We start from the raw sequence: 57,671 nt of genomic DNA, 5'->3' as shown, positions 1-57,671 counted from the left end.
TAGCATCGTCTGCGATGGCGACGACAATGCTGGGGGCGGGTATGCTGATCGCCGCGCCTGCCGCCGCGCAGGCAAGCCAAAGCTACGACATCCCCGCCGGCGCCCTGTCCTCGGTTCTCGACCAGTATATCCAGACGAGCGGCATCACCGTCGTCTATGACACAGCCTTGATGACGGGCGTGTCCAGCCCCGGATTGAAGGGCAGCTACGGCCCGGGCGAGGCGCTGTCGCGCATCCTGGCCGGCAGCGGTCTCACCTATCGCCAGACCGCTTCGGGTGGGTTCGCGATCGAAGCGGCACCGCAGACGACGAGCGGCGAAGTCCGCTTGGACGCGGTACGCGTCGGAGCCGCCGGCGACGTTGACCTGATGACGAGTGCGTCGTCCGATCGCGGCCAGACGGAAGACACGGGTTCCTATTCCACCAACGCGGTGACGATCGGCAAAGGTGCCCGCTCGATCCGTGAAACGCCGCAATCCGTGAGCGTGATCACCCGCGCACGGCTCGACGATCAGAACCTGCGGACGGTGGACGATGCGTTGCTGAACGCTCCTGGCATCGTGGCCGAGCAGCAGAGCAGTCTCGAACGCGGCTTCTTCTCTCGCGGCTTCGCGATCACGACGATCCAGTACGACGGCGTTCCGACCGAGCGGAACAGCGGCTTTCTGACCAGTCCCGATCTGGCCGGCTACGATCGGGTGGAGGTCCTGCGCGGCCCGGCGGGGCTGTTCAACGGTGCCGGCCAGCCTGGGGCGACGATCAACCTCGTCCGCAAGCGGCCGACGAAGGAGCGGCAGCTGCATCTTCAAGCACGCGCCGGAAGCTGGGATTACAAGCGGGTAGATGCCGACACCAGCGTGCCGCTCAACGACAGCGGCTCGCTTCGCACCCGGCTCGTAGCCTCCTACGAGGATCGCGACTTCTTCTACGATTATGCGGATTCGAAGAAAGCGGTGCTGTACGGCATCGTCGAAGCCGATCTGGGCGCGAACACCATCCTGGGCTTCGGCGTCAATCACGAGGATCTGGACTCCATCCCGTTCTACACCGGGGTCCTGCGATATGCGGACGGCACGGACCTGGGACTGCCGCGATCGACCTATACCAACGGCAACTGGTCGACCCTGAACGTCGCGACCACCACGCTGTTCGCCGATCTGACCCATCAATTCGGCGCCAACTGGAAGCTGAAGCTGGGTGCGACGAAGATGCGGGAGAAGAACACCGGCTTCAGCGGTGCGGCCTGCTGCTCGATCGCGCTTGGGACTACGTCGGAGTCGACCACGACGGGCGCCACCTTCTCCGCCTTCGATCAGGGACTGATCGGCGATCAATGGGCGGTCGACGGCAATCTGACCGGCAGCTTCGAAGCGTTCGGCCAGAGCCACGACGTCTTGCTGGGCGCCAATTACGTACATCGCGACTATGACAACAACGGGCAGTCCTACCGGGGGCCTGCGTACAACCCGTTCACCTACGATCCCTACAGCTTCAACTACACGCCGTCGGAGTTCGCGCGACCGTTTTCCAGCACGACGAACCGGCTTGAGCAATGGGGCGTGTACGGATCGCTGCGACTGGCGCTCACCGAGCGGGCCAAGCTGCTGTTCGGCGGCCGCTTCAGCGCGTGGAAGACGCGAACGCGAAACCGCGTCACCGATGTGGTGACGACGCAATATAAGGAGAGCGGTCGCTTCACCCCCTATGTCGCGGCGACTTATGACGTGCTGTCGAACTGGACCGCCTATGCCAGCTATGCCCAGATCTTCCGGGCACAGTCCAACCAGTTCACTGCATCCGGCGATCCGCTCGATCCTGCGACCGGCGGCAATGCCGAAGCAGGGCTGAAGGGCGAACTGTTCGACAAGCGGGTGAACGCCACGATCGCGCTCTTCCGCACGATCGAGAAGGGGCGTTCTCAGCTGGATCCGGAGAACCCGGAACCGTGCGCCGGATCGCCGACCCTTGGCGCCTGCTACATTCAGGACGGCAAGGTGCGCAGCCAGGGTGTCGATTTGGAATTGACCGGCATGCTGACGCCGTCGTGGCAGATCGCCGCCGGCTACACGTTCAACGCGACCAAGTATCTGCGCGATCGCACGGGCAACGGCACGCCGACGTTGAACGAGCGGCAACCGCTTTCCACGTTCACGCCGAAGCACTTGCTGCGGCTGTGGACGTCGTATCAATTGCCGGGTGCAGCATCCGACTTCACCGTGGCGGGCGGCGTCAACTTCCAGACCAAGACGTACAAGCGCTCCTCGACGATCTACGTCGAACAGCCGTCCTATTCGGTCTGGTCCGGCCGCGTGAGCTATCAGGTCACCCCCGAACTGCGGGCGGCGCTCAACGTCAACAACATCTTCGACAAGAACTACTATCGGACGATCGGCACGACGTCGGGCAACTGGTACGGCGAGCCGCGCAACGCGATGCTCTCGCTCGAGGCGAAGTTCTGACGTGCGCGTCCCGCATAGCCCTGCCGGCGCTGGCGGCGGAGCGCCGACCCGCGCGACGACGCGCCGCGACACGGATCGCCGACGGCAGATTGCCGACATCGGTGCGCGGACCGTCGCGGCCAGCGTCGGCGGCTATGCGGTGACCGCTCTTACGACGGCGCTTCTTGCGCGTCTTCTGCCCTGGTCGAAGATCGAGGCGGCCATCGCGACGGGGACGTTTTCCTTCGTGCTCTACGTGACGATCGCCTGCTGGGCGTTCGCTGCGCGCAGTGCGTGGCGTTTCGGCGCCGTTCTGACGGGGATCTGCGCCGTTTTTGCTGCCATCTTCTGGTGGCCGTTCGATGGGGCGCTTCGGCCGTGAAGGAGACGCTGCGGCAGTCGATGGCGTGGCTTCACACCTGGTCGGGCCTGCTGCTCGGCTGGCTGATCTTCGCCATGTTCCTGACCGGAACGGCCAGCTACTTCCGCCCGGAGATCACCCGCTGGATGCAGCCGGAGACAGGGCAACCAGCAGCGTTGGCGGTGGCGGCGGCAACCGCGCAGGCGCACCTGACGAGGGTCGCGCCGGATGCGCGCAGCTGGCACATCGGCCTGCCCGACGAGCGCCAGTCGGTCATGCGTGTGTCCTGGCAGCCGCAGCCGAAGCCTGGCGAAAAGGAGGTCCGCGGACGCCGGGGGAGGGGTGGCGGCCGCGGCATGAGCGCCGATCTCGATCCCGGCACGGGCGCCGTCGTCGCGCCGCGCGACACCCGTGGCGGGGACTTTTTCTTCCGCGTCCATTACCAGATGCACTATATTCCGGTTCAGTACGGCGAATGGCTCGCCGGCGCGGCGGCGATGCTCATGCTGGCGGCGATCGTGTCGGGCGTGATCACGCACAAGCGCATCTTCGCCGACTTCTTCACCTTCCGGCCCAAGAAGGCGGCGCAGCGCGCCTGGCTGGATGCGCACAATCTGACCGCGGTGCTGGCGCTGCCCTTCCATCTCATGATCACCTACACGGGCCTGGTCTGCCTGATGCCCGCCCTGATGCCGTGGGGGATCAAGACGAACTTCCCGAGCGAGCGGGCCTATTATGCGGCGATGTTCCCGCGGTACGAAATGCCGGCGCGTACGGGGCAGGCTGCGCCTTTGATGCCCATTCCGCAGGTGATTGCGAAGGCGCAGGCGGTGTGGGGTGGCGGACGTCCCAAGATGATCATGGTCGAAAACCCGGGCGACAGCGCCGCGCGTGTCTCGGTCGTCCGCCACTCCGGGGACCAGTTGGCGCACGACGGCGGTCTGCTGCTGTTCGACGGCGTGAGCGGCGCGTTGCTCGCCGAGCCGCCGCGTCACGGCCCGGCCGTGGTGACCAACCACGTCCTGTTCGGGCTGCACATGGGACGGTTTTCCGCGCCGGTGCTGCGCTGGCTCTACTTCCTGTCCAGTCTTGCGGGCTGCGCGATGGTGGCGACCGGGCTGGTGCTGTGGACCGTCAAGCGGCGCAAGAACCTGCCCGATCCCGCGTGTCCGCACTTCGGTTTTCGTCTGGTGGAGCGGCTGAATATCGGTACGATCGCCGGCGTCCCGGCTGGCATGGCTGCCGTGCTGTGGGCCAACCGCCTGCTCCCGGTGGGGATGGAGGGCCGGGCCGCCTGGGAGGTCCACAGCTTCTTCATTACCTGGCCATTCATGATCCTCTATGCGTGCTTGCGCCCGGCGCGGCGCGCGTGGGTGGAGGGGCTTGCGCTTGCCGCAACGATGATCGCCGCCCTGCCGATCGTCAGTGCCATCACGGCGCCCAACCGCAGCCTCGTACGCAGCCTGATCAACGGCGACGCCGCGATGGTGGCGTTCGACCTGACCCTGCTGGCGCTCGGCGCGGGTCTGGCGTTCTGTGCGTACAAGGCCGGCGCGTATCAGCCGGCCGCGCGGCCGGTGCGGCGCCGTGCCGTTCACGCCGCGGCGGGTGTCTGATGCACCTCGCGACGCTGCTTTTCGCCTTTGCCGGCTTTACCGCCCTCTGTCTGGCGATGGACAAGCATCAACTCGAACTGCTTGGGGCTCGCCTGGGCCGTAGCGACACGCGGCTGTTGAGAAGCGCGGCCGTCGTCGCACTGACGGCCGCCTATGCATGTTCCGTGGCCGTCGCAGGATGGCGGTTCGGGTCGGTGGAGTGGGTCGGTGCGATCATGATCGCGGCCTTGGCGATGACCTTGATCCTTCCATATCGCCCGCGATGGATCGTTCGTCTCGCCGTGGGCGGCTGTGTCGTAGGAGTGCTGATCTGTGCCACCGCAGCTTTCGTTGAATGACCGATACGATGCGGATGAGGCTCGCTTCATGACGGCGGGTGCTTCGTTGCGCCGCGCGCTGCCGCCGGAGGGCGAGCCTGCACCCGGCGCTCGGACGGTTTCCGCCCCGGCGGCATGGGAGCGATCGTGCTATGCGGATCAGCCGGTAAGCCTTTCCACGCGCCTCCTCGGCGCGGGCGGGGTGGCCGGCGTGGCGGCCCTTCTCGCCGGTGCAGCCTTGCTCTCCTGGACGGCCCTGCAGACCCACGCAGTGCCATCGGCGCCGGCCCTCGCCATGTTCGATGTGGCGCCGCCCGCGCCGCCCCCCGCGCCGGCACGTGCGGTGCAGCCGGATCCTGAACCGGTCGAAAAGGTGCTGAAGCCGCTGCGATCCGAGCAGACCTTCGTCGAGCCCCCCGCCGTTCGGATTCCCACCGCCCATCCTATCGCCCCCGCGGCGGCGCCGTCCACGCCTGTGTCGATCCCGCTCGCCGCTCCACCGGTGACGGAAACGACCGCGCCGGAGGCTGCGCCGCTGCCGCCGGCCGCGACGCCGTCCAACGCGGCGCCAAACTGGCGGGGGCATGTTCTGGCCGCGCTCAACAAAGTCCGGCGCTACCCGCGCGACGCGAGCTTCCGTCGCCAGCAGGGCGTGCCATATATTCGCTTCACCATGAGCCGTAGTGGCAAGGTGCTGTCGGTTCAGCTGGAGCGCTCGTCAGGAGTTCGGTCGCTCGATCGGGAGGCGATGAGCCTCCCCAAGCGGGCGCAGCCGCTGCCGAAGCCACCGGAAGCGGTTCAGGGTGAGACAATCGAACTCGTCGTTCCGGTGGAGTTTTATATCACTTAGGACTGACGCAGAGTGCCTGTCCTTTTGGCGGCAATCGAGCGGATTGTCGCGGCCAGCGAGTAGTCCCGCGGAATGATAGGGGGAGTATTTTGGCGGCGTTATCTTCTGCTCCGGTTGGTCTTCCTCGAACCACAGAATGCTACGCGCCGCCGATCGTGAGTGCTGGCCTCGCGTCGAGGCGCGTTACGTCAGCTGGCGGGCATGCAGGCTGCTCATATCCTCATAATCCTGGTTCTCGCCTGCCATCACCCAGATGAAGCTATAGGCGCTTGTGCCCACCCCCATGTGGATCGACCAGGGCGGAGAGATGACGGCTTCGCCGTCCGCCACGACAAGATGCCGCGTGGCATCGTTCCGTCCCATGAAGTGCATCACCCGGCCACGTTCGGCATCATCGAGATCGAAGTAGAAATAGATTTCGCTGCGCCGCTCGTGCACGTGCGGCGGCATCGTGTTCCACACACTGCCCGGCTTGAGAACGGTCAAGCCCATCGCCAGCTGCGCGCTTTCGCATATGCCCGGGATGACGAGTTGGTGGATGGTGCGCTCGTTGGCTTCCTCCCGGCGGCCGCGAGCGATGGTTCGGGCGTTCGCGAGTGACAGCTTGCGCGTCCGAAACGCGCGGTGTGCGGGAGCCGAGGCGAGATAGAAGCGGGCACCGTCGCCGCGGAAGCGCACCTCGCGAGCCCCCATGGTCACGTACAGGCTGTCTCGCGCGGCGAGCGTGAACACTTCGCCGTCGACGACCACGCTCCCGTCGACGCGACCGACGTTGACGACCGCCAATTCGCGGCGTTCGAGAAACGGATGTCCGGCAGCGGACGGCGGCTCCGTCTGGTCGGGTAGCCCGACGCTGCCTCGTGCGACCAGCACGCCGCCGATCACCAGCCGATCCGCGTGCGTATAGTTGAGGACGCATTCGTTGGGGCGGAACAGGTTCGCGATAAGGTACCGATCGCGCAAATCGTCGTTGGACGCGCACGCCATCATGTCGGGATGCGTGCCGTGATAGATACGGTCGAACATGGCTGCTCCCGCGATTACTTCCCTGCGGAGAATACCGGCGGGGTGTAGGCGCCGTTGGTCGCGACGTCCCAGATCTCCATGCGCGCCCATGTGCGTCCGCGCAGGTCGACACGTTTTTCGAGGGTGCGGCGTCCGAACGGCGCGGTGTCGGTCAGCTCGATGCGCTCGCGATAGACTTGCTTGCCGTCGCCGCTGACGATCTCGGCAAAGCGGAGCGGAAAGGTCCATTCGACCTCTGCCCGCACGATCGCGTTGCGGCCGAAATCGACCTCCTCGCCGCTCTTGGCACCGTCGATGGTGAACTTGGGGATGAGCACCTCACCCGTGGTCGTGAAGAACTTGCCGCCGCGAAGCGCGTCCAGCACCGACGCCCAGCCCCCTGCATAACTCGGCAACGGCCCATCCAGACGCAGATAGTTGATGTTCATGTGCGCGTAGAGCTCGCTCTCTCGCGTGATCTGGAACACGTCGACTTCCCCTGGTGCGAACTTGCGCTCCGAAGGTTTCGCGGCCCAGTTGTTCATGTCGTCCAGCGTGTCGAGCACCCGCCAGCCGAGGCGAGGCCGGGAATAGTCGGCCGGCATGTTCTTCCACGCGCCGCCGAGGAAACGGTCGCTCTTGAAAAACGGCGTATCCTTGTGCTTGTCGGGGAAGCCAAGCGAACCCTTGATCCGCGGATGCGCGGTCCACATCAGCCCGTGCTCGGCTTCCATCAGCCGCAGCACATCGTCCTGCGAGCCGACGTGATAGACGTTGCCCAACGTTGGATCTTCCTCGACGAAGGGCTGCCCCTCCTTGCGATCCAGCGTCCAATAGACGGGCTTGGGGAAGAAGCTGAGCCAGTGGCCGCCCAGATAGACATTGGGCTCTTCCCCCGGCAGCAGCAGCAGCCTGTCGTCGGACAAGCGCTCCGTCTCGGCATGCATGGTCTTGAGGAGGGTGAGTCGATCGCCGGCACGATCGAGCGCCTCGCGCGGCAGGTGCAGTTCGGCGAGATGCACGATCTCGACGTTCATGTCCTTGAACCGCTTGACGAAGTCCGGCGTCTCCAGCCCTTCGGGCACTTGTGTCGATTGCTGGAACCGTGCCGTGTTGAGATAGGCCTCGGTGTGCTCGACATGATAATGGCTGGTGAAGGTCCGATGCCCCGCGATCGCCTTGAAGCGATCGTTGCGCGTGTAGCCTAGCGCCGCTTGCGTCACGCTTGCGGCATCTCCGCCGTCGGGAAGGAGGAATACGCCCATGTCCTGCATCGATCCGGGCGGCGCGTTGACCCAGGGCACCCAGCGCCGATCGCCCTCGAGCGTCTGACGCACGCCGAAGCCGGTGCGGCCGGCAAGGGCACGGTAATCGCTGCCGAACCATGCCGAATTGTCGTTGTTGGCGTAATCGAGCGGGTAATAATATTGGTGCGGGGGCGGCAGGATGCCCAGCGCACCGCCGGACGGTCCTTCCGCCACGATCATCCGCGCACGCACCTTCGGCGAGATCGCCGGCTTGCGCGATGCGTCCCCCTCCTTGCGGACGATCTGGTCCGTCATGTCGGTGAAGGCGATCGATCGCCAAGGCAGCGTGCCGGATGACGCGGTGCTGAGACCAGCATCGAACGTATAGGCGGTTGCCGGACGCTGGGTGGACAGGACCATCGCTGCGCGGATGAGCCGCGAGCCGGGATAGATGGTGAACTGATAGGTGCCGGAGAACGGCCCGGCGGCGGCACCGCCGACGATCACCTTGGTATAGCCGCCGTCTGCAACCACGCGGATGTCGCTGCGCGTGAGGGTCAGCGGAAAACTCTCGAACGGTCGCTGGCGCGGATTGTCGAAGAAGATCGTCCAGCCCTGCTTGAGGTCGCGGGTGCCGACCGTCACGACTCCTGCAGGGTCGACGCCGCCGAGCACGGTCTTGCCCGCGACCGACACCGCGCGGATGAGCGGCGTGCTCGGATCCAGCGAGAGTACGAGTTGCGCACGCTCTCCGTCGGCCGCGGGCCAGTCGATCGTCACGGAGCCCTGCGCGCGCGCGACCTGGACGCCGCCCGCAAGCGCGCGGCCGGGCCTGTGAAAGACGGTCGCCGGCGCCTGGGCCTGAGCCGCGTCGGGTCCGGCGACGCCGATCGCGGTCAGCGCCGTCGCCAGCGCTAGTCGGGCAAACATCCGCTTTGTATCCAAGCCATCCTCCTGTTTTCCGCTCTTTGTCGGAGCGTGTGCGGGTTGCGCCCGTCCCCGAGGCAGACCCTAGAGTGCGCCGCTTCGCTCAGAAGTTGAAGCGGACGCCGAGCGAGTAGGTAGTGTCGTCGTTCCGCACCTCGCGCACGAAGTCCGCACGCGATTCGAAGTTGCGCGTCCGCTGCCCGGTGATGTTCGTACCCGCCAAGCTCACGCTGATGTTCGGCGTGACGTCGTAGTTCAGGCCGAAATCCAGCCGACCGGCGGCGCGGATACCGTTCAGGCCGACGGGGATGGAGACCGGGCGTAGCGAGAGGCCGTTGGTGATGTCGCCATCGAAATATTGCGAGCGGTAGGTATAGATCGCGCGAGCCGAGATGCCGTATTTTTCGTAGATCAGCCCGGCGTTGAAGTTGTATTTGGACACGCCGAGCAGCGGCAGCCCCTCGAGCCGGTCGCCGGACGTCGTGACCTCGCTGTCGATGATCGTGAAGTTGCCGATCACGCCTGCGCCGTCGAGGCCTTCGGGCAGGAAATCGAGGAACAGCTGCCCGCCCACCTCGATGCCCTTGATCGTGGCGGAGCCCAGATTGCGCGGCGTCGAGATGACATATTGCAGACCGTCGATGGTACGCACCTCGGTACCGGAGATGATCCGGTCCTTGATGTCGCGATAGAAGCCGACCACCGAGAAGTAGTTGCTGCGGCCGAAGTAATATTCGAGCGAGGCGTCGAAGCTGTCCGCCATTTGCGGTTTGAGGTCCGGGTTGCCGCCCGATCCGGAGTTCTGGATCGTGTTCACATAGGACACGACGTAGCTCAGGCCCGGGTTCAACTGGCCGAAGCTGGGTCGCGACAGGGTCTTGGAATAGTTGAAGCGCGACTGAAGGCCGCCGCCGAACCGGATGCGCGCGCTCGCGTTCGGCAGCAGGTTGGTGTCGCTGGTCGACCGCTCGACCAGCACGACCCGCGACGTGCTCGTCGCCGGGTCCGTGACGCGACCCGATCCGGCGATGGTGCGATCGGTGCGGGTCAGGCGCGCGCCCACCATGCCGTCGATCGTGATCGTGTCGGTCAACGGTAGGGCGTAGCCCGCCTGCAGGAAGCCGGCATAGCTCTTCTCCTGCGCATCATAGTCGCGCGTCGGGTCGAAGGCCGGGGTGTCGGGCGAGATGCGGTAGAGGGTGCGTAGCTGCCGCTTGATCGAGTCCTGCACCAGATAGTTGGGGTCGATCTGCAGGAACGAGGCGCCGTCGTTCATCTGCGGCACCCCCGGTGCCTGCGACAGGATGTCGCTGGGCAGGCCGGCGGCGGACAGCGGGGTCGCGAACGAGCCGCCGGGTGCGGGCGGGCCGCCCAGATACTGCTCGAAGTTCGCCTTGCGCCGGGCGACGCGTACGCCCGCCTGGACGTAATCGAGGACGCCGTCGAAGTCGTATTTCACGTCGCTCATCACCGCCAGCAGCGTGCCGCGACTGCGGTTGATGTCCTCGGTCATGCCGTTGGCGAATGCCAGCCCCGCCGGGTCGTTCATCGGGTTGCCCGGCATCGTTGCCTGTACTTCGTGATCGACATCGCGGACCTGGATCAGTTCGGCAATGCGCTTGCCGATGTCGACGCGGAAGCTGTTGTTCCGATTGGTCGAGGTTTCGTACGACAGGTCGGTGTTCCAGGTGAGCGCGCCCATCTCCTTGTTGAAGCCGGTAGCGAACACATAGATGTCGGTGCGCGCCTTGTTGGCGACCGTTGCGGTGTAATATTCCAGGTTCCGCGCGGTGTAGCCGGTGGCGTTGCACAGTTCGCGGACGGTGCCGGTGCCGGTCGGATTGGTCGGGCTGCGGACGTTCCCCGAATAATAGCCGTCGGGACCCACCGCGAAATCCTCGCAGGTGTCGCCGGTGGTTGCTTCGAACGAGGTGCCGGTGAACGCGCGGAACGTCGGCCGCGCCTGGAAGACATTGCCGCGGTAGCCGGCGAACAGCCCCTCGGCATAAATCTTGGTGGTCGCGTCCGGCGCCCATTCGAACGACCAGTTTACCTGGGGGCGCTCATAGTGTCCGAATTCGATGGCGGCGGCGAAGCCGGTGGGGGCGTGCAGGTTCGGCGGCGATCCGGGAGGGCCGGCGCTGGTAGCGCGCGTCCAGTCGTTCCAGGCGATCGGACGGGCATATTCGTTCCGCTGATACGAAATGCCGACCATCGCGGCCACGTCGCCAATTCCCGTCGACCAGCGGTTCGCGACCAGCAGGCTGGCTGCCGGATTGAGCGTGTCGTCGGACCCGGCCTCCTGCAAATAGGTTGCCCGCGCGCTTCCAGCGATCGTCAGCTCCTTGAAATCCAGCGCCCGGCGTAGCCGCATGTCGACGCCGCCAGCGACGCCCCCCTCGATCCGCTCGGCCGAGTTGGACTTGTAGACGTCGACGCCCGCAAGCGCCTCTGCCGGCAGGTCCTGGAACGAGAAGCCGCGGCCGACGCCGGTGAAGATCTCGCGTCCGTTGAGCGTGGTGATGATGTCGTCGAGCCCGCGAATGCGCGCGCCCACGATCTCGTTGTTGCCGCCGACCACGACCTGGACGCCGGGAACCCGTTGCAGCGCGGAGGCGGTGGTCAGGTCGGGGAGCTTGCCGATGTCCTCGGCGACGATCGAGTCGACCACCGCAGCCGATTGGCGCTTGATCTCGGCGGCGCGCGCAAGGCTCTGGCGGATGCCGGTGACGACGATGTCGTTGGCTGCGTCGGGCGAGGTGCCCACCGCTGGTTCGGCGCCAATGTCCTGTCCGGATGCGGGGTCCTCCGCAGGGGCGGTCTGCGCGGCAGCGGCCGGCGCACACCCAATTAACGTGATCAGCGCCACCGAAGCGCGCAGGTTCGCCTTCATTGGACCTCTCCCTATAAGACATCATACAACTTAAGGCAAATTGTTGTTCTCTGCCGCGTAACTGTCGTTCGTGTATGTCGTTCGGTATCGAGTAAGCGGGTGCCTCAGCGCGCGGCGCTGTCGGCCGAAATCAGATCATGCAGTTCGCGGTGGCGCTTCAGGCTCTCGCTCATGTGGGCACGCGCGGCCGTGCGGGCGCCGTCGGCGTCGCCGCGGATGATCGCGTCGAGGATCGCTTCATGCTCCTCGCTGATCACCGCCTTGTAGGTCGCACCGGCGTAGGTCTGTCCTTGCCGCAGATAGAGCGAGCGTGGCGGAACCAGCCGTACGCCCAGAAAGTCGATCAGTTTGGCGTAATAGGTGTTCTTGCTCGCAAGGGCGATCGCGCCGTGGAAATCGACATCGGCCCTGACGGACTCCTCGACGCCGACGGCTGCTGCGGCCAGGATCTTGAGCTGGTGGCGCATGCTCATCAGGTCTACCTCGGTACGCCGTTCGGCCGCCAGCGCCGCCATCTCGGTTTCCACGCAGAGCCGCAGTTCCAGAAGCTGGATGACATCCTCCAGGCTCGCAACCTCGTCGCGGGTGATCTGGAATGCCTGGTAGCGTGCGGTCTCGCTGACGAAGAGGCCCTTGCCCTGGCGCGCCTCGACAAGACCTTCCGCGGCGAGCCGGGCGGTCGCTTCGCGGATCACCGTGCGGCTGACACCCAGCGTCTCGGCGAACTCGGCCGCTGTCGGCAACTGGGCGCCGGGCCATTGTGCGCCGGAAAGAATACTGCCGCGGATATGCTCGCATGCGGAATCGACCAGCGAGGGCCGTCGCTTGCGGGACAACGGCAACGTTTCCTGCACTGCGTCCGCACCCCCGAACTCCATTGCCAGCCTTTCTCGTCTCCCGTCTGTCCCCTCAAGATACATGTCGTCAGTCATATGACAACTGACTTTTTTGAGTTGCCATGGTAGGACGTGGCAAAACCTGGCGAGGCAGGGACGAGGGAGAGGAAGGATGGGAGCATGGACCGTTCGACAGCGGATGAAGGGATCGGTGGCGCTCGCCTTGCTCCTGGCCTTACCGTCCGTAGCCCAGGAGGTGGAGCCTGCTGGACTGCCGGCTGCAGCGGGAAGCCTTCCGGCACCCGACAGCCATGAAGCGCAGGCTGCCGTGGTGCAGGCCGGCTACCGCTTCGACGACCTGCTCTGGGAGAACGACCGCACCGCACACAGGATCTACGCCCGGGCGCTCGAAGCGGCGGAGCCTCCCTCTGGCTCGGGCGTGGATTCATGGGGCAAGAACGTCCGCTGGCCCTTCGCCGATCGGCAGCTGCGCAGCGGCGACCAGCACAGCTACCGGGGGGAGGGGCTCGACTTCTACAATGTCGGCACGACGCGCGGCGCGGGCGGCCTCGGCATCTGGCAGGACAACAAGCTGTGGACGTCGCGCAACTATGTTCGAAGCCGTATCCTGTCCGCGGGCGGCAAGGTCGCCGATTTCGAGGTCGACTATGCGCCCTGGCCGGTCAATGTGGGTCGCACGGTCTGGGAAACGCGGCGCTTCACGCTCCCGCTCGGCACCCATTTCACGCGCATGGTGTCGACGATCGCGTCGAACAGCCCCGCCCCGTTGCTGGTCGGGATCGGCATCGGCAAGCGGACCACCGGCCAGGGCGCCGGCGAGTTGACCGTCGATCGCTCCAAGGGCCTGCTCTCCTGGTGGGGACCGGAGGATGGCGATCACGGCCGCATGGCGATCGCGATCCGGGTGGATCCTGCCGCCATCGCCGAGGTGCGGGACGACGCGGACAACCATCTGGTGCTGCTGCGCGTCACCCCCGGCACGCCATTCGTCTACTATTCGGGTTCGGCCTGGACCAAGGGGCAGGGAGGGTTTCGCACGCGCGCTGCCTGGGACGCCTATGCTGCCCGGGAGACGCTGGACTTCCGACCTCCGAAAGCCTGACCCATCAGCCAAGGCAATGCATCGGGAGCGATGCGCCGCGGAGCGGATTCCGGTTTGGGGATCACGGCGATAGCGGCTAGACTTCACGCCATGCCTGAAACTCGAATGAACCCGCGCGTCTTCTGGGGCGCGTCCGCCGTGATCGCGGCATTGCTGGGCGGGACGCTGCTGATGCCGGGAACGGCGGACAGCGCGTTCAAGGCGGCGCAGAGCTGGGCGATCGACACGTTCGGCTGGTTCTACATCGCCGCGGTGGCGGTGTTCCTGGTCGTCGTGCTGGCGCTGGGGTTCGGTCCGGCGGGCAAGCTGAAGCTGGGGCCGGACGATTCCGAGCCCGACTTCCCCTATGTCTCGTGGCTGGCGATGCTGTTCGCCGCCGGCATGGGCATCGGGCTGATGTATTTCGCGGTGGCCGAGCCGATCCAGCACTATATCTCGCCGCCGGAGGCCGAGAGCGGCACGATCCTTGCCGCGCGCGAGGCGATGGCGATCACCTTCCACCACTATGGCGTGCACGCCTGGGCGATCTATGCGCTGGTGGGGATCAGTCTCGCCTACTTCACCTATCGCAAGGGCATGCCGCTGACGCTGCGGTCCGGGTTGTCGCCGATCCTGGGCAAGCGGATCAACGGTCCGCTGGGCGACGCGATCGACGTGTTCGCGGTGTGCGGCACCGTGTTCGGCGTGGCGACCTCGTTGGGCTTCGGCGTGTCGCAGATGACGGCGGGGCTCGCCTACAACTACGGCCTGCCCGACACGACGACGGCCAAGATCCTGGTGATCGCGTTCGTGATGGGCGCCGCCACGCTCTCGGTGCTGAGCGGCGCGGACCGCGGCATTCGCCGGCTGTCGGAGCTGAACCTGACGGTCGCGGTGCTGCTGATGCTGTTCGTGCTGGCGGTCGGCCCGACGCTGTTCCTCTTGCGCGCGCTGGTGCAGAATTTCGGCCTCTACCTCGACCATTTCGTCATGCGCACCTTCACGCTCTACGCCTATGAGCCGCGGGCGTGGATGGCGGATTGGACGCTGTTCTACTGGGCGTGGTGGATCGCCTGGTCGCCGTTCGTCGGCATGTTCATCGCGCGCATCTCGCGCGGGCGGACCATCCGCGAGTTCGTGACGGGCGTGCTGTTCGTGCCCACCGCCTTCACCTTCCTGTGGATGACGGTGTTCGGCAACACGGCGATTTCGCTCGACCTGGGGCTGGCGGGGGGCGGCATCGCCGACGCGGTCCAGGCGAACCTGTCGACGGCCTTGTTCAAGTTCCTGGAATATCTCCCCGCCGCCGGGGTCACCTCGGCGCTGGCGATCCTGCTGGTGGCGGTGTTCTTCGTCACCTCAGCCGATTCCGGCGCGCTGGTGATCGACACGCTGGCGTCGGGCGGCGCGGAGGAGACGCCGCGCTGGCAGCGGATGTACTGGTGCATCCTGCTGGGTACGACCGCGGCGCTGCTGCTGGTCGCGGGCGGGCTGGGCGCACTGCAGGCGGCGACGCTGCTCGCCGCGCTGCCGTTCTGCTTCATCATGCTGCTGCTCGCGGTGGGACTGGTCCGCCAGACCAACGCCGACCTGGCCGGCGTGACCCTGGAAGACGAGGCGCCGACCGTCGGCGAGCGGCTCAAGCGGCTGTTCGTGCCGGCCAGCAAGGCCGACATCGTCCGCCAGATCGACCGCAACGCCGTGCCCGCGCTGCAATCGGTGTGCGCCAGCATGGTGGAGCAGGGGTGGGCGAACAGCCATGTCGACCGTGACGACGACGGCGCGTCGCTGACGATCGCGCTGGGGGGCGAGCGGACGATGGTCTATCGCGTGATGCCGCGGTCGCGTCCGCTGGCCGCCTATACCGCGCTGGAGGCGCCGGAGACTCGCCGCAGCATGACGTGGATTCTGGGCGCGCAGACCAACGGCGCCGGCCGCTTCCACGACCTGACCGGCTTTTCCCTCGATCAGATCGCCGGCGACGTGCTGACCCAGCTGGAACGCTGGCGCGGGGCGTGAGGCAGCAGCGCCGGAGTCCGGCTCAGGTCGTCCCGCCGAGCCAGGCGGTGCCGTTGCGCAGCTGCCGGCGGTAATCCGGCTCGGCGAGCGCGCGGCGGAGTTCTTCCGCGCGCGTGCGCACCCGCTCCAGATCGAAGCCGTTGAGCGTCTCTTCCGCACCCTGCTGCAGCCGCTCGGCATAGTCGGCGAGGGCGGCGATCCGGCCCGGATGATCGCAATCCACCGCGATTTCGCCCAGCGTGGCGAGGAAATGCAGCGACGCCACCACGTCGGCCGACGCATAGCGCAGCAGCGCGCCGAACGACCGGTCCAGGAACGTCTCGAAGGTGACCGGGTGCGCGATCACGCGGACCTGTCCGTCCTCGTCCTCCCGAAGATGCGACGGCAGCCGGCGTCCGCACAGTTCGGAGAGCGCGGCTCCCAGCCAGTCGAGGCAGGTCACCGCCGTGAACGGATCGTTGACGCCGGGGGACAGCGCGCGGGCGGCGATCTCGACCAGTTCGTCGACTAGGAAGCGCAGGTCCTGAAGCGCGGTGCGCTGCGCGCCGATCGCATAGGTATCGCGCAGGCTGTCGGCCAGATCATCGTCGCACCGCTCGGGCGGCCACAGCTCCAGCAGCGCGCGCCCGGCATGGACGAAATCGCCCGGCTGGTACTGGATGCGGCACACCAGATCGTGCTCGCGCGCAAGACGGAGCAGCGTCTCGTCCTCGATCACCTGGACATAGCCGGTGCCGGTCGCGCGAACCGCCGCGCGTGCGCCGTCGCCGTTGCGGCGGAACGCCTCCGGCAGCGCGGGATCGTTCGGATCGGGCTTCTCCTCGGGTTCCTCGCCGAGCGGTTCGGGGAAGCGCTGCCCGACTTCGCGCAGCAGCCGGTGGCCGATGTCCTGGATGACGCTGTTGATGTGGATCCGGCTGGGGACGTGGTGGATGAAGAAGATCAGCACCGCGATCGAGCAGACCGCCAGCAGCAGCGCCACCAGCACGGCGAGGTTGGGGACGAAGCCGCTCCCACCGGTCTCCTCCGGCGTCCGGATCGTGCGCAGCACGATGAGGCAGTAGAGGAAGGTCGCGATGAAGGTGCCCAGCGTCACCTGGTTGCCGCGGTCGCGCATGAAATTGCTGAGCAGCCGCGGGCCGTACTGGCCGGAGGCGTAGACGACCGCGGCGATGGTGACCGAGAACACGGTACCGGCGACGGTGACCATCGATCCGCCGATCGCCGAGAGCAGCTGGCGCGCGCCGCTGGGCCGCGACGCATAGAGCCAGGGCAGCCGGTCCATCCAGCCCGACCCCTCGTAGCTGTCGAGCCAGACCATGCCGCCGGCGAGCAGCACCGCCGCCAGCGCCATTAGCGACGGCAGGAACCAGTAGCTCTGGCGGAGCTGGTCGGCGAGGCGGAGCAGCCCGGCCCTCATGCGCCGTCCACCGTCAGGGCCGAGCGGTCGCCCGCGTCCGCAGCGGCGACCACGCTCAAGCTGCCGTCGGTCTCCAGCACCACCGCCGCCACGCGGGAGAGGTCGCCGAGCCCGGCCCGGCGCACCGCCGCCCGGACCTCGTCACGCGTCACCCGCTCTGCGTCCAGCGCGTCGTCGCAGTAGCGTCCGTCGGCGAACAGCACGCGAGGCTCGGACTTGGCGAGCGACTCCACCCATCGCGAGCGACGCGAGGTCCAGGCGACGACGAACTGCATCACCGCGAGCAGGGCGAAGGCGAGCACGCCCTCGGCCAGCGCCACGTCCTTCGACAACAGCACGGTCGCCAGCGTGGAGCCGAGCGCCACGGTCACGACCAGATCGAAGGCGTTCATCTTCGCCAGCGTCCGCTTGCCGCCGATCCTCAGGATCGCGACGAGCGCGACATAGGCCAGCGATCCCACCACGATGACGCGCAGCAGGCCAAATCCCGTGTCGAAGAACATGATCGTCGCCTCCTCGCCGATGAACGTCCGCGCCCGGTTCTCCGACCGGCGTCAGCGCCCAACGCCCGACAGGGGCCGGAGGATCAACGCCGCGCCGCCGCCGGAGGCAAGCGGGACCAACAGGTTGCCGCGTCCGTCCACCCGGCCGCTTCGCCGCTCGACGCGATCCGGGGCGCTGCCGTCGGTCCAGCTTGCCACCTGCCACGCATTCCCGTCGAGGGCGCCGAGCGGGATGGCGACCGTGCGTGCCTGCTCGTCGTTGAGGATGCCGACGTACCAGCGGTCGCTGTGGCGCCGCGCCACCGCGATCCAGCGGCCGAAGTCGCCGGCGAGGCCGCGGGTCTCGTCCCAGACGGTCGGCACGTCGCGTGCGAAGTCCGCGCCGGGCGCCAGCGTGCCGTCCTTCTGCACATAGGCGGACGGCGCATCGGCGAGCGCGGTGAGCGGGCTGGGATAGGCGACGAACATCGCCAGCTGCTGCGCGCGCGTGGTCATCACCTGGGGGGCGGTGTTTCGCGCCTCGAAGGCGGCCGGGGCGACGTTGCGGAAGGCGCCCGGCGCATAGTCCATCGATCCCAGGATCGCGCGGGTATAGGCGAGGCGGACGTTGTGCGCGGCGGTCACCTTGCGGCTCCAGCGGTTGTATTCCGCGCCTTGCACGCCTTCCTGCGTGACGAAGTTCGGCCAGGTGCGATCGAGCCCGCGGGGCACGAACGCGGCATGGACGTTGACCATCAGCCGGTGTCGAGCCGCACTCGCCAGCAGCCGGTGGTAGAAGGCGACCGCCTGCTGGTCTTGACGATAGACATAGTCGACCTTGATCCCTGCGATGCCGACGCGCTGGTACAGCGCCAACACCTCGTCGAGCTGCGGGTCGAGCCGCTTCCAGTTGACCCACAGCCACAGGCGCACGCCCCGCGCGCGGGCATAGGCGACCAGCGCCGGGATGTTCACGCCGTCGGCGGAGCGCGTGATGTCCGCCTCCGGGTCCGCGGAGCCGGTGCCTTGGTTGCGCCACGCCCATCCCCGGTCGATCAGCACGTACGGCAGGCGGAAGCGCGCGGCGAAGTCGATGTAGGCACGGTAGGTCGCGTCGTTGTGGCCCGGCTCGGCCACGCCGGGGGCGAGCAGGCCGGACCACCAGCCCCATGCCGCCTTGCCTGGGCGGATCCAGCCCGGATCGGCGATGCGCGACGGCGCGGCCACATCGGCGATCAGCGTCGATTCGAGCAGCTGCTCGGGCCGGTCGGCGAGCAGCACCACGCGCCACGGCGTGGGGAGGCCGCCCGCGGGCATCGGCGCCGACACCGCCACGTCCGATTCGTCGGGCCGCGGCGTCAGCTTGATCGCCACGCCCGCCCGATCGTCCGTCCCGGTCAGATACGCGGCGGCGTAGGTCTCGATCCCGCTTTCGCTCACCGCCAGCGTGCCCGCGCTGTTGCCGGTGCGGCACACCAGCGGCAGGTCGTAGAGCATGCCGGGCCGGATCGCCGATGCGCGGACCGGCGCATACTCCCCCTCATGGTTGTTCGAGAACGCGTCCTGCTGCACGCCCAGGCAGCGGTAGTCGGCAGGAAAGGCGAAGCCGGTCGTCTCCGCCGCGATCCGCACCCGTTCCAGGCCAGGCTGCGGCGGCAGGATCAGGCGAAAGGCGATGCCGCCGTCATAGGCGCGGACTTCCCAGTCGATGCGGCGGGAGTTCGCGCGCGCCTTCAGGAGCAGCGATGCGTAGCGTCGGGGGCCGCGCGTGGCGGCGGTATAGGTCGGTTGGGCGCTGGTGCCGCTGCCGCGTGTCACCGACAGTATCTCCGCCGGCCCAGCCTCGCCGCCGTCGCCGGCCAGTCTCAGCCCTACCGGAGACCAGTCGATCACGTCCTTGCCGTCGCGCCGGATGCGATAGGCGAGCGCAGCCGCGCGGTCGGTCCGGGTCTCCACCACCGTCCGCCCGTCCGGCGAGGCCAGCGTCTCCCGGCCCGGCGGGGATGGCGCGCAGCCGGTCACCGCGAGCAGCAACAAGGCGCAGGGCGCGCCGAAGACCCCGAGCCGACATCGCGAGCCCGCCAAGCTTACAGCGATTTCATGTTGGTCACAGGATGACGTCACTCGGGCGGCCTATCTCAAGCATCGATCCTCTCCCTTAGATCAGGCGCGACCCACGATGAAATTCCCCAGCAGACTGTCTCTCACTCCCGGCATCGCCGCGATGCTGCTTATCGGCACCGCGGCCGCTGGCGTAACCGGCGGCGCCGCCCTCGGCGGCGCGCTCGACACCACCCCGATCGCGCAGGTCATGGCGCCCGGCCCGCGCGCCGTGGCGGAGGCGGGGACGCATGCCTCGCTCGCCGACATGGTCCAGGCGGTGGGCGCCAGCGTCGTCCAGATCCAGGTCAAGCCGCAGGCGCGCATGCAGCAGATGGCCGGGCCCTACGGCGGTGGCGACCTGCAGGACCGGCTGGGCCAGCTGTTCGAACCGGTCGCGGAGGACAAGGGGGTGACGCTGACCGCCGCCATCAGCCCGGCGACCGTGACTGGCGCCCGATCGCTGTTGGCCCAGGCTGCGGCCAATCTCATCGACAATGCGGTCAAAAACAGGCCGACCGGCGGACGCGTGCGGGTCGCGCTGGAGCGGGAGGGGGCAACGATCCGCCTCGTCGTATCGGACATGGGGCCTGGAATTCCCGCAGACCTGCGCAAGCGCGCGCTCACCCGCTTCGCCCGGCTCGATGCCAGCCGGTCGCAGCCCGGCAGCGGCATCGGCCTCAGCATCGTCGCGGTCGCGGCCCGCGTGCACCGCGCGGCGTTGCACCTGGGCGACGCGAGACCAGGGCTCTGTGTGGAGTTGGTGTTTCCGGCGGCGGGGGAGGGGCCGGTATCCGGCTAGCCTCTGTGGGCGAAGCCCTGCGGAAATGGGCTAATCCACCCCGTCGGGCGTGGGATCGTCCTATAGTAGAGGTGCGAGGTTCCACTCGCTTGCGGAGAGGATCGACGATGAAGGCGCCCTACGACCAGCCCGACGAGGCGATGCCGCCGTCGCTGCTCATCTCGTTCGTCGGGGCGGCGGCCGTGGGCGCGGGGATCTGGTCGTTGGTGCTGTTCGCCCTGCTGTAATCCGATCTGTTGTCGTTTCGAGCCGCCGCGGCGGCGGCTCATTTCCTTGCGGCTGCCGTTTCTCGCGCCAGCGTATCCCGCACCCGCTCGGCTGCCGCCATGACGCGCAGCACGTTTCCGCCGGCGAGCTTGGCGATGTCGGCGTCGCTCCAGCCGCGGCGCATCAGTTCGGCGAGCAGCGCGGGATAGGTCGATACGTCCTGGAGACCTGCAGGCAAGGTTGCGCCGACGCCGTCGAAGTCCGAACCGATCCCGACATGGTCGATCCCGGCGACGCGTGCGAGGTGCTCGATGTGGTCGGCGACCTGCGACAGCGTGACCTGCGGGGCGGGGTGCGCCGCCAGCCATTCGGCATAGTGCGCCTCGGCCTTCTCGGGCTGGCCGATGTCGAGGCCGCCGAACGGCGGGGCGTTGAGCCGGGTCTTCTCCGCGGCCGCGTCGGCCGACCAGCGGCGATAGGCGTCGGAGACGTAGATCGGCGCATAGTCCGCCATCACCACCCCGCCGTTGGCGCGGACCAGCGCCAGCACCGCGTCCGAGACGTTGCGCGGGTGGTCGTTCAACACGCGCGCGCCGGAGTGGGAGAAGATCACCGGCGCCTTCGTGACGGCGAGCGCATCGCGCATCGTCGCCTCGCTGACGTGGCTGAGGTCGACCAGCATGCCGAGCCGGTTGAGCTCCGCCACCACCTGTCGTCCGAAGTCGGTGAGGCCGTCGTGCCGGGGATTGTCCGTCGCCGAGTCCGCCCAGTCGATCGTCAGCGAATGGGTGAGCGTCAGATAGCCGGCACCGAGCGCGGCATAGCTGCGCAGCACCGACAGGCTGCCGTCGATCTGGCCGCCGCCCTCGACGCCGATCAGGCAGCCGATGCGACCCGCGGCATGCGCCTTGCGCACCTCGGCCGCGGTGCGGACCATCGCGAAGGTCTTGGGATAGCGGGTGCAGATCGACTTCACGAGGTCGATCTGTTCCAGCGTCTGCTCGACCTGCTCCTTGCCCGGCAGGTCGGGGGAGACCCATACCGACCAGAATTGCGCGCCCACCTTGCCCTGCCGCAACCGGGCGATGTCGGTGTCGTAGCGCTCGGCGCTGCCCGACAGGTCGGTGAGGTCCATCGTCCAGCGCGCGTCGCCTTCGCGCTCGCGCAGCGCCTCCGGCCAGTCGTTGTGCCCGTCGATCAGCGGCGTCGTGCGCAGCACGCGGGCGACGCGCGCGTCATAGTCGTGCGGCTTCGACCCGCTCTGCGCCTGGGCGGCGAGTGGGGCGATCGCGAGCGTCGCGGCGAGCAGCGGGAGCACGCGCGTCACGGGCGCGCCTTGCCGCGGCGGGGGGTGTCGGCGGGGCCGTTCTCGTTCACCGCGACCGCGCCCTGGCGCTGCCCCTCGTGGATGTGCAGCAACGATTGCATCAGTTCCTCCTCCGCGCTCGACATCACCGCCAGCACCTCGGCTTCGTCGCATCCCTCGGCAGCGAGATAGGCGTGCCCCATGCTCGAATCGATGTAGAGCGCCTGGCCTGGCTCCAGCGTGACCGGATCGTAGAATTCGGTCTGCACGATGATGCGGCCGCTCAGCACGTAGAGGAACTCCTCGCCGCTGTGCCGTACCAGCTCGCCGAACTGCTCGCTGGAGTGGGCGCGGATCTTGGTGAGCACCGGCACCATCCGCTTCCGCCGCAGCTCGGTGCAGAGATAATGATAGTCGTAGTTCGGCGTCTCCACCCGCACCGACCGGGTGATGTCGCTGAGGCTGCGCCGGGCCGTCACCGGCTGGGCGGCATCCTCGTCCCCCTCGGCGAACAGCTCCGACATGCGCATCCCCAGCCGCTGGCCGAGCGACTGGAGCTTGTCGTAGCTGAGCGTCAGCCGATCGTGCTCGATCTTGGAGAGCGTCGAGACCGGGATGCCGCTCTTCGCGCTCATCTCCTTCAGCGTCCATCCCTCCCGCGCGCGCAGGCCGCGCAGAAGGGCACCGAGCGTGGGCGGCGAAGCGGGCGAGGGTGACGACACGCGGGGTTTTCCTTCTCAGCGCGAACCCATTGACAATTCTCCGATCAGGACATCACTATCCCAAACCGAGCATTCGGTCAGCTTACTGGCAGGAATGCGGCACGGCAACGGGGAAGGGGCGGCGATGCGCAAGACAGGATGGGTTGCGATGCTGGCGGCGCTGGTGGGGGGCGTCGCCCTCGCCCAGGCGCCGGGGCCCGAGGCGCCGCCGCTGACGCCGGCACCCGCGATCGCCGCGCCTGGGCCGGTTACGCCCGGCGCGCCACACTCGCTGAGCGCCGCCGATCTCGACAGCTGGCTCGACGGCTATCTGCCCTATGCGCTGCACAGCGGCGACATCGCCGGTGCGGTGGTGACGGTGGTGAAGGACGGGCAGGTGCTGACCGCGCGCGGCTATGGCTATGCCGACGTGGCGAGCCGCCGGCCGGTGGATCCGGCGCGCACGCTGTTCCGGCCGGGATCGGTGTCGAAGCTCGTCACCTGGACGGCGGTGATGCAGCAGGTCGAGGCCGGCAAGCTCGACCTGGACCGCGACGTCAACGCGTACCTCGATTTCCGGATACCGCCCTACGACGGCAAGCCGGTCACGCTGCGCGAGATCATGACCCACACCGCCGGGTTCGAGGAGGCGATGAAGGACCTGATCGTCGTCGATCCGGACGCGTCGCTCGCGCTCGACGCCTATCTGAAACGCTGGGTGCCGCGGCGGATCTTCGCGCCGGGCACGACGCCCGCCTATTCCAACTGGGCGACCGCGCTCGCCGGTCACATCGTCGCACGCGTTTCGGGCACGCCGTTCGACACCTATGTCGAGCAGCGCATCTTCGTGCCCCTCGACATGCGCACCGCCAGCTTCCGCCAGCCGCTGCCGCCGGCGCTCCGGCCCTTGATGGCGAGCGGCTATCCGCAGGCCTCGGCTCCCGCCGATCCGTTCGAGATCGTCGTGCCGGCGCCGGCGGGGTCGCTCTCCGCCTCCGGCCTCGACATGGCGAAGTTCATGATCGCGCATCTGGAGAACGGGCGCGGCATCCTCAGTCCCGCGACCGCCGCGACGATGCACGACAGCCCGCTCGACCGCGTCGATCCCGCGTCGCTGATCCCGCCGCTCAACCGGATGGAGCTCGGCTTCTTCGAGACGAACATCAACGGCCGCGACGTGATCGCGCATCTGGGCGACACCAACGACTTCCACACCTCGCTACACCTGTTCCGCGCCGAGCACGTCGGCTTCTACGTCTCGTTCAACAGCGCCGGTCGCGACGGCGCCGCCCATGCGATCCGCGGCCAGCTGTTCCAGGACTTCGCCGACCGCTATTTCCCCGCCACCGGCCGCGACGGGCGGGTCGACGCGAAAACCGCGGCTGCGCATGCGCGGATGATGGTGGGGCGCTGGCAGAACAGCCGCCACTCCGAATCCGCCTTTCCCGCGATCCTCAACCTGTTCGGCCAGACCGAGGTGACCGTCGACGAGGACGGCGCGCTGGTGGTGCCGGGGCTGAAGGGGCCGGGCGGCGCGGTGCAGCGCTGGGACGAGATCGCACCCTTCGTCTGGCGCGACCGCAACGGGCACGACCGGCTCGCCGCCCAAGTGGTGGACGGCAAGGTCGTGCGCTGGAGCTTCGACCTGGTCTCGCCCTTCATGGTGTTCGACCGCGTGCCGGCCCGCCTGTCGGGCGGGTGGCTGCTGCCGGCGCTGTACCTCAGCCTGGCGGTGCTGCTGCTGACCGCACTCTACTGGCCGGCGAGCTGGTGGCTGCGCCGCCGCTATAGGACGCCGATCGCGGTGCAGGGGGCGGCGCTCAAGGCCTATCGCGCCACGCGGATCATGGCGATCGCGGAGCTGCTGCTGCTCGGCGGCTGGGCGGCCTTCGTGATCGTGGCGTTCGGCGACATCGCGATGCTCTCCGGTGCCAGCGATCCGATCCTGTGGCTGCTGCAGGTTTCGGGCGCGGTGGTCTTCGTCGGTACCGTCGGCATCGCCGGCTGGAACGCGTGGCTGAGCTGGCGCGACGGCAGGGGCTGGGCACGGCGGCTGTGGAGCGCCTTGGTGCTGCTTGCCGCGCTCGTCGTGCTCTACGTCGCCTCGAGCTTCGGGCTGCTCGCGATGACGGTGCACTACTGATGGGCGCGCTTCGCCTGACGGTGGTGACCGACACGCTGCGGCTGGCGCAGCCGTTCCGCATCGCCGGCTATGTCTTCGACACCGCCGACGTGCTGGTGGTCGAGCTGGACGACGGCGTCCATCGCGGCCGGGGCGAGGCGGCGGGGGTCTACTACACCGGCGACGACCTCGCCCATATGCGCGCGGCGATCGAGGGCGCGCGCGGGGAGATCGAGGCAGGGCCGACGCGCGAGGCGTTGCGCGCCATCCTGCCGCCGGGCGGGGCGCGCAACGCGGTCGATGCGGCGCTGTGGGAGCTGGAGGCGGCGCGCACCGGAAAGCCGGTCTGGGCGCTCGCGGGGCTGGAGACGCCGCCGCGGCCGATCGTCACCACCTTCACCATCGGCGCCGACGCGCCCGAGGCGATGGCCGCGGTCGCGCGCGGCTATGCCCAGGCGAAGTCGATCAAGGTCAAGCTGACCGGCGACCTCGACCTCGATCTCACGCGGGTCGCCGCGATCCGCGCGGCGCGGCCCGACGTGTGGCTGGGCGTCGACGGCAACCAGGGGTTCGGTGCGGGGGATCTCGACGCGCTGGTGGCGGGGCTGGGCGCCTACCGGGTGTCGCTGCTCGAGCAGCCGCTGGCGCGCGGGCGCGAGGCGGACCTCGACGGCTATCGCTCGGCGATCCCGATCGCCGGCGACGAGAGTTTGTTGTCGCTCGCCGATCTGAAGGACGCGAGCGGCCGGTTCGATGTCGTCAACATCAAGCTCGACAAGTGCGGCGGCCTAACCGAGGGGCTGTTGATGGCGGCCGAGGCGCGGCGCTTGGGCCTGGGCGTGATGGTCGGCACGATGATCGGCACCAGCCTCGCGACCGCGACCGGATTCGTGCTGGGGCAGCTGGCCGATCTGGTCGACCTCGACGGCCCCACCTTCCTCGCCGTCGATCGGACGCCGTCGGTGACCTATCGCGACGGGACGCTGTTCGCCGGGCCCGAGGTGTGGGGCGCCGGCACGGCCCCCCGGCCGTGAGCGCGCCGCGCGCCTGGTTCGGGCAGCCGCGCGGCCTGACCATCCTGTTCCTCACCAACATGTGGGAGCAGTTCTCCTACTACGGGATGCGCGCGCTGCTGGTCTATTACATGACCAAGCAGCTGCTGATGGCGCAGGGCAGCGCCTCGATCGTCTACGGCACCTACACCGCCTGCGCCTATTTCACGCCGATCGTCGGCGGGGTGGTCGCCGACCGGCTGCTGGGCAAGCGGCGCGCGATCATCCTGGGCGGATCGATCATGGCGGCGGGCCATTTCCTGATGACGTTCGAGCCGCTGTTCTATGTCGCGCTCGCCACCATCGCGCTGGGCAACGGGCTGTTCCTGCCGAGCCTGCCGAGCCAGATCGACGACCTGTACGAACCCGGCGACCCGCGCGTCGGCTGGGCGTACAACGTCTATTACGTCGGGGTGAACATCGGCGGCTTCCTCGCGCCGCTGATCTGCGGGACGCTGGGGGAGCTCTACGGCTGGCACTGGGGGTTCGGCGCGGCGGGCATCGGCATGGTCGCGGGGCTTGCGATCTACCTGTGGGGCCAGCGCTACCTGCCCGATCAGGCGCGGCATCCGCCGGTCGAGCGCCAAGACGCGCCGCGGCTGCGCTTCCCGCGTGAGACGGCGGTGCTGCTGCTCGCGGTCGGCCTGTCGGTGACCGTGTTCCGCAGCGCCTACGAGCAGGTCGGCAACACCGTGGCGCTGTGGGCGGACGCGGGTGTGGATCGCCGCGCCGGCGGCGGCACGATCCCGATGACCTGGTTCCAGGCGCTCAACCCCTTGCTGGTGATGGTGATGACGCCGCCGCTGCTGGCGATGTGGCGCCGTCGGGCGGCGCGGGGGCGGATCGAGCGTCCGGCCCGCAAGATGGCCGCGGGCGCCATGACCGTGGCGGGCGCCTACCTGCTGCTCGCGGGGCTCGAGTGGATGGGCGGCCCGACGCACTGGGCCTGGCTGGCGCTGTTCTTCGCCGTGCTCACGCTGGGCGAGCTCTACATCCTGCCGACCGGGCTGGGTCTGTTCGCGCGACTCGCGCCGCAGGGACTTGGCGCGACGACCGTCGCCGTCTGGTATCTCGCCACCTTCGCCGGCAGCCTGTCGGCCGGGCTCGTCGGCACGCTGTGGAGCCGCACCAGCCATGCCGGCTTCTTCCTGCTTCTGGCAGGAATCGCGGCGCTGGCCGGACTGCTGCTGCGCTTGGTCGATCCGATGGAGCAGCGGCTGGAGCCGTCTTCCTCCGATCCGCAAGTACGCGGTTGACAATTCTCCGATCAGGACAATAGTTTTCGATAATGACATATTGATGGCTTATCGGGGGTGGCGATGAGGAAGTCAGTTCTGGCGTGTTCGATTTCGGGGTCGCTTGCGGCGCTGCTCCTGTCGACTTCGGCCGCGGCGCAATCGACGGCCGCGTCCCCGGCCCGCGAGCCCGCGGCCGATCCCGACGCTGCGGTGGGTGAGGAGATCGTCGTCACCGCGCAGAAGCGTCAGCAGCTGCTGATCGACGTGCCGCAGTCGGTGTCGGTGGTCGGCGGCGACACGCTGGAGCGGCAGCAGGCGTTCAGCTTCCAAGACTATGCCAAGCTCGTCCCCGGCCTCCAGCTCGCGCAGAGCAATCCGGGCGAGGCGCGGATCGTGCTGCGCGGCATCAACACCGGCGGGGTCGCCGCGACCGTCGCGACCTATATCGACGAGACGCCGTTCGGGTCGTCGAGCGGGCAGGTCAACGCCGCGATCCTGGCGGGCGAATTCGACACCTTCGACGTCGCGCGGGTGGAGGTGCTGCGCGGCCCGCAGGGGACGCTCTACGGCGCGAGTTCTCTGGGCGGGGTGCTCAAGTTCGTCACCACCGCGCCGCAGACCGACGCGGTCGAGGCACGCGGCCGGGCGACGCTGGAGACGGTCGACGGCGGCGACCTGTCCTACATGGGTTCGGCGGTGGTCAACGTGCCGCTGTCCGACAAGCTCGCGGTGCGCGCCTCGGGCTTCTACCGCGACTATGGCGGGTACATCGACTCGATCGGCACCGGCGGGTCGGACGTCGAAAAGAACATCAACGGATCGAAGAGCTACGGCGGCCGCGTGTCGGCGCTGTTCAAGCCGAGCGAGAGCGTCCAGCTCCGGCTGACCGCGATCCTCCAGAACCTGGATACCGAGGCGGGCAGCGTCGTGGAGAGCGATCCGGAGACGCTCGCCACCCGCTTCGGCCGCTACACCCAGTCGCAGTACGTGCCGGAATACACCGACATCGCCTATCGCGTGTACAACGGCTCGGCCGATTTTGACCTGGGCTTCGCGACGCTGACCTCCTCGACCAGCTACAGCACGCTGCGCCAGTCGCTGCGCGACGATCTGACGGTCTCCTACGGCGCCCAGCTCGGCCTGTATGACGACGCGACCGGGCCTGCGGCGGACATCGGGCTGATCCAGCAGACCAACATGAACCGCTTCACCCAGGAAGTGCGGCTGTCCTCGCCGTCCAGCGACACGTTCGAATGGCTGGTCGGCGGCTATTATAACCGCGAGGAGGGCGAGATCCTCCAGCGGATCGACGTCTACGATCCCGGAACCTTCACCGTCACCGATGCGGTGCCGCAGCTGTTCGACGGGTCGACCAGCTCGCGCTACGAAGAGTTCGCCGGCTTCGCCAACGGTACCGTCCACTTCGGCCCGCGCTTCGACCTGACGCTCGGCGGCCGCTACAGCCACAACGACCAGGACGCGGACCAGGGCGGCACCGGCCTGCTCGCGCCGCCGGCGTTGGCTTCCGCGTCCAAGGAGGATGTGTTCACCTGGTCGGTCGCGCCCAAGTTCAAGCTCGCCAGCAACGCCTCGCTCTACGCGCGGGTGGCGAAGGGCTTCCGGCCGGGCGGTCCCAACATCGTCCCGCCCAACGCCCCGCCGGGCCTCGGCACCTACGACTCGGATTCGCTCATCAGCTACGAGGCCGGGATCAAGGCCGAGACCGAGGATCGCAGCTTCAGCATCGACATTGCCGCCTTCCACATCGACTGGAAGGACATTCAGCTGTTCGCGCAGGTCGAGGATTTCGGCATCAACGCCAACGGCGGCAAGGCGAAGAGCGACGGCGTCGAGTTCACCGCGACGATGCGGCCGACCGCCGGGTTCGTCGTCTCGCTCAACGGCGCCTATACCGACGCCAAGCTGCAGGAGGACACCGACCTTGCGATCGTCGGCGGGCGCAAGAGCGACCAGCTACCCTACACGCCCAAGGTCGCGGTGTCGGCCAACGCTGATTACGAATGGACGACGGGCAGTGGCGCCCGGCCCTATCTTGGCGCGTCGCTGCGCTACGTGGGCGACCAGTCCGGGCCTTACAGCCCCGAGTTCTCGGCCCTGACCGGCCGTCAGTTCCGCATCCCGTCCTACGCCGTGGCGGACCTGCGCGCCGGGATCGAGTTCGGGCGCTTCTCGGTCGAGGCCTATGCCAAGAACCTGACCAATTCCGAAGGCAAGACCAGCGTCACGGGCGAGGGCAACTACCCGTTCGGCGCGGTCGGCACCGGCGTGATCCGGCCGCGCAGCGTCGGCGTGACGCTGGGCGCGGGGTTCTGAGACGATGCGCGACGTTGAAGATCCGTCCGAACCCGCGGTCGGCGTGCACGCGCTGCCGTCGCCGTACCTGCTGTTCCTGGGCGACGTCACCGAGCCGGGCTTCGCCAAGACCGCGCTCGGACTGCGCGACTGGGCCGGCGATCGCTGCATCGGCGAGCATGCGCTGCCTGCCGCCACCGTTTCGACCGGCCTGCCGCGGCTGACCCCGGCCGAGGCGGCCGCGCGCGGCGCGCGGGCGATGGTGATCGGCGTTGCCAACCAGGGTGGGGTGATCCCGCCCGCCTGGGTGCCCGAACTGCTCGCCGCGATCGAAGCGGGGATGGACCTGGTCGCGGGAATGCACCGCCGGCTGAGAGACCTGGCGCCGTTGCGCGAGGCCGCGGCGCGCGCCGGGGTGCGCCTCCACGACCTGCGCGTGCCGCCCGCCGACCTTCCGGTCGCAACCGGCCGTAAGCGGTCGGGCAGGCGGCTGCTGACGGTCGGCACCGACTGCGCGCTCGGCAAGAAATACACCGCGCTCGCGATCGCCCGCGGCCTCGGCGCGCGCGGGGTCGATGCGACCTTCCGCGCCTCCGGCCAGACCGGGATCATGATCGCCGGGCGCGGCATCGCCATCGACGCGGTCGTCGCCGACTTCGCCGCCGGTGCCGCCGAACTGCTGAGCCCCGATGCCGCGCCCGATCATCTCGACGTGATCGAGGGACAGGGATCGCTGTTCCACCCGGCCTATGCCGCGGTTTCGCTGGCGCTGCTCCACGGCAGTCAGCCCGACCGCTTCGTCGTCTGCCACGAGCCCGGCCGCAGCCACATCCTGGGCGTGCCTGGCTATGCCGTCCCGCCGATCGAGGCGGTGATCGAGCAGACGGTGGCCGCCGGACGGCTGACCAACCCCGACATCCGCTGCGCCGGGATCAGCCTCAACACCGGCCGCCTCGATGCGGCGGCGGCGGCGCAGGTGATCGCCGAGACGGAGGCCCGGCTGGGGCTGCCCGCCGCCGACCCGATCCGCGGCGGCGACGCGTTCGACCGGTTGCTCGACGCATGCCAGGGCTGAGCCCCGTCGCAGCCGACCGGTTCCGCCGGTTCGTGCTGCCGGGGCTCGCGTTCAAGGCGGTGGTGATCGGCGGCGGCTATGCCACCGGCCGAGAGATCGCCGAGTTCTTCCTGCCCGCCGGGCCGTGGGGCGGGCTGGCGGCGATGCTGCTGGCGACCGCGATCTGGGCGGTGGTGGCAGCCGCTACCTTCCACCTCGCCCACCGCATCGGCGCGCGCGACTACCGCAGCTTCTTCCAGGCGCTGCTCGGGCGCGGATGGATCGCGTTCGAGGCGGCCTATGCCGTGTTCCTGGTGCTGATCCTGGCGGTGTTCGGGGCGGCCGCGGGCGCAATTGCCGCGGCGACGCTCGGCGCGCCGCCGTTCGTGGGGACGCTCGCGCTGATGGCGGGGATCGTCGCCTGCGTCGCGCGCGGCAACGCCGGAGTCGAGCGCATGTTCGTCTGGGTGTCGGTGCTGCTCTACGCCACCTATGCCGCCTTCCTGCTGCTGGCGCTGACCGGCGTAGGCGACCGCATCGCCGGCGCGTTCGCGAGCGCGGCGCCGCCCGCCGCCTCGGGCGCGTGGGTGCTCGGCGGGATCACCTATGCCGGCTACAACATCGTCGGCGCGGTGATCGTGCTGCCGGTGACGCGGCACTTCCGCTCGGGTCGCGATGCGGTGGTGGCCGGGCTGGTCGCAGCGCCGCTCGCGATGCTGCCGGCGCTGCTGTTCTTCGTGAGCATGACGGCGTTCCTGCCGGACATCGCGGGTGCGGTGCTGCCGTCCGACTATATCCTCGTCCGGCTCGGCCATCCCGCGTTCCACCTGCTCTTCCAGGCGATGATCCTCGCCGCGCTGCTGGAGAGCGGCAGCGGCGCGGTGCACGCCATCAACGAGCGGATCGCCCATGCCAGCGGCGGGCGGATCGTGCTGCGTCCCGCCACCCGCGCGTGGATCGCCGTCGCGCTGCTGGTGCCGTGCATGCTGATCGCCGAGCGGATCGGCCTCGTGACGCTGATCGCGTCCGGCTATCGCGCGCTCGCCTGGCTGCTGATCCTTCTCTACGTCCTGCCGCTGCTCCTGACGGTCGCGTTCCGCGCCGTTCGGCCGGCGGCCCTGCCGGAGACGCCCCGATGAAGCGACTTTGTCTCGCCCTGCCGCTGCTGCTGGCCGCTACCCCGGCGCTCGCTGACCCGCCCGCCGGCTTCGAGGCACGCGCGGACGCGGTCCGCCAGGCGAGCGAGACACCGGGCATGGCGATCGCGATCGTCGAGGACGGCCGCGTCGTGCTCGCCAAGGGGTTCGGCGTGCGCAAGCTGGGAGCGCCGCAAAAGGTCGACGCCGACACGCTGTTCATGGTCGGCTCGACCGGCAAGGCGTTCACGACCGCCGCGCTCGCGACGCTGGTCGACGCGGGCAAGCTCGGCTGGGACGACAAGGTGATCGACCACCTGCCGGGCTTCCAGATGTACGACCCCTGGGTCACGCGCGAGATGACGGTGCGCGACCTGCTCGTCCACCGCAGCGGGCTGGGGCTCGGCGCGGGCGACCTGATGATCGTGCCGCGCGGCAGCCTGTCGCGTGCGGAGATCGTGCGGCGGCTGCGCTACCTGAAGCCGGCGACCAGCTTCCGCTCCGGCTACGCCTACGACAACATCCTCTACATCGTCGCGGGTGCGGTGATCGAGGCGGTGAGCGGCCAGCGCTGGGAAGACTATATGCGCGACCACGTCTTCCGCCCCGCCGGGCTGCCGGACGCGACCGCCGACATGGCACGCCAGCTCTCCGCGCCCGATCGCGCACAGCCGCACGGCCGCGTCGGCGGGCCGGTCCGCGGCACCGGGCCGATGCGGCTGCTCGACGAGCGCGACCGGCTGGGGCAGGCGGGGGCGCCGGCCGGGCTGATCGCCGCAAGCGCCAACGACCTAGCCCGCTGGCTGCAGATCCAGCTCGCCGGCGGGGCGCTTCCGGACGGCAAGGGCCGGCTGTTCAGCGCGGCGGCGGGCAAGGAGATGTGGACGCCGGTCACGCCGATGCCGATCGAGCCCTATCCCGAGCCGGTCGCCGGCATCACGCCGGGCCATCAATCCTATGCGCTCGGCTGGGACGTGCGTGACTATCGCGGCGCCAAGATCGTCTGGCATGCGGGCGGGCTGTTCGGCTTCACCACCGTCGTCGTGATGATCCCGGAGAAGAAGGTCGGCTTCGCCATCGCGGTGAACAGCGAGGAGATCGAGCCGCGCTACGGCCTGATGTACGAGCTGATCGACCATTATCTCGGCCTGCCGCGGCAGGACTGGCCGACGCGGTTCGGCACGTTCAAGCGCGACCGCATCGCCGGCGCCGAGGCGGCTGTTCGCCAGCAGGCGGCGGCGCCGGCGAAGATCGGCCCGTCGCTGCCGCTCGCGCGCTACGCGGGGCGCTATGTCGATCCCTGGTATGGCACGCTGGCGGTTGGTTCGGATGGCAAGGGCCTGACGGTCGACTTCACTACCACGCCGAAGATGACCGGGCGGCTGGAGCATTATCAGTACGACAGCTTCGTCGCCCGCTTCGACGATCCGGCGATCGAGCCCGCCTATCTGACCTTCGCGCTCGATGCGGAGGGCAAGGTGGCGCGGATCACCGCCAAGCCGGTGTCGCCCATCGCCGACTTCAGCTTCGACTATCAGGACTTGGACTTCGTACCGGAAGGAGCACGGCGATGATGCGACGGTGGTTGGCCGGACTGGCCTGTGTGCTCGCCGCGTCGGCGGCGGTGGCGCAAAAGGAGCTGCCGGTCGCGCCGCAGCCGGAGACGCCAACCACCTCCGCGACGGCAGCGGCGCCGGCCGCACCGGCATCGCCCGCGCTGACCGCGAGCGACGTAGGCGCGTGGCTCGACGGCTATGTCCCCGGCGCGATCCAGGCCGCGAAGGTCGCCGGCGCGCAGGTGGTGGTGGTGAAGGACGGCCAAGTGCTCTTCAAGAAGGGCTATGGCTATGCCGACGTCGCCGCCAAGCAACCGATGGACGTCGACCGCTCGCTGATGCGCATCGGCTCCACCTCCAAGCTGTTCACCTGGACCGCGGTGATGCAGCAGGTCGAGGCGGGCAAGATCGACCTCGACGCCGACATCAACCGCTACCTCGACTTCCGGATCGAGCCGAAGGGCGGTCGGGCGATCACGATGAACGATCTGATGCGGCATCGCGGCGGCTTCGAGGAGGGGCTGAAGGATCTGATGACGACGGATCCCGCCAAGCTGAAGACGACCGAGCGCTACCTGAAGGAGAACCAGCGGCCGCAGCTGTTCGTGGCGGGCAAGGTGCCGGCCTATTCCAACTATGGCACCGCGCTCGCGGGCTACATCGTCCAGCGGGTGTCGGGCGAGCCGTTCGACGCCTATGTCGAGCGCCACATCCTGGCGCCGCTCGGCATGGCGCACACCACCTTCCGCCAGCCGCTGCCGCCGGCGTTCGCGGCGGGCATGTCCAAGGGCTATGCGCAAAGCGACGGGCCTCCTGTTCCGTTCGAGCTGGTGGAGACCGCCCCCGCGGGAAGCGTCAGCACGACCGGTGCCGACATGGCCAACTTCATGATCGCGCACCTGCAGAACGGCCGGTTCGAGGGGCGCCAGATCCTGCAGCCCGAGACCGCTCGTCGCATGCAGACTCCCGCCGTCCAGCCTGCGCCGGGCTTCGACGCGCTGGCGCACGGCTTCTTCTGGGGGCAGCGCAACGGCCGGCTGGTGATCGGGCACGGCGGCGACACGATCGTGTTCCACACCGACCTCAACCTGCTGCCGCAGGAAGGGGTCGGCATCTACGTCAGCTTCAACAGCCGCGGCGAGAACGACGGCGTCTACGGCGTGCGCGAGCGGCTGTTCGACCTGTTCATGGACCGGTATTTCCCGGCGCCGCCCGTCCGCACCCGCCCGGCGATCGCCAGCGCCGCAGCGGATGCGGCAGCACTGGCCGGCTATTACGAGACCTCCCGCCGCGTCGAATCCGGCTTCATCGGCCTGTTTTATCTGGTTCAGCAGGAGCAGGTCGTCGCGAACCCGGACGGGACGGTCGGCCTGGCGTCCGCCCCGGGCGCGACGTTCCGCGAGGTGGAACCGGGCCTGTGGCGCGAGCTGGGCGGCACTCGACAGCTGCAGGTGCGCGAGATCGCCGGCCGTCGTGCGATCCTGGACAGCCGCAATCCGGTGGCGATCCTGCAGGCGACGCCGGTCTCGCGAAACCCCGTGCTCAACACGGTCATCGCGGCATTCTCGGTGCTGGTGCTGCTGGCGACGGTGCTGGCGTGGCCGGTCGCGGCATGGCTTCGCCGCCGCTATGGCGCGCCCAGTCTTTTGGCCGGCCGTCCGAAGCTGGCGCGGCGGCTGGTGCGGATCGCCGCGCTTGCCGATCTCGCCTATCTGGTCGGCTGGTACCTGATCCTCGCGCCGATCCTGAAGGTGCAGGTCCAGGTCTACAACAGCGATCTTGACGCGCCGATCCGCGCGCTGCAGATCGCCGCGATCGTGCCGATCCTGGGTGCCGGCGTCGGGGTGTGGAATGCGTGGCTGAGCTTCCGGGAACCCAGGAGCTGGGGCGCACGGCTGCGCGCCGTGCTGGTGGCGATGGCACTGCTGGGCGTCGTCTGGCTCGCCTGGATGGGCAAGCTGATGAGCTTCGACCTCAATTATTGAGGCTCACACGGGCAGGACGGTCGTCGACTTGATCTCCGACAGGGCGACGGTGGAGACGACCTCCTGCACGCCGGGCAGGCGCGACAGCTTGTCGAAGAAGAAGCGCTCGTACGCCTCGATGTCCTCGGCGACGACGCGCATCAGGAAGTCGACCGGCCCCATCAGCACGTAGCATTCCAGCACCTCCGGAAAGCCGCGGATGGCGTCGGCGAACTCGTCGAGATGCGCGCGGCCGTGTGCATTGAGCTTCACCTGTGCGAAGACATGGGCGTTGAGCCCTACCGCCTTGCGATCGAGCAGCGCGACGCGTTTCCGGATGACGCCGTCGCGTTCGAGCCGGTCGATCCGCCGCCAGCAGGGGGAGGGGGAGAGACCCACCCGCTCGGCGATCGCGGCGGTGGGCAGGCTCGCGTCCTCCTGAAGCACGCGGAGGATGCGGCGTTCGGCGTCGTCGATCTGCTGGGTCATTCTGTCCCCTTGGGCGTATGCTTCCGGTGATTTATTGCGCATACTCCGATTGGAAGGGACGACATAGGTCAGAACGCGCTTCTTCCCCGCGATATCTCTTCCGCACGCAGCGAAAACAGGGATGCCGCCGATGAACGACCTTATGCCACCCGAGACCGTAGTCCGGCTCGACGATCCGCACTCGGGGTTGCGGGGCTTCATCGTCCTGCACTCGACCGCGCTCGGCCCCGCTGCCGGCGGCTGCCGCTTGTGGCGCTATGCCGACGAGGCGGCGGCGAGTGAGGATGCGTTGCGCCTCGCGGCGGGCATGACGATGAAGAACGCGCTCGCCGGCTTGCCGTTGGGCGGGGGCAAGGCGGTGCTGATGCTGCCCGACGCGCCGTTCAGCCGCACGCGGCTGTTCGAGGCGTTCGGCCGCGCGGTGGCGGCGCTCGACGGGCGCTACGTCACTGCCGAGGATGTCGGCACCGGCGTAGATGATATGGCGACCGTCGCCGAGCGTACCGCGCATGTCGCCGGGCTGCCCCGTCGCGACGACCGGCCCGGCGATCCCTCGCCCTGGACGGCGCGCGGCGTGTTCCAGGCGATGGCGGTCGCGGTGGAGCGCCGGCTGGGCTGCCGTCTGTCGGAGGTTACGGTGGCGGTGCAGGGCGTCGGCCATGTCGGCATGGCGCTGTGCGAGCTGCTGCACGAGGCGGGGGCGCGGCTGGTGATCGCCGAGCCGCGATCGGAGCTCGCCGCGCGGGCGGCGACCCGCTTCGGTGCCGATCTGGTTTCCTCGCGCGCGATCACCTCGGTGCCGGCGGACGTGTTCGCGCCGTGTGCGCTGGGCGGGGTGCTCACCCTCGCGAGCGTCGCGACGCTGAAGGCCAGGGTCGTCTGCGGCGCGGCCAACAATCAACTCGCCTCGCCCGAAGTCGCCGACCTGCTGGCGCGACGCGGCGTGCTCTATGCGCCCGACGTCGTGGTCAACGCCGGCGGCATCATCAACGTCGCCGCCGAGTATCTCGGCTGGCCGCAGGAGACGGTCCCCGCGCGTGTCGACGCCGTGGCCGCCCGGCTCCGCGAGGTGCTCGACCGGGCAGAGGCGTGTGCCGTGCCGCCCGCGCATGCGGCGCCAATGCTGGCGCGGGACGTCGTCGCGCAGTCATCGCGGGCGGGCGCCGCCAAGGCCGCGCTGGCGGCCTAGTCGCACATGGCGGAGCGATGTCTTGCCATCACCGGCGCGGCATCCACCGCGATGCTGCTGCGGGTGATCAACCTCCTCGCGGTGCACGACCTGCCGCTGCGATCGCTGGAAGCGGAGATGGCGCAGGATGACCTGCGCATCCGCATCGGCTTCTTGGCGCCCGCGGAGAAACCGATCGACATGGTGGTCGAACGGCTCCGCGCGTTCGTCGAGGTGTCCGACGTCGAGCTGTGCTGAGCTTGCCGGTGGGGCGGGGCAAGCGCCCGCGGTGCCGACCGACGCCGGCACCGCGGGAAACGCTCGATCAGGCGATCAGAAGCGCGTGCGGACGCTGACCGCGTAGAGGCTGTCGTCGGTGCGCGTGTCGCGCCACAGGAAGTCGTCGTTGATGTAGCTGCGGTAGCGCGAGCGCAGGATGTTGCTGCCCTCGACCGTCAACGTGACGTTCTTGTTCAGGTCGTAGCCCAGGCTAAAGTCGAGGCGGCCGTTCGGCCGGACGTAGTTCAGCCAGGTCGTGGTGCCGACCGGACGGACGTCGCCCGCGCCGGTGCGATCCTCGTCGAAATACTTCGAGCGATAGGTGTAAACCACGCGGGCGGAGATGCCGTTGCGATCGTACAGCAGCCCGGCGTTGAAGTTGTACTTCGATACGCCCTGCAGCGTGTAGCCGGACAGCCGGTCGCCGGCGCTGACTTCCGAGTCCGCCAGCGTGAAGTTGCCGAACGCACCAAACCCGGCGAGGTCGCCCGGCAGGAACGAGAAGAAGGTCTGGCCGCTGACCTCGATCCCCTTCAGCTTCGCGGCGCCGACGTTGCGCGGACGCGAGATGTTGTAGACGATGCCGTCGATCTCTTCGGCGGTCACCCCGTTGATCACGCGGTCCTTGATGTCGCGATAATAGCCGGCGACGGCGAAATAGCCGTCGTTCCAGTAGTATTCGAGCGTGGCGTCGAAGCTATCCGACTTCTGCGGACGCAGGTCCGGATTGCCGCCCGATCCGCCGTTGCGGATGTTGGGGTTGGTCGAGATGATGTAGTTGAGGCCGGGGTTGAGCGATCCGAACGACGGCCGCGCGAGCGTGCGAGCATAGGTGGCGCGCAGCTGAAGTCCGCCGCCCAGCTGCAGGCGAGCGCTGGCATTGGGCAGCCAGTCGCTGTCGCTGTTCGACGCGGTCGTGGTGACGGGCGTGCCGCTCACGATGCCGGTGCCGGTGATGTCGCGATCGGTGCGGGTGTAGCGAACGCCCAGCTTACCGTCGAGCACGACCGGGCCGCTGCCGAACGGGACCTCGTAGCCGGCCTGGACGTAGCCGGCGTAGCTCTTCTCGCCGACGTCGAACTCGCGGGTCGGATCGAAGGCGGGCTGACCGTCCGGCGCGCCGAAGAAGTTGCGCAGCGATGCCTGACCGGCGTTCGACAGCAGATAATCGCGCGACGGCAGCAGGAATGGCGCGCCGCCGTTGATCTGCGGGATGCCCGGTGCCAGCGTGAGCGGCAGGTCCGCCGCGGTGATCGGCGTCGTGAACGATCCGCCCGGCGGCTGGACGCCCAACTGCACCTGCTGGAACAGCGCGGTGCGATCGGCGAAGCGACCGCCGACTTCGATCGTCTTGAGGATCGAGCCGACCTCATAGCTTGCGTCGCCCTTCACCGCGAACAGCCCGCCGCTCGACCGGACATAGTCCTGGAACAGCGAGTTGATGAAGGTGAGGCCGGTCGCATCCGCCATCGGATTGCCCGGCGCCGTGATCGTCGCCGTGTTGTCGTCGTTGGTGAGGGCAAGAGTCGCCGTCGGCACCCGCTTGCCGATGTCGACGATGAAGTTCTCGTTGTTGACGATCGACCGCTCGTAGCTGACGTCGACGTTCGCCTTCAGCCGGTCGCGATCGAAGCGGAAGCCGCCGGCCGCGAGCCAGGTATCGGTACGGTTGTTGTGCGCTTGGGTCGAGCTGAACGCCTCGAGATTGTTGAAGGTCGCCGAGGAGAAGCCACACAGTTCCTGCTGCGTGATCTCGTTCTGGGGTGTCGTGGCGTTCGGATTGAACCCCTCCGGTCCGACGTTCGCGGTGAAGCAGTTGTCGGTCCGTACGATGTCGCTCACGCTCTGCGCGGTGCCGAGGCGATATTCGTAGAAGCCGGTCGAGAACTTGCTGCGATAGGCCGAATAGAGACCGTCGACATAGATCTCCAGGCTGGGCGTCGCCTGCCACTGGATCGAGCCGTTCGCCTGCGGGCGCTGGTAGCGACCATATTCGTTGAGGCCGCCGGTGGAGATCGGCAGCAGGATGCCGGCGGTGCTACCGCTGCCCGCGCGGCGCTCTGCGACATAGTTGTACGGGCGGTTGTACGGGATGTCGTACCAGGAGACGTTGAGCAGCGCGCCGATCTCGCCGATGCCGGTGTCCCAGCGGTCGGTGGCGAGGAAGCTCACCTGCGGGCCCAGCTTCTCGGTGTTGGACGGATAGTTGAGCTTGCCGCTGATCGCGATCGTCGGATCGGTGTAGTTGAACGGCTTGTTGAGGCGCAGGTCGATCGTGCCGGCGACGCCGCCCTCGATCAGGTTCGCCGTGTTCGACTTGTAGACGTCGACGCGCGCGATCGCCTCCGCCGGCAGATCCTGGAACGCGAAGCCACGGCCGTCCGAGGTGAAGATCTCGCGCCCGTCGAGCGTGGTGAGGATGTCGCCCAGGCCACGCACCAGCGGGCTGACGATCTCGTTGTTGCCGCCGACGGTCACCTGCACGCCCGGCACACGCTGCAGCGCGGCGGCTGTGGTGGGATCGGGGAACTTGCCGATGTCCTGCGCGACGATCGAGTCGACCACCTGCGCGGCGGACCGCTTGATCTCGGCCGCGCGCGCCAGACTGGCGCGGATGCCGGTCACGATGATTTCGGAGCCTGCGTCCCCACCGGTGGTGGCGCTCTGTCCCGCGACGTCGGGCGCCTCGGCGGGCGAGCCGGCCGTGGTCTGCGCTTCCACGCCCTGGGTGGCGTCCTGCGCGTCGGGCGGGGTGGCGCCTGCCTGCGTGTCTTGGGCGTGGGCCTGACCGGCCGCTACGAGGGCGAGGATCGACGCGGAAAGCGCGACTGACGGACGCATGAACTCTCTCCTGAACCGCAGCGTGTGGCCATCGGTGCCGCTGCTGGATAGCGGCAGCCTGTACGCCTCGCCGGACCGCCCCTCAACCGTAAAGTCTTATAAAAACGATTGGTGTTGCAAACATGTACCGGGCGTGTTGGCCGGCTGGGGGCCGGAACGCCCTTGGTCGAGGTTAGCCAGCATCTACCGGCTTAGTCGTCGTAGGCGAGGCGGAAGCCGATGTTGCTGGTGCCGAGGCCGCTGTCCTGCGGCGAGCGCGCGGCGGCGCGGTAGCGCATGCAGTAGTTGGGGGCGCACAGGAACGAGCCGCCTTTGATTACCCGTGACAGGGTGACGCCGTTGGCGGGATCGTAGGCGCGCGCTTCGGCGGGGCCACGCGGATCGTGGTCGGGGCGATCGGGGTCGTGGCCGGGTGCATAAGCGTCGGCGGTCCATTCCCAGGCGTTGCCGATCGTGTCGTACAGCCCGTTGGCGTTGGGCTTGAAGCAGCCGACCGGCGCCAGCCCCTCGTGCCCGTCGGTGGCGAGGTTGCGCACCGGGAAGACGCCCTGCCAGCTGTTCGCCTCGGTCGGCTGCTCCTTGCCGGCCGGCGCGCCGGCGCCGGCGGCGAACTCCCACTCGGCTTCGGTCGGCAGTCGCCCGCCCGCCCAGCGCGCATAGGCGAGCACGTCGTCGAACGCGACGTGCACCACCGGATAGTCGGGAAGCGCGTCCGGACCGTTAGGGCCGAACGGCTTGCGCCACGAGGCACCGGGGAGCAGCGTCCACCAGTCGCGATAGTCGTTGGACGGGCGGGCAGGCGTGGTGAACACCGCCGAGGCGGGCTGGCGCTGCTCCGGGGTGGCATCGGGGAACTGCGCCGGGTCGAGCGGCCGCTCGGCGACCGTGCGGTAGCCGGTCGCCTTCACGAAGCGCGCGAACTGGCGGTTGGTGACCTCGTGAGGATCGATGCGGAAGCCGCTGACGGTGATCCGCTTGGGCGGCCCTTCCTCGCGGTAGCGTGCGTCCTCGCCCATCACGAAGCTGCCACCCGCGATCGCGACCGGTGCATCGTCGACCGGACCGCAGGTAGCGACGCGCTTGGGGATGACTGGTTGGCGCGGGGCGGGAGCGGCGGCGACCGCTTCGTTCGCCGCCTCGCCGCCGCCGCCCCCGTCGCGGTCGCCGCAGCCGGCGAGCGCCAGCGCGGCGACGAGCGTCGCGCACCATCCGCCGCCGGCCGTCCGCGCCATTACGGCTGCGCCGGCGCCTGGGGCAGGCCGAGCGGCGCGGCGATCTCCGCGATCGACTCCGCCGGTGCCTTCGCCCGCTTGCGGTCGTAGGTGAGCAGGCCGTTGATCTCGTCCTCGACGTCGGTGGTCTGGGTGTAGACCGCCGCGCTCAGGCCGAGCTCGCGGTTCTGGCGGATCACCTCGTCGAACTTGCGCTTGTAGCGGGCGAGATAATCCTCCTGCGACTTGGCGGCCTGATAGCCCCAGTTGCGCTTGCTGACCCGCCACAGATGGCCGTCGATCGGCAGGCCGATGCCGCCATATTCGCCGATCACGATGGCGCGCGCGCTGGTGGCGGCGGGCGCCCTGGGCACCTCCTCATAGGTGTGGATGTCGAGCAGGTCCGACGCCTCCGGCGCGCTGTCGATCCAGCCGCTCGCCGCGTTGACGATGCGGCTCGGGTCCATCCCCTTGACCAGGCGCGCCAGCGTGCTGCTGTCGTACTGGCCCCAGCCCTCGTTATCGACCACCCAGGTGACGATCGACGGGAACACCGACAGGTGCTGGACCATGCGGGTCAGCTCCAGCTGGTGCTGGGCGATCGCGTCGGGGGAGCGCGGCGCCTCGTACTGCGCCTCCGAGGGTACGTGCTGGTCCTCGAAACCGCTCGACGGCATGTCCTGCCAGATCAGCATGCCGAGGCGATCCGCATCATAGTAGAAGCGCGAGGGCTCCACCTTGATGTGCTTGCGCAGCATGTTGAAGCCGGCCTTTTTGAGGAAGTGGATGTCGCTGACCATCGCCTCCTCCGACGGCGGCGTCAGCAGCCCGTCCGGCCACCAGCCCTGGTCGAGCGTGCCGTTCTGGAAGAGCGGCTTGTTGTTGAGCAGGATCGCCGGCTGGCCGCGCACCGGCCCGGCGCCGATCGAGATCTTGCGCATCGCGAAATAGCCGTCGACCTTGTCGCGCACCGCGCCGGTCACGGGTGCCGCGGCATAGAGCCGGTCTTCCTGCGCGCTGAAGCGGATGCGGCGGCGCGCCTCGTGCGGGTTCTTCGCGTCGCCCAGCGGCGGCGTGACCGTCACCAGCTCGGCGGTGAGGTCGTAGAGGGTGGGGCTGTCGGGCGACCACAGCCGCGCGTTCGGGATCGCCAGCTCGGCCTTGCGGTTGGCACGCACCACGCGGGTGGCGACCACCCGGCCGCCGTCGCGGGCGGTGAGGCGGATCGCGTCGGTGTCGCCCGCATCGCCGCTCAGCAGCGCCTCGACCGCGAGGGTGCCGCGGTCGATGTCGGGGGTGGCGCGCAGGCTCTCGATATGCAGCCGGGGCACCGGCTCCAGCCACACCGACTGCCAGATTCCGCTGACCGGCGTGTACCAGATGCCCTGCGGCTCGAGCAGCTGCTTGCCGCGCGGCTGCTGCCCGGTCGAGGTCGGGTCCGACACGCGGAGTTCCAGCGTGTTCTCGCCCGGCCGCAGATACTGCGTCACGTCGAAGCGGAACGGGTCGGAGCCGCCCTTGTGCGAGCCGACCAGCACGCCGTTCACCCAGACGTGGGATTCGAAGTCGACCGCGTCGAAGTGCAGCAGCACGTCGCGGCCCTGCCAGCCGGCGGGCACCGTGAAGCTGCGGCTGTACCACAGCCGGTCGTCCGGGCGCAGCGCGCGGCCGACGCCCGAAAGCTTCGATTCCACCGCGAAGGGCACCAGGATCTTGCCGTCCATCCGTTCCGGGCGCTGCGCGGTCGCGGGGGTGATCGCATAGTCCCACTGGCCGTTGAGGCTCAGCCAGTCGGCACGGCGCATCTGCGGGCGCGGATAGCTGCGCCACGCGTTGTCGGGCGTGACCTTCTCCCCCCATTCCGTGGTGAGCTGCGACTGGTAGACTTTGGCGCCGAGCTCCTTGCTTGGCTGGGCGTTCTGCGCGGCGGCAGGGGCGGTCGCCAGCAGCACCGTGGCGAGGGCGCTGGCGCCCGCGAGACGTCGGATCAGGGTCATGGATCGTGGCTCCTGAAAGAAGGGGTCAGCTGGTGGGCTTGGCGCGGGCGCGCTGCTCGCGGAGGTTGACCGACTTGGGCTTGGGCTCGCGCTCGATCAGCGCGTCGAGCTCGGCGCGGACGCGCGGCTGCTCGGCGGCGATGTTGCGGGTCTCACCGGGATCGCGGACCATGTCGTAGAGCTCGTAGGCGCGCTCGCCGGTGCCCTCATGCGTCCAGCGCACCAGCCGGTAGCGCTCGGTGCGCACCGCCTGGCCGAGGCGGTTGGGGCGGTTGAACGCGTGGTAGGCGTAGCCGCGAAGGCGCTTGGCCGGATCGTGCAGCACCGGCGTCATGTCGGTGCCGTCGATCGGCTGCGGCCCGCTTGGCCGGCCGAGCCCGGCGAGCGAGGCGAGGGTGGGATAGATGTCGACCGTCTCGGCCGGCTGGCGCGTCGCCTTGCCCGCGCCGATCCCCGGACCGGCGAACAGCAGCGGCAGCCGCGTCGCCTGCTCGTAGTTGGTGTGCTTGGTCCAGATCGCGTGGTCGCCCAGGTGATAGCCGTGGTCGCCCCACAGCACGACGATGGTGTTCTTGGACAGGCCGGACCGGTCGAGCGCCGCCATCAGCTTGCCGACGTTCGCGTCGGTGAAGCTCACGCCCGCGTAATAGCCGTGAATCAGCGTGCGCTTGAGCGCTTCGGGATAGTTCGCCTCGCGCGTCTTCTCGTCGATCGGCGCATAGGCGTTGATCTCGCCGCCGACCTTGCCGGCATAAGCGGGGGCGCCCTCCGGCATCCGCTCGAACTGCGGCAGCGGCAGCTTGGCGCGGTCGTAGAGGTCCCAGTAGCGCTTGGGCACCGAGAAGGGCAGATGCGGCCGCGCGAAGCCGACCGCGAGGAAGAAGGGCTGCTTCGACTCGCCGAGTTCGCCGAGCCGTGCGACCGCCTTGGCGGCGACGCGGCCGTCGCCATAGGCCTCGTCCGGCACGTCCGGCGATTCCCAGGCGATGCCACGCTTCAGCGTGCGGGCATAGTCCCACACATCGCCCTTCGGGATCTCGAACTCGTTGAACAGCGCCGCCTCGCGGGTCTTGCCCACCGCCTTGCCCTCGGCCGAGACGTACTCGATCACATGATCCTTGTACGCCGGACGCGACCAGCTCTGCGGGTCGCCGACCGTGTTGTGGCCGACGTGGAAGGTCTTGCCGATGCTCTCGGCCGTGTAGCCCGCCGCCTTGAAATACTGCGGCAGGGTGACCGCGTCGGGCATATACTCGCGCAGGTTCTGCCCAAAATCGTAGATGCCGGTGGAGGTCGAGCGGGCGCCGGTCATCAGGTTGATGCGGCTGGGCGCGCACACCGCCTGGTTGGCGAAGGCGAGGTCGAAGCGTGTGCCGCGCGCCGCGAGCTGGTCGATGTTCGGCGTGACCGCGACCGGATCGCCGAAGGCGTGGATCGCGGGCTTCAGATCGTCGACCAGGATCAGCAGCACGTTGGGATGGTTCTGCGCGGTGGCGGGGGCATCGCCCTCCGCCGTGGCGTCGGGCTGCGTGGCGGTGTTGCACGCGGCGAGCCCGATCAGCAGGCAGGTGGAAAGCAGGGCGCGCAGCCGCTGCTTGGCGGTGTTCTGGTCCGACATGGCGAAACTCCTTACAGGCGGCCGCGGAAGCCTAGCACGAAACGACGGTCGGCGGCGCGCCGCTGGCCCACCGGACCGTCGGCGAAGATCGCGCGCTCGACGCTGATTTCGTTGGTGAGATTGATCGCGGAGAAGGTGATGCCGAACCGGTCGTTCACGTCGTAGGCGACGCTGGCGTTCACCTGCGCGCGATCGTCCTGGTACCAGGGCAGGTTGTTCGACAGATCGGTCGCCTCGGTGCGCAGGAACGGATCGCGCTTGGTGTAGCGGATGCGCGCGTTGAGGCCGTACTTTTCGTAGAACAGCGTCAAATTGTAGTTGTTCTTCGACACTTCGCGCAGCGGCAGTGCGAGTGCGACCGGGGTGGTGCCGCCGGTCAGGAAGCCCGGCGCGTTGAACGTCGTGTCGCGATCGCCGTCCTGATAGGTATAGTTGGCGATGACGCCGAACCCGTCGAGGAAGCCCGGCAGGTAGGTGAAGCTGTGCTGGAACGCGACCTCGACGCCCTTCAGCGTTGCGCCGCCGGTGTTCTGCGGCTGGTTGATGCCGACGCACACGCCCTGGTTGCCGGTCAGGTCGACCGCGACCGGGTTGAAGATGCCGTTGCCGCAGTTGTTCGGATCGAAGCGGCTGCCGTTGGGATCGATCAGCGTCGGCGCGATCGACACCGTCGACACCAGATCGTGGTACTTCTTGTAGAAGCCGCCGACCGAGATCAGGCTGTTGCGGTCGAAGTACCACTCGACCGCGGCGTCGAACTGGTCGACCGTCTGCGGGCGCAGCTCCGGGTTGCCGGTGCCGACATAGACGTCGCCGACCAGCGGGAAGTTCACCGAGGGCGACAGCTGGGCGAAGTCCGGACGGCGCAGCGACTTGCCGTAGGAGGCGCGGACGACGACGTCGCGGCGCGGCTCGATCGCGAGCATCGCGCTCGGCAGCCAATAGTCGTAGGTGCGGCTGTCCTCGACCGGCGTGATCGCGCCCTCGCTGATCGCATTGCCGATCGTGGTCTGCTTGGTGCGGACGTAGCGGACGCCCGCATTGCCGCGAATGCCGATGCCGCCCACTTCGGTGTCGAGGTTGAGCTTGGCATAGCCGGCGACGCTGCGTTCCTCGACCCGGAACGAGGCCGCGGCGTCGAGCGGCGCGTCAGGCAGCAGGCCGAACGCCGCGCGGGCCGCCTGCGGGGATAGGGTGACCGAGGCGGGGGCGATGAAGCCGCCGATATACTGGCGCCCGGTGGATTCGAACACGTCGTCCTGCGCGAGGCCGAACAGGTCGGGCCGGTCCGCGGCGGTGAAGCCGGGGAAGGTGCGCGACGCCTGGGTATAGCGTTCGCGCTCGGAGTCCGCCTGGTTGAGCCGGCCGCCGACCTCGATCGAGCGCAGCGGGCCGAGGTCCGTGGTCCATTCGACGTCGATGCGCTGCGCGTTCTCGACGTTGCGGAACTTGGTGGCATTGTCGCGGGCGATGAATGCCTGCCAATAGCCGGGGTTGGCGCGGTTCGCCCATAGCGGGCTCGACGGATCGGGCGCGTAGTAGAGGTCGTCCTCGGACAGGTCGAACAGGATCGGCGGGCTGATCTTGCCGCGTTCGTTGCCGAAGTTGGGGCTCGCCGGATCGCTGTACTGCGACACCATCTCGAACCCGGCCTCGTCGCTGTCCGACCCGGCGCGGCTCACCTCGAAGCGGACCTTCACGTCGCCCTTCTCCCATTCGCCGCCGCCGGCCGCGAGGTAGGAGGTGGTGAAGCGTGCCGGGCTGTTGTTGCGGCTGCGCAGGCGCGTGTCGGAGATGATGCCGTCGGTCATCTGGCGATAGTCGAACCCGCTGGAGCTGCGGTCGGAGATGGTCGCGCTGGCAAGGTTCGGCTGCTCGGCGATGTCGCTCGGTTGGTGGAAGAAGACGCCGTATTCGCTGCCGGTGATCGACTGGTCGATGTAGGTGCCGTCGACGAACAGCTTGAGGCTGGGCGCCGCCTGCCACTCCACCGAGCCGGTCAGCGACTTGTTCTCGCGCTTGCGCACGGTGTTGAACTGCTGCGCGTAGTTCGGACGCAAATAGGGGTCGGCGGTGCCGTCGCCGTCCAGGTCGATGTTGGTGCGCGGCGTGTAGCGCACGTTCAGCGCGTCCTCGCGCACCTCCTGCATGCTGTAGCCGCCCGACAGCACCACGCCGATCTCGCCGATGCCGGTGTCGAAGCTCTTGCCGAACACCGCCGAGACGCGGGGATTGAAGCTGTCCGAATATTCGGCGTACTCGGTCTCCGCGCGGATCGTCGCGATCGGCTCGCGCAGGCCGAGCCCACGATAGGTGCGCAGGTCGACGATGCCGCCCACCGAGCCTTCGAGCTGGTCGGCGGTCGCGACCTTCGTCACCGCGACCGAGGCGATGAGCTCGGCCGGCACATCGCCGAAGTTGATGCCGCCGCGCGCGTCGCCCGCCGGCGTGGTGGCGCGGCCGTTGATGAGGACCAGGTTCTGCGAGGATCCGCGGATCGACACGTTGCTGCCGACGCCCTGCGCGCGGTCGATCTGGATGCCCGAGACGTTCTCCAGCACCTCGGCCAGGTTCTGGTCGGGCAGCTTGCCGACGTCCTCGGCATTGATCACGTCGACGATGTTGGTGGCGGCACGCTTCTCGTTGAGCGCGCGGGCGAGGCTGCCGCGGATGCCGGTGACGACCACTTCGCCGTCGACCGGTGCCTCGTCGGCGGGCGCTGCGGCACTGGTGTCCTGGGGCAGGTCCTGCGCCTGCGCGGCGCTCGCTGCCGCGAACAGGGCGACGCCCGTGAGCAGAGCAGCGCGAAGCGGCGAATGGAAACGTGCCATCGATAATCCTCCCCCGAAACCCGGCGTATCTGCGCACGCGCGGGTGGAATGATCCTTCGGCAGGCGTGTTCAGCGCTGCCTTCGGGGAGGTATGCGGGAAGCCGACAAGCGGATCAAGAAGTATGATAAATAGGCCGCTGATAGCTACGCTTTGTCACATTAGCGTCGTCGGCTGTACTTCTTCGGTTGGCGGGGGCTCATGAGAAACGCCGGAGCCGCATCGTGTGGCGGCTCCGGCGGAACGGGTCAGCGGCGGCGGCGGCGGGTGCCGTTCGCGTCGGTGGTCAGACGCTTGATCAGGTCGACCTCCGCCTTGCGATAGGGGGTGCCGTCGGCGCGCAGCACCTCGTGGAACCAGACGGTCGGCTCCTCATAGGTGTACGGCTTCTTCCAGCTGTCCCACGGCATGCGCGTCTGGGTCTTGCCGTCGACGAAGCCCCAGTTGAACATCGCGATGTTGTACTTCTTGCCGAGCGGCAGCGACCCGTCGAAGGTCGATCCGTTGCCGCGCGCCATATATTCGCTGCAGAACACCGGCCGGCCGTAGCTCAGCACCTGCTTCGCGCGGGTCTCGAACTGCTCGGGCCAGTTGTAGTCGTGGAAGCTGTTCACGTCCGACTGGCTGAGCTGGATGCGCTCGACCGCGTCGAGCGTCTCCTGCTTGTCCCAATGATCGCCGATCCACACGCCGCTGGTGAGCGGCTGGGTGGGGTCGGCGCTGCGCGCCCAGTCGAACACCTGGCCGAGAAGGCCTGCGACCAGCGCCTTCTTGTTCGGCGTCGGTTCGTAGGAGCCGCCGCCGCCGCCGTCGTTGTTCGGCTCGTTCCACACGTCCCAGGCGACCACGCGCTTGTCGTTGGCGAACGTGCCGACGACGTCCTTCACATAGGCTTCCAGCTTGTCGTACTGGGTGGTGTCGGCAAGGCGCGCGGCGCCCGGCGCCTGCATCCAGCCCGAGTTGTGGACGCCGGGGATCGGCGGGTGCTGCGGCCCGGCCACCGGGTTCGGGTCCCAGCAGCTGTCGAACAGCACGAACATGATGCGGATGTTGTGCTTGTCGGCGATTTGGAGGAACTGGTCCATCCGCTGCTTGAGGCCCGCGGCGTCGTTTTCCCACAGCATGTTGTGCAGGTAGACGCGCATGACGTTCATGCCCATGTCCTCGGCCCAGCCGAGTTCCTGGTCGATCTGCTGCGGATTGAACGTATCCGCCTGCCACATCTCGAACTGGTTGATCGCGCCGCGGTTGGTGTAGTTGGCGCCGACCATCCACGGCTGCTTGCCGTACCAGGTCTTGGCCGCGGCCGGCGTCCACAGGTCGCGCGCTTCGGCGGGAAGGGCGCTCGCCATCGTCGCGAGGGCGGCGCCGGCGAGCAGCAGCATACGGGTCATCGTCGGGGTCTCCTGGTGGTTCAGCGCGGCTGCGGCTGCGTCTGGCCGGTGCTCAGACGGAAGGTGATGGTGTTGCGATAGGTCTGGCCGGGGTCGAGCCGCGCCGATCCGAACGCCGGCTGGTTCACCGTGTCCGGGAACAGCTGCGGCTCCAGCACGATGGCGTCGCCGCCGCGGTAGATGCGCTTCGCCTTGCCGGTGATCGTGCCGTTGATGAAGTTGCCCGAATAGAACTGCAGCCCCGGCTGGTTCGACCAGAGCTCGAACCCGCGGCCCGACAGCGGATCGTGGACGCGCGCCATCAGATGCTGGTCGGCGGTCACCTTGTCGCCGATGATCCAGTTGTGGTCGTAGCCGCGGCCGTACACGATCTGGATGTCGCGCGCGTCGCGCACCCGCTCGCCGATCTGGTGCGGCGTGCGGAAGTCGAACACGGTGCCCGCGACCGGGCGACGTTCGCCGGTCGGGATCAGCGTCTCGTTGACCGGGGTGTAGCGGTCCGCCGGGATCTCGAGGATGTGGTCCATCGCGCCCGCGTTCGAGCCCTCGCCCGACAGGTTCCAATAGGCGTGGTTCGACAGGTTGACGACGGTCGCGCGATCGGTGGTCGCGCGATAGTCGATGGTCAGCGCGTTGTTCTCGTCGAGCGAATAGGTGGCGTCGACGGTCAGCGTGCCGGGATAGCCCTGGTCGCCGTCGCGGCTGACGTAGCGCAGCGTCACCGAGGAAGTGTCGCCCGACTTGGTCGACACCACGTCCCACACCACCTTGTCGAAGCCCTTGGTGCCGCCGTGCAGCGCGTTGGGACCGTCGTTGAGCGGCGTCTGGTAGGGGCGCCCGTCGAGCATGAAGCGACCCTTGTCGATGCGGTTGGCCACGCGGCCGACCGTCGCGCCGAAGAACTCGGGCATGGCGAGGTAGCCGGTCATGTCCGGATAGCCGAGCACCACGTCCTCGATCTTGCCCTCGCGATCGGGCATCCGCAGCGCCTGCAGGCTCGCGCCCCAGGCGATCACCGTCGCCGAGACGCCGTGGCTGTTGGTCAGCGTCACCGCCGGCACGGTCTTGCCCTCGGCGGTCTTGCCGAAGGTCGAGCGCTTGGCGTCGCCCGCCCAGGCGGTATTGGCCGTCAGCCCAACCGTGGCGACTGCCGCCAGCATCATCCATGCCTTACGCATCGGTATCCTCCCAGATCCTCGTGGGCCGCCTTCGCGGGCGGCATTGCCGTCTGTCTAGCGCGTGCAAGCGGCACTGCAAGACTATTGTCCGATAAATGGCTTGAACGTCTCCGGGGGGCGGCGTAACCCAAGCCAGCGCCGTCGCCTTCGAGCGTCGGCAGGGTCAGGAGGGGGATGCGGGCACCACGACCGTGGATGCGGCCGATCGAAGACGCTGCGCCGGGACGCGCGGCATCGGGGCGACCGATGCGGGTCGCACGAAGGGGCTGGCCGTCCGCCGTCGTTTGCCGCATCGATGCAGGATGGCGAACGTGCAGCAAGACTTGGGCCGAAACCTTACCTACGGGCTTCAGGAGGTGCTGGGGCGAGCGATCGTCGTCGGCCACTATGCCGACCGGCCGTTCCCGAACGAGGCGGACATCGTCAAGGAACATGGCGTCAGCCGATCGGTGACGCGCGAGGCGGTCAAGATGCTCGCCGCCAAGGGGCTGCTGGGCGCGCGTCCCAAGCAGGGCACCTTCGTGCTGCCGCAGGAATCGTGGAACCTGTTCGATCCCGACGTGCTGCGCTGGCTGCTCGAGCGCAAGCTGTCGATCGAACTGCTGCGGCATTTCAACGAGCTGCGCGTCGCGGTCGAGCCCGCGGCGGCGGCGCTCGCGGCGAGCCGGGCGGGGACCGACCACCATGCCGCGATCCTCGCCGGGCTGGAGCGGATGCGCGCGGCCGAACAGGGGCGCGACGAGACGCTCGACGCCGACATCGCCTTCCACGTGGCGGTGCTGCGCGCGTCGGAGAACCCGTTCTTCATCCAGTTCCGCGACGTGGTGGCAACGGCGCTGCGCACCTCGATCCGCTTCACCAACCGCATGGCCGGCCGCTCGGCCAACATTGAGGATCATGCCGCGGTCTATCAGGCGATCGTCGCGCGCGACGCCGCCGGCGCCCACCGCGCGATGGGCCGGCTGATCGGCGACGTCCTCTCGCTGATCGAGGGCGTCGGCGAGCAGGACACCGCCGCCTGACGTCCGGAACTTCCCGGTCGCGCCGGCGCTGAACGGGCATCGACACGGGAGACGGGAACATGGACGAGCCGCGACGCCAGGAAGAGGCGGAGCGACCGCGCAGAACCGGGCAGGGGGTGGCGATCGGCGCCGGCCTGGCGCTCGGGATCGGGAGTCTCGCGCTCGCCTACCGCCGCAGCCGGCGCTCGGGCCACGCGCACGACGCGCAGGACGTCACCTATCCGCCGTTGGATACGCCCAAGCCGCTGGCCGAGGATCTGTGGATCGTCGACAGCGGGCCGATCGTCGCGGCGGGGCTCGCGCTGCCGGTGCGAATGACGGTGGTGCGGCTGTCCGGCGGCAACCTGCTGCTCCATTCGCCGACGCGCTACACGCCGGCGCTCGCCGAGGCGCTCGCGGGCTTCGGCCGCATCCGGCACCTCGTCGCGCCGAGCATCGCGCACTGGACCTTCCTCCAGGCGTGGCAGCAGGCTTTTCCCGACGCGGCCAGCTGGGGCGTGCCGGGACTGCGCGATCGCGCGCAGGTGCGCCGCGCCGGCGTCCGCATCGATCGGGACCTGGGCGAGATGGCACCCGACGCGTGGGCGGCCGACCTGGCACAGGGCATCGTTCCCGGCGGGCTAGGGTTCCGCGAAGCCTATTTTTTCCACAAGCCGTCGCGCACGCTGCTGCTGGTCGACCTGATCGAGAACCTCCAGTCCGACAAGCAACCGCCGCTCGTCCGCTGGGTGCTGGGCGCGGCGCGCGCGACCAGCGGCACCACCGCGCTGTATCTCCGCGCGGCCCTGTGGCTGGGCGGCGCGGCGATGGTCGCCAAGGTCCGCGAGCTGGTCGCGCTCGAGCCCGACCGGGTGATCGTCGCCCACGGCGGCCTCTTCACCGAACAGGCGCCGCGCCGGCTCCGCGAGGCGTTCGCGTGGGTGCTCGCCGGCACGAGAGCGTCCGAGACGGTGCGATGACCAGCCAACGCGAGAAGATGCTGGCCGGCGAACTATACGACGCGCTCGATCCCGATCTGGTCGCCGCGCGCACACGGGTCCGCGAGCTGTGCCGCCAGCTCAATGCGTCGGCGGAGGCGGAGGCGGTGCTGCGCCGCGACCTGTGTCGACAGATCTTTGCGACGGGCGGCGACAGCGTGTGGATGCAGCCGCCGTTCCACTGCGACTACGGGACGAACATCGAGCTCGGCGAGCGCGTGTTCTTCAATTTCAACTGCATCGTGCTCGACGTGTGCCGGGTGCGGATCGGCGACTTCACGCTCTTCGGGCCGGGCGTGCAGATCCTCACCCCCATGCACCCGCTCGATGCCGCGCTGCGTCGTCGGGAGGAATATGGCAGGCCGGTCGAGATCGGCTCCGACGTGTGGGTCGGGGCGGGCGCGCTGATCCTGCCCGGCGTCACGATCGGCGCGAACACGGTGATCGGCGCGGGCAGCGTCGTTACGCGCGCCATTCCCGCCGGCGTCTTCGCAGCGGGCAACCCGAGCCGCGTGATCCGCGAGATCGCGCCCGACGAACGCGAGGCGCTCGTCGGCGGGTGAGGGTGCGGGATTCAACCGTTCAGCTGGTCCGTTTGCTACGGCCGGGCAAGCGGTTCGATAGGGCGCACATGCAGGATCGCGTAGTGCGCATTGGTATACACCGGTACCGCGCCCCCGAACTTCGGCGCGTGGGCTGCCTTGACGACAAGGTAGGCGACGCCCTCTCGGCGCGTGAGTGCGACGATGGCGTGCGGGGGCGTCGCCGCGGCGAGCGCCGCACGGCGCTCGGACCAGAGCGGGAGGAAGTCGGGCTGCCACAGCACCGCTGCTCCCTGGGACTGCTCCCACCAGACCGGGCGGCGCGAGAAGAGGGTGAAGCCGTCCGGCACGCTCACGGCGAGGAACGGCGCGTCGCGAGGGGTGTGGAGCCGCGCCCAGCGCTGTGCCGCGGTGAAGTTGCGCTGCTCGGCGGAGGGAGAGGGGGCGAAGCCGTCGCGCGCACCCTTGGCGAAGCCGGCGGCCATCAGCAGCGGCACCAGCGCAATCAGCCCAGCCCGGGCGAGCGGCCGCAGCATCTCGGCAGGCAGTAGCATCGGTGCGATCGCCAGCAGCAGCACGCCGGCCGCCAATGTCGCAAGGGCGACGAGATCGTTGCGCACCGTGGAGAGCGAGAGCAGGATCGACACGCCGGCAAGGGCCGAAGCGAGCGTCCGTCGTCGCGGCAGCGCGGCGCAGCCGATCGCCGCCGCCGCTGCGAGGAGGATCGCCGCGCCGCTTGCCGGCAACAGTGGTACCGTGGCGACCGATCCGAGCGCGCCGGCACTCAGCCGCAGCGGCAAGGGCGCATTTTCGGGCCGCAGCGCTGCCACCGCCGTCAGCGTGGCGCACAGCATCAGCAGCGCGAGCGCGGCCTTGCCCGACATCGCCTCGGTCGGAGACGGCAGGAACAGCGCCAGCGTGCAGGCAGCGGAGAGCAGCAGCGCGGCGGCCCGCACCCGTCGACGCCCGGCGGGAACGGCAAGCGCGAAGCCGAAGCAACTGACCACCGGCAGCTTGAGGGCGAACCCCGCCAGCGCCAGCGCGGCCGCGAAGCGCATCGGCGACGGCGGCGCGTCCGGTCGCTCGCCGAACGCCTGGACGAACAGCGCGCCTGCACAGGCGGCGGCGAGCACCACCGGGATGCTGGTGAAGCGCAGCGGATGGAGCAGCAGCAGCAGCGCGGCATCGGTCAGATAGGGGAGCGCGGCGGCGACCGCGAGCACCGCGATGCTGGCCATCAGCAGGAGCGCAAATCGCTGCCCGGCCGCGCCGGGAAGTGCTACATGCGCCGCGAGTGCCGCGCACAGCAGCAGCGCGAAGCTCTGCGCCAGCGCGCGGGGATAGTCGAAGCCGTACACGTGGCCGGCGATGAAGTCGTGGAAGAAGCTCGTCGGGATGTTGCCGCCGGCGTTCGCCGACAGCCCCCAGAGCGTCACCGGCGCGGCGATCGCGAGGAATAGCAGCGACAGGCCGATCTGCTCGCGCGTGACGATCCGCCGCTGGAGCGCGACCAGGGCGATCCCGGCGGTGAGAGCGCCCCACACCGCCAAAAACAGGTTTATGTTGGCGGCGACCCCCAGCAGCGCGCCGGCAAGCAGCGGCCGTCTGGCCGCGATCAGCGCGAGCGCGAACAGGCACAGCGTGATCGCGATCTGGCTGTGCGTCGCATAACCGACGAACAACTCGGAGTAGCCGAGCGGTGTCGCGCCCCACAGGCCGTAGCAGAAGCAGAGGAAGCCGGTGACGAACGCGCTCGGCCACAGCCTGCCGCCGGCCTGACGGATGAGCGCGAAGATCGCGGCTGCCAGCAGCGCATTGCCGGCTAGCTGGATCGCGACGAAGACGGCCTGGATGTTGGCTTCGTCGGTGACGCTGCGGACAGCGATCCAGAATGGGCTGATGAAGCTGGCGAAGCTGCGCGCATAGGCATCGTGCGGCCCCTCCGCGGAGCCCGCGAAGTCGAGCACCACCGGGATCTGCCAGCGGTTGTTCTGCTCGGGAAAGTTGATTCCCGAAAGCCAGGTCGAGCACAGCGCGGCGAAGAGGCAGAACAGCAGCGCCGCGATGCGGTTGTGGCGGCGCCCGGCGGCGGGGGAGGCGATGGTCTCGTGCTCCACTTTCAGCCCGCCGTCAGCCGTACCGCCGCCCCGCCATAAAGCGCCGCGAGGAAGATCGCCGCCATCGCCGCGCCGACCGCGATGCTCCGCCGGTCGGTGAGGGCGAAGGCGACCGGATCGCCGTCCACTTCCCCGCGCCGCGCCATCATCCACAGTCGGTTGATCCAGTACAGCAGCGGCAGGCAGAGCAGCCAAAGCAGTTCGGGCGCGTCGTAGCTGCGGATGGTGTCGGGATCGTGCGCGAACAGCGCGAGCACCAGGATCGCAACCATCCCCGAGGCCAGTCCGGACATCATCACCACGTCGAGGTCGCCGCCGACATATCCGCGCCCGCTCAGCAGCCGGTCGGGCGCGATCGCGTCGCGCATCTCGACATAACGTTTGAGGTAGCTGAGGCTGAGGAACAGGAAGACCGAGAACAGCAGCAGCCAGAAGCTCAGCGGTACGCCGATCGCGATCCCGCCGATCAGGATGCGGCGGGCTCGACGAAGCGGCCGGAGGTGAAGGCGGGCACCAGCACCAGCGTATTCTTCGCCCATTGGTGCGGACGCATCGCCTTGATCGCGGCGCGTCCGAGGCTGGGAGGCGGGGCACCCAGACGCTGGACCGCCGATCGCCGCGGCACATGGCGGACCGACCAGCCCCGCCGCGCGGCCCGCCACAGGCACGCGTCCGCGCGATGGTCGCCGACATAGTCGAACGCGCCCTGCGTCCCGACATGGCGAAGGATCGCGGCGAGCTTGGCCGGTCCTTTCAGGTTGGCTCGGCCGCGCGTCGCCATCACCGGATCGCCGAGGCCGAGATGCCGCGCGATCCGTTGAACGTTGCGCCGGTGGCTGGCGCTGGCGAGGACGACGGGCCGACCGGCGGCGCGCGCTTCGCCGATCAGGGCGAGCACCTCCTCGCGATAGGGGAGCTTCGCCGGAGTCACCGGGCGGCGCCGCGCCGCCATCGTCTTCGCCACCGCGCGGCCGCGGATCAGCCAGATGAGCAGCCACAGGCACGAAACCAGTCCGGATCGCGCGATCCCGACGAAGCTCTCCAGCGACAGGTCGGCGCGGATGAGCGTGCCGTCGACGTCGACGAACAGAGGGGTGGCGTCAGCCGGTGCCCTCGACATGGAGGAAGCAGGTGGCGCAACGATGCGCGTGGTGCCGAGGGAAGCAGGCATCGCTCGAGTTCCTCAGCCCGCCCAGGCTATCGACAGCGCCGAGACGTGCTTGGCCGAAGCTGCCTTGCCCGGTGGTCGAGTTCGCGAAACGGGCGCCGGCCGCGTACGCCAGACGGGCGCAAGAGCGTAGCTGCTCGCAAACAGGAACGGAGGCCGGCGGATACTCATGGGAAGGTGCAGCGCCACATCAGCGGAATAGAGGGCCGCACCGTTCCATCTCTCGATAGGTGACGCAACGACTAAGCACTGGCCCCGGGTGTCGCGTAATCCCGATACGGTGCAACGGCGCTGGTCGTCCGATGCTCTGCGATCGAACGCCGCCGAACGGGTATGTCAGCCCTCGATCGCGCCGGCCGCCTCCACCTTCTGCCGCTGCAGCCGGTGCTCGCGCCAGACGATGAACAGTCCGCTGGCGATGATGATCGGCGCGCCCGCCCAGGTCATCGCGCTCGGCAGCGCGCCGAACAGCGTCCAGCCGTAGAGCGTCGCCCACACCAGCCCCGAATAATCCATCGGCACCACCACCGCGACCGGCGCATGGCGCAGCGCCGCGGTGAGCGCGATCTGCCCCATGCCGCCGACCAGCCCGATCCCGACCAGGACCGCCCAAGTCGCCGGATCGTGCGGCCGCAGGTCGAAGCCATAGAGCAGCGCGAGCGGCGGCACCGACAGCAGCGAGAACCAGAAGACGGTGGTGCCGCTGTTCTCGGTGCGGCCGAGCTGGCGCAGCAGGATGGCGACGATCGCGACGAACAGCGCCGCGAGCAGCCCCACCGTCGCCCCGAAGGCGGAGACATGCTCGCCGCCGCCCGGCTGGGCGACCACCAGCACGCCCACGAAGCCGACCAGCACCGCGCTCCACCGCTGCCAGCCGGTCGGCTCGCGCAGCACCAGCGCACCCAGCAGCGTCGCGAAGATCGGCACGGTGAACTGGAAGGCGGTCGCCTCGGCCAGCGGCAGCAGCAGCACCGACCCGAAGGTGAACACCATCCCCATCAGCCCCACCGCCGAGCGGCCGAGGTGCGCGCGGAAGCGCGTGGTGCGCAGCGACCGCAAGCCAGGGCCCATCGCGACGAAGCCGATCACCACCGGAAGCGCGCAGAACTGGCGCCAGAACATCGTTTCGAACAGCGTCGCCCCGCGCGCCTCGGCAAGCTTCACCAGCGCCGACATGGTCGAGAGGAAGAAGATCGCGAGCAGCCGCAGGCCGACGCCCTTGAGGATGGTGTCGCCCGGCATCGCCGTGGCTCTAGGCCGCGGCGATGGGGTGTACAACCACAGCCGGGGCCGCGGCCGGCGTGGCGCCGCTCAGCTCGGAAGCTGGCGATCCTTGGTGCGGCGGGACGGCGGGCGCTTGGCACGGGGTGCGGGCAGGGTGCGCACGAGCGTCGTCCCATTGCACTCGATCAGCAGCTTGACGCTCGGGACCATCGCCAGCCGCAATTCGAACAGCGCCTTCCAAGATGAAGCCATGATCCTCCCCCTTTCGATACCTGCATGAGCGGCATTGGCCGCACGCGAGTTGAGCTCGGATGCCAGAGTTAATCCATCGGTAACGGTGCGCGGCGGCGGAGAACCTGATCCGCTTCGGATCTAAATTCGTCCCGAAGAGGTTCGGTATCTCGCGGGTCCGCAGGCAGTTGGGACGAAGGTGCGGCAGTCCTAAACCTGCGCGGCGGAGGTCGCGGAGCCTCCCACCGCGGTGAAGGTTGCGTTCGGTCGTCCCACGGTCGGTGGAGACGCGATGCGTCGGACAGGCGAGCGGATTGCCGCT

At 68.7% G+C, this 57,671-nt stretch carries 43 protein-coding genes; 21 read left to right on the top strand and 22 right to left on the bottom strand.

Annotated features, from left to right (window positions below; all coding sequences use genetic code 11):
- Positions 1–26: 26 nt before the first annotated feature.
- The 5 genes from ACBY01_RS06270 to ACBY01_RS06250 are packed head-to-tail and all read left to right on the top strand — an operon-like array spanning position 27 to position 5,582.
- Positions 27–2,459 carry a TonB-dependent siderophore receptor gene (locus tag ACBY01_RS06270; protein WP_416459930.1) on the top strand — a complete coding sequence of 811 codons (2,433 nt, stop codon included), beginning with the start codon at positions 27–29 and terminating at the stop codon, positions 2,457–2,459.
- A 1-nt stretch (position 2,460) separates the two neighbouring features.
- On the top strand, positions 2,461–2,820 hold the full coding sequence (locus ACBY01_RS06265; protein ID WP_416459929.1) for a hypothetical protein: 360 nt from the start codon (positions 2,461–2,463) through the stop codon (positions 2,818–2,820).
- A complete protein-coding gene (locus ACBY01_RS06260; protein WP_416459928.1) occupies positions 2,817–4,415 on the top strand; it encodes a PepSY-associated TM helix domain-containing protein in 1,599 nt (532 codons plus the stop codon). The genes ACBY01_RS06265 and ACBY01_RS06260 overlap by 4 nt, the downstream gene beginning before the upstream one ends.
- Positions 4,415–4,753, top strand: a complete 339-nt coding sequence (locus ACBY01_RS06255; RefSeq protein WP_416459927.1) for a DUF3325 domain-containing protein — start codon at positions 4,415–4,417, stop codon at positions 4,751–4,753. The genes ACBY01_RS06260 and ACBY01_RS06255 overlap by 1 nt, the downstream gene beginning before the upstream one ends.
- Positions 4,728–5,582 (top strand): energy transducer TonB family protein, encoded by an 855-nt coding sequence (locus ACBY01_RS06250; RefSeq protein WP_416459926.1) that lies wholly within the window; start codon positions 4,728–4,730, stop codon positions 5,580–5,582. The genes ACBY01_RS06255 and ACBY01_RS06250 overlap by 26 nt, the downstream gene beginning before the upstream one ends.
- Before the next feature lie 183 nt (positions 5,583–5,765).
- On the opposite strand, the gene kduI is transcribed toward ACBY01_RS06250, so the two are convergent.
- From kduI to ACBY01_RS06230, 4 genes are all read right to left on the bottom strand, one after another.
- Positions 5,766–6,608 (bottom strand): 5-dehydro-4-deoxy-D-glucuronate isomerase, encoded by an 843-nt coding sequence (gene kduI / locus ACBY01_RS06245; protein ID WP_416459924.1) that lies wholly within the window; start codon positions 6,606–6,608, stop codon positions 5,766–5,768.
- A gap of 14 nt (positions 6,609–6,622) precedes the next feature.
- A complete protein-coding gene (locus tag ACBY01_RS06240; RefSeq protein WP_416459922.1) occupies positions 6,623–8,764 on the bottom strand; it encodes a CehA/McbA family metallohydrolase domain-containing protein in 2,142 nt (713 codons plus the stop codon).
- A gap of 100 nt (positions 8,765–8,864) precedes the next feature.
- A complete protein-coding gene (locus ACBY01_RS06235) occupies positions 8,865–11,654 on the bottom strand; it encodes a TonB-dependent receptor (RefSeq protein WP_416459921.1) in 2,790 nt (929 codons plus the stop codon).
- 104 nt (positions 11,655–11,758) lie between these two features.
- On the bottom strand, positions 11,759–12,586 hold the full coding sequence (locus ACBY01_RS06230; RefSeq protein WP_416459920.1) for a FadR/GntR family transcriptional regulator: 828 nt from the start codon (positions 12,584–12,586) through the stop codon (positions 11,759–11,761).
- A 103-nt stretch (positions 12,587–12,689) separates the two neighbouring features.
- On the opposite strand from ACBY01_RS06230, the gene ACBY01_RS06225 reads away from it, so the two are divergent.
- Together ACBY01_RS06225 and ACBY01_RS06220 are read left to right on the top strand one after the other, a co-directional pair.
- Positions 12,690–13,613 carry a DUF4861 family protein gene (locus ACBY01_RS06225; protein WP_416459919.1) on the top strand — a complete coding sequence of 308 codons (924 nt, stop codon included), beginning with the start codon at positions 12,690–12,692 and terminating at the stop codon, positions 13,611–13,613.
- Positions 13,614–13,703: 90 nt separating this feature from the next.
- Positions 13,704–15,611, top strand: coding sequence for a BCCT family transporter (locus ACBY01_RS06220; RefSeq protein WP_416459918.1), 1,908 nt, complete (start codon positions 13,704–13,706; stop codon positions 15,609–15,611).
- Positions 15,612–15,633: 22 nt separating this feature from the next.
- On the opposite strand, the gene ACBY01_RS06215 is transcribed toward ACBY01_RS06220, so the two are convergent.
- From ACBY01_RS06215 to ACBY01_RS06205, 3 genes are read right to left on the bottom strand one after another with little or no spacing between them, the layout of a single operon-like run.
- Positions 15,634–17,031, bottom strand: coding sequence for a DUF2254 domain-containing protein (locus ACBY01_RS06215; protein ID WP_416459917.1), 1,398 nt, complete (start codon positions 17,029–17,031; stop codon positions 15,634–15,636).
- The gene (locus tag ACBY01_RS06210; protein WP_416459916.1) at positions 17,028–17,534 is read right to left on the bottom strand and encodes a DUF421 domain-containing protein; all 507 of its coding nucleotides are present in this window, start codon (positions 17,532–17,534) and stop codon (positions 17,028–17,030) included. The genes ACBY01_RS06215 and ACBY01_RS06210 overlap by 4 nt, the downstream gene beginning before the upstream one ends.
- A gap of 51 nt (positions 17,535–17,585) precedes the next feature.
- The gene (locus tag ACBY01_RS06205) at positions 17,586–19,547 is read right to left on the bottom strand and encodes a glycoside hydrolase family 97 protein (protein WP_416459915.1); all 1,962 of its coding nucleotides are present in this window, start codon (positions 19,545–19,547) and stop codon (positions 17,586–17,588) included.
- A 145-nt stretch (positions 19,548–19,692) separates the two neighbouring features.
- Between ACBY01_RS06205 and ACBY01_RS06200 the strand changes: the two genes are divergently transcribed.
- Positions 19,693–20,415, top strand: coding sequence for a sensor histidine kinase (locus ACBY01_RS06200; RefSeq protein ID WP_416459914.1), 723 nt, complete (start codon positions 19,693–19,695; stop codon positions 20,413–20,415).
- A gap of 265 nt (positions 20,416–20,680) precedes the next feature.
- On the opposite strand, the gene ACBY01_RS06195 is transcribed toward ACBY01_RS06200, so the two are convergent.
- Both ACBY01_RS06195 and ACBY01_RS06190 read right to left on the bottom strand, forming a co-directional pair.
- Positions 20,681–21,949, bottom strand: a complete 1,269-nt coding sequence (locus tag ACBY01_RS06195) for a dipeptidase (protein WP_416459913.1) — start codon at positions 21,947–21,949, stop codon at positions 20,681–20,683.
- Entirely contained in the window at positions 21,946–22,650 is a 705-nt protein-coding gene (locus ACBY01_RS06190) for a helix-turn-helix domain-containing protein (RefSeq protein WP_416459912.1), read from the bottom strand. The genes ACBY01_RS06195 and ACBY01_RS06190 overlap by 4 nt, the downstream gene beginning before the upstream one ends.
- A 124-nt stretch (positions 22,651–22,774) precedes the next feature.
- Here ACBY01_RS06190 and ACBY01_RS06185 point away from each other — a divergent pair, with 124 nt between their 5' ends.
- The 8 genes from ACBY01_RS06185 to ACBY01_RS06150 all read left to right on the top strand — a co-directional run bounded on the left by ACBY01_RS06185 (position 22,775) and on the right by ACBY01_RS06150 (position 35,085).
- Positions 22,775–24,772: a serine hydrolase domain-containing protein gene (locus ACBY01_RS06185; RefSeq protein WP_416459911.1), complete on the top strand. Its 1,998-nt coding sequence runs from the start codon at positions 22,775–22,777 to the stop codon at positions 24,770–24,772.
- Positions 24,772–25,785: a dipeptide epimerase gene (locus tag ACBY01_RS06180; protein ID WP_416459910.1), complete on the top strand. Its 1,014-nt coding sequence runs from the start codon at positions 24,772–24,774 to the stop codon at positions 25,783–25,785. The genes ACBY01_RS06185 and ACBY01_RS06180 overlap by 1 nt, the downstream gene beginning before the upstream one ends.
- The gene (locus ACBY01_RS06175) at positions 25,782–27,059 is read left to right on the top strand and encodes a peptide MFS transporter (protein WP_416459909.1); all 1,278 of its coding nucleotides are present in this window, start codon (positions 25,782–25,784) and stop codon (positions 27,057–27,059) included. The genes ACBY01_RS06180 and ACBY01_RS06175 overlap by 4 nt, the downstream gene beginning before the upstream one ends.
- Positions 27,060–27,122: 63 nt before the next feature.
- Positions 27,123–29,375: a TonB-dependent receptor gene (locus tag ACBY01_RS06170; protein WP_416459908.1), complete on the top strand. Its 2,253-nt coding sequence runs from the start codon at positions 27,123–27,125 to the stop codon at positions 29,373–29,375.
- A 4-nt stretch (positions 29,376–29,379) separates the two neighbouring features.
- Positions 29,380–30,429 carry an N-acetyltransferase DgcN family protein gene (locus ACBY01_RS06165; protein ID WP_416459907.1) on the top strand — a complete coding sequence of 350 codons (1,050 nt, stop codon included), beginning with the start codon at positions 29,380–29,382 and terminating at the stop codon, positions 30,427–30,429.
- The gene (locus tag ACBY01_RS06160; protein WP_416459906.1) at positions 30,417–31,547 is read left to right on the top strand and encodes a YkvI family membrane protein; all 1,131 of its coding nucleotides are present in this window, start codon (positions 30,417–30,419) and stop codon (positions 31,545–31,547) included. The genes ACBY01_RS06165 and ACBY01_RS06160 overlap by 13 nt, the downstream gene beginning before the upstream one ends.
- Positions 31,544–33,118, top strand: a complete 1,575-nt coding sequence (locus ACBY01_RS06155) for a serine hydrolase (RefSeq protein ID WP_416459905.1) — start codon at positions 31,544–31,546, stop codon at positions 33,116–33,118. The genes ACBY01_RS06160 and ACBY01_RS06155 overlap by 4 nt, the downstream gene beginning before the upstream one ends.
- On the top strand, positions 33,115–35,085 hold the full coding sequence (locus ACBY01_RS06150; protein ID WP_416459904.1) for a serine hydrolase domain-containing protein: 1,971 nt from the start codon (positions 33,115–33,117) through the stop codon (positions 35,083–35,085). The genes ACBY01_RS06155 and ACBY01_RS06150 overlap by 4 nt, the downstream gene beginning before the upstream one ends.
- Before the next feature lie 3 nt (positions 35,086–35,088).
- Here the strand turns inward: ACBY01_RS06150 and ACBY01_RS06145 are convergent, their stop codons facing one another.
- Complete coding sequence (locus tag ACBY01_RS06145) at positions 35,089–35,553, bottom strand: Lrp/AsnC family transcriptional regulator (RefSeq protein ID WP_416459902.1); 465 nt, start codon at positions 35,551–35,553, stop codon at positions 35,089–35,091.
- Positions 35,554–35,683: 130 nt separating this feature from the next.
- Between ACBY01_RS06145 and ACBY01_RS06140 the strand changes: the two genes are divergently transcribed.
- Positions 35,684–36,742: a Glu/Leu/Phe/Val family dehydrogenase gene (locus tag ACBY01_RS06140; RefSeq protein WP_416459901.1), complete on the top strand. Its 1,059-nt coding sequence runs from the start codon at positions 35,684–35,686 to the stop codon at positions 36,740–36,742.
- A gap of 6 nt (positions 36,743–36,748) precedes the next feature.
- Positions 36,749–36,979 (top strand): hypothetical protein, encoded by a 231-nt coding sequence (locus tag ACBY01_RS06135; RefSeq protein ID WP_416459900.1) that lies wholly within the window; start codon positions 36,749–36,751, stop codon positions 36,977–36,979.
- Between the two features lie 75 nt (positions 36,980–37,054).
- Here ACBY01_RS06135 and ACBY01_RS06130 read toward each other — a convergent pair whose 3' ends face one another.
- The 7 genes from ACBY01_RS06130 to ACBY01_RS06100 form a co-directional block, all read right to left on the bottom strand.
- On the bottom strand, positions 37,055–39,841 hold the full coding sequence (locus ACBY01_RS06130; protein WP_416459899.1) for a TonB-dependent receptor: 2,787 nt from the start codon (positions 39,839–39,841) through the stop codon (positions 37,055–37,057).
- Positions 39,842–40,032: 191 nt separating this feature from the next.
- A complete protein-coding gene (locus ACBY01_RS06125; protein WP_416459898.1) occupies positions 40,033–41,073 on the bottom strand; it encodes a formylglycine-generating enzyme family protein in 1,041 nt (346 codons plus the stop codon).
- Positions 41,073–43,049 carry a glycoside hydrolase family 2 protein gene (locus tag ACBY01_RS06120; protein WP_416459896.1) on the bottom strand — a complete coding sequence of 659 codons (1,977 nt, stop codon included), beginning with the start codon at positions 43,047–43,049 and terminating at the stop codon, positions 41,073–41,075. The genes ACBY01_RS06125 and ACBY01_RS06120 overlap by 1 nt, the downstream gene beginning before the upstream one ends.
- A gap of 25 nt (positions 43,050–43,074) precedes the next feature.
- Positions 43,075–44,667 carry a sulfatase gene (locus ACBY01_RS06115; protein ID WP_416459895.1) on the bottom strand — a complete coding sequence of 531 codons (1,593 nt, stop codon included), beginning with the start codon at positions 44,665–44,667 and terminating at the stop codon, positions 43,075–43,077.
- An 11-nt stretch (positions 44,668–44,678) separates the two neighbouring features.
- Complete coding sequence (locus tag ACBY01_RS06110) at positions 44,679–47,498, bottom strand: TonB-dependent receptor (RefSeq protein WP_416459894.1); 2,820 nt, start codon at positions 47,496–47,498, stop codon at positions 44,679–44,681.
- 246 nt (positions 47,499–47,744) lie between these two features.
- Positions 47,745–48,890, bottom strand: a complete 1,146-nt coding sequence (locus ACBY01_RS06105; RefSeq protein WP_416459893.1) for a cellulase family glycosylhydrolase — start codon at positions 48,888–48,890, stop codon at positions 47,745–47,747.
- Between the two features lie 20 nt (positions 48,891–48,910).
- Entirely contained in the window at positions 48,911–50,068 is a 1,158-nt protein-coding gene (locus ACBY01_RS06100) for an aldose epimerase family protein (RefSeq protein WP_416459892.1), read from the bottom strand.
- A gap of 302 nt (positions 50,069–50,370) precedes the next feature.
- Between ACBY01_RS06100 and ACBY01_RS06095 the strand changes: the two genes are divergently transcribed.
- From ACBY01_RS06095 to ACBY01_RS06085, 3 genes are read left to right on the top strand one after another with little or no spacing between them, the layout of a single operon-like run.
- Positions 50,371–51,090, top strand: coding sequence for a FadR/GntR family transcriptional regulator (locus tag ACBY01_RS06095; protein ID WP_416459891.1), 720 nt, complete (start codon positions 50,371–50,373; stop codon positions 51,088–51,090).
- A gap of 59 nt (positions 51,091–51,149) precedes the next feature.
- Entirely contained in the window at positions 51,150–52,049 is a 900-nt protein-coding gene (locus ACBY01_RS06090; protein ID WP_416459890.1) for a DUF4336 domain-containing protein, read from the top strand.
- The gene (locus ACBY01_RS06085; RefSeq protein ID WP_416459889.1) at positions 52,046–52,630 is read left to right on the top strand and encodes a sugar O-acetyltransferase; all 585 of its coding nucleotides are present in this window, start codon (positions 52,046–52,048) and stop codon (positions 52,628–52,630) included. The genes ACBY01_RS06090 and ACBY01_RS06085 overlap by 4 nt, the downstream gene beginning before the upstream one ends.
- 35 nt (positions 52,631–52,665) lie before the next feature.
- On the opposite strand, the gene ACBY01_RS06080 is transcribed toward ACBY01_RS06085, so the two are convergent.
- From ACBY01_RS06080 to ACBY01_RS06060, 5 genes are all read right to left on the bottom strand, one after another.
- The gene (locus ACBY01_RS06080; RefSeq protein ID WP_416459888.1) at positions 52,666–54,726 is read right to left on the bottom strand and encodes a hypothetical protein; all 2,061 of its coding nucleotides are present in this window, start codon (positions 54,724–54,726) and stop codon (positions 52,666–52,668) included.
- A 2-nt stretch (positions 54,727–54,728) separates the two neighbouring features.
- Positions 54,729–55,265 (bottom strand): hypothetical protein, encoded by a 537-nt coding sequence (locus tag ACBY01_RS06075; protein ID WP_416459887.1) that lies wholly within the window; start codon positions 55,263–55,265, stop codon positions 54,729–54,731.
- On the bottom strand, positions 55,193–55,897 hold the full coding sequence (locus ACBY01_RS06070) for a haloacid dehalogenase-like hydrolase (RefSeq protein WP_416459886.1): 705 nt from the start codon (positions 55,895–55,897) through the stop codon (positions 55,193–55,195). The genes ACBY01_RS06075 and ACBY01_RS06070 overlap by 73 nt, the downstream gene beginning before the upstream one ends.
- A gap of 333 nt (positions 55,898–56,230) precedes the next feature.
- Positions 56,231–57,136 (bottom strand): DMT family transporter, encoded by a 906-nt coding sequence (locus tag ACBY01_RS06065; RefSeq protein WP_416459885.1) that lies wholly within the window; start codon positions 57,134–57,136, stop codon positions 56,231–56,233.
- A 69-nt stretch (positions 57,137–57,205) separates the two neighbouring features.
- Positions 57,206–57,370: a hypothetical protein gene (locus ACBY01_RS06060; protein WP_416459884.1), complete on the bottom strand. Its 165-nt coding sequence runs from the start codon at positions 57,368–57,370 to the stop codon at positions 57,206–57,208.
- Positions 57,371–57,671 lie beyond the last annotated feature (301 nt).

This window comes from Sphingomonas mangrovi (genome assembly GCF_047975845.1).
GTDB lineage: Bacteria > Pseudomonadota > Alphaproteobacteria > Sphingomonadales > Sphingomonadaceae > Sphingomonas.
Note: the sequence above shows the minus strand (reverse complement) of the source record. Positions and strands in the feature narration are given on the sequence as shown.

Excerpts from the sequence above, each read along its gene's own strand:
- ACBY01_RS06270 (WP_416459930.1), top strand. The coding sequence starts at position 27 with ATGCTGGGGGCGGGTATGCTGATCGCCGCGCCTGCCGCCGCGCAGGCA.
- ACBY01_RS06255 (WP_416459927.1), top strand. The coding sequence starts at position 4,415 with ATGCACCTCGCGACGCTGCTTTTCGCCTTTGCCGGCTTTACCGCCCTC.
- kduI (WP_416459924.1), bottom strand. The coding sequence starts at position 6,608 with ATGTTCGACCGTATCTATCACGGCACGCATCCCGACATGATGGCGTGC.
- ACBY01_RS06240 (WP_416459922.1), bottom strand. The coding sequence starts at position 8,764 with ATGTTTGCCCGACTAGCGCTGGCGACGGCGCTGACCGCGATCGGCGTC.
- ACBY01_RS06235 (WP_416459921.1), bottom strand. The coding sequence starts at position 11,654 with ATGAAGGCGAACCTGCGCGCTTCGGTGGCGCTGATCACGTTAATTGGG.
- ACBY01_RS06230 (WP_416459920.1), bottom strand. The coding sequence starts at position 12,586 with ATGACTGACGACATGTATCTTGAGGGGACAGACGGGAGACGAGAAAGG.
- ACBY01_RS06225 (WP_416459919.1), top strand. The coding sequence starts at position 12,690 with ATGAAGGGATCGGTGGCGCTCGCCTTGCTCCTGGCCTTACCGTCCGTA.
- ACBY01_RS06220 (WP_416459918.1), top strand. The coding sequence starts at position 13,704 with ATGCCTGAAACTCGAATGAACCCGCGCGTCTTCTGGGGCGCGTCCGCC.
- ACBY01_RS06215 (WP_416459917.1), bottom strand. The coding sequence starts at position 17,031 with ATGAGGGCCGGGCTGCTCCGCCTCGCCGACCAGCTCCGCCAGAGCTAC.
- ACBY01_RS06210 (WP_416459916.1), bottom strand. The coding sequence starts at position 17,534 with ATGTTCTTCGACACGGGATTTGGCCTGCTGCGCGTCATCGTGGTGGGA.
- ACBY01_RS06200 (WP_416459914.1), top strand. The coding sequence starts at position 19,693 with ATGAAATTCCCCAGCAGACTGTCTCTCACTCCCGGCATCGCCGCGATG.
- ACBY01_RS06185 (WP_416459911.1), top strand. The coding sequence starts at position 22,775 with ATGCGCAAGACAGGATGGGTTGCGATGCTGGCGGCGCTGGTGGGGGGC.
- ACBY01_RS06180 (WP_416459910.1), top strand. The coding sequence starts at position 24,772 with ATGGGCGCGCTTCGCCTGACGGTGGTGACCGACACGCTGCGGCTGGCG.
- ACBY01_RS06170 (WP_416459908.1), top strand. The coding sequence starts at position 27,123 with ATGAGGAAGTCAGTTCTGGCGTGTTCGATTTCGGGGTCGCTTGCGGCG.
- ACBY01_RS06165 (WP_416459907.1), top strand. The coding sequence starts at position 29,380 with ATGCGCGACGTTGAAGATCCGTCCGAACCCGCGGTCGGCGTGCACGCG.
- ACBY01_RS06160 (WP_416459906.1), top strand. The coding sequence starts at position 30,417 with ATGCCAGGGCTGAGCCCCGTCGCAGCCGACCGGTTCCGCCGGTTCGTG.
- ACBY01_RS06155 (WP_416459905.1), top strand. The coding sequence starts at position 31,544 with ATGAAGCGACTTTGTCTCGCCCTGCCGCTGCTGCTGGCCGCTACCCCG.
- ACBY01_RS06150 (WP_416459904.1), top strand. The coding sequence starts at position 33,115 with ATGATGCGACGGTGGTTGGCCGGACTGGCCTGTGTGCTCGCCGCGTCG.
- ACBY01_RS06145 (WP_416459902.1), bottom strand. The coding sequence starts at position 35,553 with ATGACCCAGCAGATCGACGACGCCGAACGCCGCATCCTCCGCGTGCTT.
- ACBY01_RS06140 (WP_416459901.1), top strand. The coding sequence starts at position 35,684 with ATGAACGACCTTATGCCACCCGAGACCGTAGTCCGGCTCGACGATCCG.
- ACBY01_RS06135 (WP_416459900.1), top strand. The coding sequence starts at position 36,749 with ATGGCGGAGCGATGTCTTGCCATCACCGGCGCGGCATCCACCGCGATG.
- ACBY01_RS06130 (WP_416459899.1), bottom strand. The coding sequence starts at position 39,841 with ATGCGTCCGTCAGTCGCGCTTTCCGCGTCGATCCTCGCCCTCGTAGCG.
- ACBY01_RS06125 (WP_416459898.1), bottom strand. The coding sequence starts at position 41,073 with ATGGCGCGGACGGCCGGCGGCGGATGGTGCGCGACGCTCGTCGCCGCG.
- ACBY01_RS06120 (WP_416459896.1), bottom strand. The coding sequence starts at position 43,049 with ATGACCCTGATCCGACGTCTCGCGGGCGCCAGCGCCCTCGCCACGGTG.
- ACBY01_RS06115 (WP_416459895.1), bottom strand. The coding sequence starts at position 44,667 with ATGTCGGACCAGAACACCGCCAAGCAGCGGCTGCGCGCCCTGCTTTCC.
- ACBY01_RS06110 (WP_416459894.1), bottom strand. The coding sequence starts at position 47,498 with ATGGCACGTTTCCATTCGCCGCTTCGCGCTGCTCTGCTCACGGGCGTC.
- ACBY01_RS06105 (WP_416459893.1), bottom strand. The coding sequence starts at position 48,890 with ATGACCCGTATGCTGCTGCTCGCCGGCGCCGCCCTCGCGACGATGGCG.
- ACBY01_RS06100 (WP_416459892.1), bottom strand. The coding sequence starts at position 50,068 with ATGCGTAAGGCATGGATGATGCTGGCGGCAGTCGCCACGGTTGGGCTG.
- ACBY01_RS06095 (WP_416459891.1), top strand. The coding sequence starts at position 50,371 with ATGGCGAACGTGCAGCAAGACTTGGGCCGAAACCTTACCTACGGGCTT.
- ACBY01_RS06090 (WP_416459890.1), top strand. The coding sequence starts at position 51,150 with ATGGACGAGCCGCGACGCCAGGAAGAGGCGGAGCGACCGCGCAGAACC.
- ACBY01_RS06085 (WP_416459889.1), top strand. The coding sequence starts at position 52,046 with ATGACCAGCCAACGCGAGAAGATGCTGGCCGGCGAACTATACGACGCG.
- ACBY01_RS06075 (WP_416459887.1), bottom strand. The coding sequence starts at position 55,265 with ATGGGCGAAGAATACGCTGGTGCTGGTGCCCGCCTTCACCTCCGGCCG.
- ACBY01_RS06070 (WP_416459886.1), bottom strand. The coding sequence starts at position 55,897 with ATGCCTGCTTCCCTCGGCACCACGCGCATCGTTGCGCCACCTGCTTCC.
- ACBY01_RS06065 (WP_416459885.1), bottom strand. The coding sequence starts at position 57,136 with ATGCCGGGCGACACCATCCTCAAGGGCGTCGGCCTGCGGCTGCTCGCG.
- ACBY01_RS06060 (WP_416459884.1), bottom strand. The coding sequence starts at position 57,370 with ATGGCTTCATCTTGGAAGGCGCTGTTCGAATTGCGGCTGGCGATGGTC.